Raw genomic sequence first — 55,320 nt, forward strand, 5'->3', positions numbered from 1 at the left:
TGCCCAGCCTCAAACCCTGGGACCCGTTCAGCAGCGCCCGCAGCCGTCTCGCCATGGCCGACGGCCTCACGGCCGACGACCACGCCTGGCTCACCGAGCAGTGGGCCGCCATCGAGGCTGACTACCGCGCCCTCATGCCGGACCTCCAGATGGGCCTACTCCACGGCGACGCCTACATCGGCAACTTGCTGCGAGAGCTCACCGGCCGCTTGGTCCTGTGCGACTTCGACGGCACCAGCATCGGCCCGCTCGCGTACGACCTGGTGGTAGCCGCCGTTAGCGCCCTCCGCTTCGGCGCCACCCAAGACCACGAAGCCTTGGCCACCACCTACGGCCTGGACGTCACCACTCTTCCTTCATGGCCGACGCTCCGTCGCATCCGAGAACTGGTCCTGGTCACCAGCGTCATCACTGACCTCCGCAACCGCCCCGACATCGCGAAGGTCCACGCGCACCGGCTGGCCACCCTCAGATCGGGCGCCAACGAACTGTGGCACCGCTACAAGTAGCGGCTGTCGCGGCTCAGAAGAGGGTCGCGGCTGCGTCATCCGCCGCTTGGCTCGTTGCGGCCTTGCGGACTGTGGCATCCAGCAGCTCAGCGAGTGCAAGCGGCGCGCGGCCGGGAGGCGTCGCGAGATGAGAGAGCAGCCGTGCGCAGACGAGCGCGTCGTAGGTCGCGCGGTGCGTCCCCTGCTTCATGCCGGCGCGGGTCCGCCGTTTGAACTCCATGTACATCGACTCGACTGCGCGCGCCTGGGCGATGAGGTCTGGGATCTGGTCCTCAGCTGAGCAGGCCGCACACCAGGTGCGGAGGTCGGCGTCGGTCGGTCCCTGGACGCCGTTCTCAATCTTGCAACACGCGTAAAGTGCCAGCCTGTCGCGACCGCCAGTTCGCGGCCGGACAGACCAGCATCTTTGCGCAGTTCCCGCAGCCGCAGGCCGAGCGCTTGCTGGGCTTTGCGCGCCGCGTCAGACGGGCTGGTACTCACGGTGCTGGATGGCCAGTGCCCAGACCGCCTCAAAGGCACCTCGGCACATCTCGACCACGGCCGGGTTGGTGGTGGTGGTGAAAGCTACATTCAAGCCGGACCCGGCGTAGTGCAGGAACACGACTTGCTGGTCGTCGATGAGGTAGTAGTCGTTGCCTGGCAGGCAGATGGTCGACGTCAGCCGCCGGGGTACCCAGCGGATGTCCTCACCGGCGTCGACCATGGGCTGGGCGATGCTGTAGCTCCAGCGTTGGTAGTCGCTTAACGGCTCGGACACGACGCGAGCCCGCCGCACGCTCCGACCCGCGCGGACATGGTCCTGGAGTTCTTGGCACCACTCGTTGAGCCAGGCCAAGTCATCCGGCTCTCCGTGAGCCCACTTGGCCATGTACGGCAGTTCAGTCTCGGTGCCATAGGCGTCGCGGGTTTCGAGGTGAACAGCCGAGTGCTTGAACGACGACAGCAGCTCCGACAGATCGTCAGACGTTATCTCCTGCACGACCCTCCTGGAAGAAGAACGGGATCATCCGATCCGGGATCTCGACGGCGGACTCGCCTTCAGGCAGGTTGAGCGTAGCGAGGGCGTCGGCATCGTTGACGACCCAACCCTGCACGATCCAACTGCCTCGGTCGGTCTTGTAGAGCGTGGGTGAGTTATTCGGGTTCGACTCCGGATCTCCAGCTACGAGTGTGAGGTGCATATTCATACTCCCCTGTAGGCCGTTGCGATAGATTGCCGGTGATTACCCTCCGCTTGCGGTCAAGGGTAGTTGCGAGATGTTGCGAGGCGAGTTTGGGTGTAGGTTAGCCTGCCCTGAGAGCAGCTACGCCTCTACGCATCCGGCGACTGGACTGCGGTCACTCGCGTTCGGGCGGACGATCCTTGACCTCGGCACGTCGGAAATCCAGCGCCTGGGGATCGCCCGAGCCATCTCAGTCATGCGCATCCGGTAGGTAAGTGGTTGTGGGGGAGTCAAGCAGACCCACGCGTGCTACGCAGGCGGTCCGGTCGCTTCGCTCCCCCCGCACCCGCTATGCGCGCTCCACCCACCCCGGCTCAGCGCCGGAGCATCCGTTGCCGGCTGGCGCCGGCGCGGTGCGGGCAGCTGGCGCCTGCGAACGACCGCCGCATTACAGACGGCCTCCCGAACAGCCAAAGCGGAGCGCCTCCGGGCGGGCCGCCTCGCCGGGGAAGCGGAGCGACCCGCGTGCTACGCGGCTGGTCTGTCGCTCGGCTCCGCCCGCCTCCACGCTTGCTGGACCACTGTTTCCGCGGCACTACGGCCGCGGCGTCCGCAGCGGATGAACCGAAAGAAGATCCTGGATTCAAATACAGGCGAGGTTCTGCCTTGACGGAGTGTTTCGACTTCAACGCATGAGCGCCGTAGGGCGACGGGAGCAGCCTCGCCATGCGCTCGTATGCGCGGGCCAATGAAGCAGTTGCCGGTCTCAGTTCGCCAGGCGGTCGGGAGGAACGAGATCGCGGATCTTTCTTGCGAGCATCTCGAGGTCGGCGCTCTTCCGTAGGTAGGCGCTGATTTCTCGGAGGCTTTCGCCGCTGCTCTCCAGATCACCACGTTCGAGAATTGTGTATACGATCACCGGGACCCTGCTCAACGCCTCATCCTTTGAAAGTAGCTCCGCGCATCGAAGTCCGGCGCGGAAATATTCGCCGTCGATCACGTCGGGCGGTGGCGGTGTCATCTTCGGGCTCGGCACGGCCCATCTCAGCATGACGTCCATGATGACAATATCGGGCTTCGTCTGCCGGAAGTCCGGGAAGCGTTCTCTAAACGCGCTCTCGGTGGTGAGTGTCTCGATCCTCGCGGTCGGGAAGGTGTCTGCGAGGTACTCCTCGAGTGGGCCCTCTTGCAGGAAGTCGTCCTCGACGACAACAATGTATGCGGCCATCTGCAGCTCCTTCGGCGCTGGGTCTAGTAGGTCAGCGGAAAGACGAGTCGCACTGTTGTCCCGTCGCCTGTCGGGGCGAGGTCGATGCGCGCCTGCATCGACCGCATGAGGTTGTCGACGATCCAAAGGCCGATTCCGGACCCCTCGCCAGTCGAGGCTCGGGCCAGCGTGCCACGCCAGTTGCGCTGAAGGCAAAGAACTGCCTCTTCATCTTGTAGGGGGATACCCGTATTCACTACATGGATGGTGAAGGAGTTCGGTGCAACGGCACCATAAATGTTGACTCTCGTATCCTCGTAGCTGTATTTTGCGGCGTTGTCGAGTATATTTCCGATGCACTGTTCGAAGAATGCCCTGTCGATGTTCACGACTCGCCGGCCGAGCGCAGTAATTGATTCCCGGGCGACGTCGAAGCGGATACGACGACGCGGATTGCTCAGCATCTGCGCGTCATCCGCGGCGGCGATCAGGAGCCTCAGCAGGTCGTCGCCGCTGTGTGTCTCCATCTTCGGCCGGGGGTGCGTGCCCTTGCTCAATGCCGCGAAGACTCCTGCTGACAGCGCGACGCGACTGGCTCTTCGGCAGAGACCGCGAACAGCCCGCAGTTGGGCCTCGGTCCTGCTGTCGAACCGTCCGACCTGGAGAACGCGATCCGTTCGGCTCGTAGCCGCCAGGAGTGGGCTGACAAGTTGGTGTTCGAGGTCCTCCAGTGCCTGCGCTTGGCCCCTGTTGGTGACCTCGAGGCGGTGGCGTGCCTCGCGCAGCCGTTGCAGGCTCTGCTGCAGGTGCTGGTAGAGACCGAGCTGGTCCCCGACGATCTCGCAAACCTGCGGAGAGTTCGCTGGTACGTCTCGCGAAGGCCCGAAGGCTTCCAACACTCCGAAGAACTTCTCGCCAACGCTGATGGGTGTTCCGATGAGCCAATGAGCGGCTGCTGTCAGCCCCTCGCTGGACAACGTTTCTGCGTCGGTTGCGATCCGTTGAGACTTCGACATATGGACCACGTCTGCGAGTGGGGTTTCGTAGGGTGGCGCCCCGGCGAGCAGTCTTTCATGATCGACGGGAGTTGGGGTGTGGAAGGCGACAGCCAGTCTTGATCTGCTTCCGCCGGATGCCGTCGTGCGGAGCACACGTGCGCCGACGCAGTCCTGAACCACGTCTTGGACGATGCTTGTGGCCATTGCGTCGACGCGATCATCGTGCGGCTGTTCCCGTCGCAGCTCGTCCGCGACCAACTTGTTGAGGGTTGTGATCGCGGCGGCGAGACGGCGCCACGAGTCGATTTCAAGGGCGATCGTTCGCCGCTGCAGCCAGTTGCTCCAATGTTGTGCGATCTGAGAACTGATCGGGACGAGGAGTGACACGTCCGCCTGGGTGAAGTGAGATGGCAGACCGTAGGTCAGGCTGCAACTGATGGCGCCCCAGATATCCTCCCCTGTCGTCAGCGGTGCGACCATAAGTGTCCGGTTACTATCCAACTCGCCGGGTGGCAGGCTGCTGCCGGGCGACAGGCCGAAGTCTCCGGTCGAGGTGGCCACATCAGGCGTACCGCGTTCGACGGACTTTCCGACCAGACCTGTGGGCCGCCAGCTGCCTGGATCCTGGTTGCGATGTGCCGAGGACGTCGCTACGAGGGTGAGAGAGTCCGGGGCGTCGCCGCCTTCTCGCAGGTAGATCGAAACGTCGGCGCACTTCAGAGAGGCACCAATCGCATGACACACCTTGGTGAGGTAGCTGACAAGCAGCTCTCTGTTCAGTGGCTGACGGGATGATTCGAACTCTGCCTCCCGGAGAAGAGCGTCACATACATTCACGAGGTCCAGTGTCTTGCGATCCCGCACGACACTCAGCAGCTCTGGTAGCACTTCAAGAAGGTCAGCGGCGACGTCGAACGAGTCGGTGAGTCTCTCACCGCTGCCGCAGAGAGTCAGAACACCAACGCTGCCGTCGAGGAAGTCGATGGGCAGTGCGGCGACAGTTGAGTTTGGAGAGGCGTCGCCGCCCGGCTCGCCGGCAGGGGAGATTGCCAGCGTCCGATGGGAGAAGGCGGAAAGAGTCGTGGGGTCCGCACGGTTCGGCATCCTGACCATCGACGTCCCGTCCCTTGGCCAGACCGCGACGACTGACGGAGCAGGGTTGGCGACGTTGTTTCGGGCGGCTTCCCACAGAATCACCGACGATGCCCGGGTCGACTGACCGAAGATCTCCATGAGTTCGTCCAGTCCCTTCGACGGGTCGCCCCGAAGAGCGACCCGGACGAGTCGCTGAAGCCACGAGGTCGACGTGGTGGCCACGTCAGATCTCTCCGCGATAGAGCCAGTCGGCGGGGCCCGACTGATTGGGCCCGGCGACCGTACGCGCCGTCGTACGAGCCCGCACGTCGGCCAGGCCCAGGAGATCGACACGCGCCCTGTTTGACCTTGGCAGTACCTCCCTGTCCACCAATGCGCCGCGGGCAGCCAGATCCTGGAAGACGTGGGCTGCGAGCCCGATCAGAGCTGAGTCACTCTGAAACGGTGTCTGAGCAAGGCTGGCCTCCAAGACGTTCGCGCACTGCTCGAGATGGACAGCAGCCTTGCTGTCGGCGAGACCCTCGACGAGGAGTCCCGGGACAACTTCGTCCTCCGGCTGCCAGTCATATTGACTCGGAACGATCTGGAGCAGGTCGGAGTAGACGGCGATCCGGTTCCTGCCGTCGGGCATATGCCCGAGGAATCGGTAGAGATCGCTGTCACCTGAGCCGGCCAGCAGATCATCTGTCTTCTCGACCAGCCATCGGAGCAGCGATACCGCCTCCTGGGCAGCCTTGTCGACGTCGGGCTCGACCTGGGCACGAACTCGACGCCAGCCGACTGCTGAAAGCAGCCGTTCGGGAGCCTCGACACGAGAGGCACCGGCGAACGGCCGCCGAGTCAGCTGGTCTGCGAGATCGAAGAACCGCTCGGCTAGAGTACGGTGACGCGGCCGATCAATGTCGATGCCGAGTTCGCACACCTCTGCTGCGGTCTCGATCAAGAAGTCGCCCGGAACGTTGTGCCCTAGGGCTTCGGATTCGGTGAGGGTGGCCAGGGCAAGGTCGACTCTCAGGCGAGGGGCCTTGCCGACCCAGTCCTTCGAGATCGACGCGCCGATCTCGTCCTCCTCCGCGCCGAGTGCCCACCAGTCGAGCCGATCTGCGCCTTCGGCAACGAACTGGCGTAAGTAGTTCTTCGCCGTCATCGCCATCACGCGACGCACATCTGCCGACTCCTCGGCCGCACAGTCGACCAACGTCTCCTCGGCCCGTAGTAGCCGGAGGCTGGCCAGCGAATCGGGAGATCGGAGCACTCCCGACGCTCGGCTCGTATCACTGCGTGAGCCTTCTTCCGCCAGCAGCTCGCGCAAAGCATCGCTCTGTACGACGTGCCAGAATTGCGAATTGCTAGCGCCATCCGGGCTTTCGGCGGTGTTCCCGGCTGATCGCTCGACGAGCGGCCGGAGGGACTCCATGACCTCGGAGATCTCAGCGGGTTCAGACCTGCAATACGCCGCGAGTTGTGTGAGCGTGAACTCCTGTAAGGCGAGCGCGGCTGCCATGATGCCTGCGTTCGTTGACATCGGGCACCTCACATGACCTCGAGCAGCCGCTCTGCTTTGGTTGGATCCGCCACCCAGCTCCGCAGGGCTTCCGCGAGCGGTGGCGGCGGATCCTGCCAGCTCAGAAGGCCGACGAAGTGGTCCTTCACGTCGAGCGGCCGATCGACGAGGTTGAGCTGAACTGCGAGCCGGGCGACACGAGCGATGCTCTCGTCCTTGCTGAGGCCGCGATCCCGCTCCAGCCAAGCGATCAAGCACCTTGCAGCCATATGGCCGATCGCCCGTGCGTGGACCTCAGGCGCTTCGGGGCGCCTTTCCAGCACGGCCTTGAGACGCTCTGCGTGTTGACGCGCGGCGGGAGCAAGTTGCGCGTCGATCTTGGATGCCCACTGGTCCAGGAAGTAGTAGGCCGCCCAGTCGAGAAAACCCTCGGCGAAATCGCTGTCGTTCTTGGCCTTGTCCTGGTGCGCCGGAACGTGACAGACGAATTCGTGGGTTAGCACCATAGGCACGGCCGCATACGCGGCGGGCCCGAACTTGTCGCAAAAGATCCGGAGTTCGACCTCGGGCGAGTGCGCATCGGGGGGCCAGGGGGTCATTGCTGTCACGGCGTAGGGATCGGCGGCCAGGTCCGCATTTCGCGGATGACTGAGCATGTGGGCCACCGACAATCGTGACCGCCTCCAGCCAGCGCCGTACAACGCTTCGGCCTGCGCTTGAACGGCTTCGAACAGCTCGCCGAACGGGTCATCGACGCTGGCGGCAGAGACCAACGTCTGTAGCTCGATCAACAACTGCCGCTCGTCCGGTCCGGCGGGCTTCCCGTCAATCGTCTGAGTGATGACCGCAAGCCAATCGCGCGCAAGGGTCTCGACGGCCGTGTCGTCGTCGCAGTTCAGGTCTGCAAGCTTCCGTGCCGCAAGATCGAGCTCGATGAGGACGAGTTGCACGGCCTGCATGCGCTCCGTCGCCATCGTCAGGCGCGCCAACGCCGCCCTGGCAGACCGAAAGATCGCTGCCCGCGCAAGCAGGCTGCGCCAGAGTGGCGGTTCGAGCAGCACGTACGGCGACGTACCCGCCGTGCTCATGTCGAGGGCCTCTCGGGACCGTCATTCTGCTGCTCCTGCAAGACGTTCACGCCGAGGCGGCGCCGCAGCCGGGGCCAGATCACCTCCTTCCACAATGTCTCCGCGATCTTGGACCCGACGCTGACCGTGATGCCGATCAAGATCGGGGTGACAAAAGGCTCGAGCCCCTGCGCACCTTCCTTGACGTCGACCTTGAGGTCGGTAATTTCCTGCAGGTCGACACCTGCTTGCTGAACCGCTGTCGACGCTTCGCTCGATGGGTCCTTCAACTCTGCGACGATGTCATCGACCGCCGCCTGAATCGTGTCGGCTCCCGCGTCGCCGCGCGCAAAGCGCAGCTCAATCGTTGAATTGTCCATTGGATTCCCCCCACGCACCGCGCCCTTATCGACGCGCAACTCCAATGTCTCACTGCACCAGCTCGCACGCCAGACCCGAGACTGTGCGACGACGACCACGGGGCTTGCAAGACTGCCTGGAGCCGTTAAAATCTCGCACGGCGGTCGATCGCGGAGAACCCACACCGAGCGAACGCTTGTACATATCGTGGACGGAGAGCTCCTGAGCATCTCCATTCATTCCGTGCCCGGCGCCGGACACTGGTGGGCGCCGTTGTTGTACGCGTGGACGACCGCCGCACTCATGAACCCCAGGCACCTACGCTGCGATCTGTACCTACCAATTTGCTCTCACGCGTCTGGTGTCGTGGGCCCACATCGCGATCTCCACGCGGTTGCGTGCGCCGAGTTTGGTCATCAGCGATGCGACGTGGGACTTGACCGTGCTCAGGCCGACGAAGAGCTCAGTGGCGATCTCGGCATTGGTCCGGCCCCTTGCCACCAGTGCGAGCACCTCCTCCTCGCGGTCGGTGAGCGGGTCGATGGGCTGGGCCGGTACCACCGGCGCCCGGTCGGCGAAGGTCGCCAGCAGCCGGCGGGTGATGTTGGGGGCGATCAGCGCATCCCCGTTGGCTGCCGCGTGGATGGCCTGCACGAGGAGCTCCGGACCGGCGTCTTTGAGCAGGAAGCCGCGGGCGCCGGCGCGGAGGGCGCCGAGGACGTACTCGTCGAGGTCGAAGGTAGTGATCACGACGACCGCCATCGGGTCCGTCACGTCTGGCCCGGCCAGGCGTCGCGTCACCTCGACGCCGTCGAGCCCGGGCATCCGGATGTCGACGAGGAGGACATCGGGACGCAGCCGGTTCGCCATGTCGAGCGCTGCGAGCCCGTCTGCCGCTTCCCCCACGACCTCGAGGTCGGGTTGCGCGCCGAGAATCATCACCAACCCGGTACGCACCAAGTCCTGGTCGTCGGCTACGACAACACGGATGCTCATCCCAGCGCCTCCACCGGCAGCACGGCCTCGACTACCCAGCCACCCCCAGGTCCCGGGCCCGCGGAGAGCGATCCGCCGAGGAGTTGGGCGCGTTCGGCCATGCCCATCAGGCCGAACCCGGGCCCCGGGGCCGGCCCCGGCTCGGTCTGTCCATCGTCGGTGACACGCAGCTTGACCGCGTCGCCCTCCCGACGTACGTCGATCCCGACACGGGTCGCGCTCCGGGCGTGCCGTACGGCGTTGGTCAGCGACTCCTGCGCGAGCCGATAGAGCGCGGCATCCACGGGCCGCGCCAGCCGGGTCAACGAATCGTCCAGCGAGACCTCGACGGTGGGCGTCGCGTCCGGCCGCGCCAGAGCAGGCAGGTCCGCGACACCCAGCTGCGGTGCGTAGGCGACGTCTTCCTCCTCACGCAGCACCCGCACCATGGATCTCATCTCCACCAGGGTTCGCGACGCTTCAGACTCGATCGCGGCCAGGATCTCGGCCGCCTTCTCCGGCTGGATGCTCGCGACCACGCCGCCGGCCTGCGCCTGCACGGCGATGGCCGAGACGTGGTGGGCCACGGTGTCGTGCAGCTCGCGCGCCAGCGCCACCCGCTCCTGATTGCGGATCTCGCGCTGTTGGCGATGCCAGAGGTCCGCGCGGTAGCGGAACACCACTGCGAGGGCGACGAACAACAGCAGGAGGACGCTCCCGCCGAAAATCTCGGACCGGCTCGCGGAGGAGGCGTACATCCCGAGCGCGACGACAACCGTCACGAACGCCGTCCCCAAGACGATCTCCCGGCCCGAGCCCCACCGCACCAGGGAGTAGAGCAGGATCAGGACGGCCGTCATGGAGTCGAGGCCGAGGTCCCCGGCGTGCGTAGTCAGTTGGAGGACCGAGAGCAGCCCAGCGACGCCCCACCCGACCAGGGCAGCCATCAGGGGGCGGCTCCGCCGCCAGAGCAGGGCAGCCATCAGCGCCAGGGCGAGCACCGTTACAAGGGGGCGCCAGGCCAAGCCCGGCCGAGCGATGCCCTCGACCAAGGCGGCGGCCGCGAGCACGCCCACCAGCAGCCAGTCGAGCCGGCCGATGGGTGGGGCGTCAGCAGGCCGCGGCTCATGCCAGATGGAGCGCCGGATAGTGACCACGGCTCCAGCGTAGGGATCGGGCGCGCCTAGGCGTACCCGCCGAAAGTACTAGAGAGAGACCATGCCATCGGCCAGGCGAACCCCAGCCTCCAGGCCGAGGCGCCCGCCGCCGGGCCGGGCGATCGTGGACCTACCGATCCTCACCACGACAACGGAGCCCACGATGAGAACACGTCAACCCGCCACCGCCACACTGGAAGACCAGCCGATCCCGGGGAGAGCCAAGCTCGCCGCAGCGTGGACAAGCTTCATGTTCCTGTACGCCTATGTGGACATTCTCAATTTCTACACGCCTGGCGTCATCCAAGACATCCTCGACGGCAAGGTCTTCGAGTTCGACCTCTCCCAGACCTTTTCGACCACGGCGCTGACCCTCGTGGCCATCCCGGCCCTCATGGTCGTGCTGTCGATGACGCTGCCCGCCAGGGTGAACCGCATCACGAACCTCATCGTGGCCGCGCTCTACGTCCCCGTCACGGCATTCAACGTGGTGGGTGGGTCCTGGCTGTTCTTCTACGGCCTCGGCGTCGTCCTGGAACTGATCCTTCTCGCCCTCATCCTGCGGTACGCCTGGACCTGGCCCCGCACCGCACCGCCGGCGACCATGGCGCCCAGCCCGGACCGCGACACCGTCCGCGCCCAACGGCAGCCGTGACCCAGAGGCCGGGCCTAGGCTTGAACTACGGCCAGATTCGGTGGAAGTTCTCGGCGTGAGCTTCTCGTCCGAGGATCTTCAGGTCCAGCGCCAGTTCGTCCCCGCGGGAAGTGCCTGTGATCTCCATCGGTAGCCCGCTGAGTGGGTCGCTGGTCAAGAGGGAGACTGGAGATCCGGTTGCTATGCGGTGAGGCGGTCTGCTTCGGCTAGGAGGAGGTTGCCGAAGGGTTGAAAGTTGATGGTGCAGGCGTAAAGGCCGCTGATGACTCGGTGGATGGTGCCCCATTCCCAGATGGCGGTGGCGTCCACGCCTGTGCGGGAGGCGAGTCGCTCGGTGCGGGCCCGGAGGTCGTCGCCGAGGTCTGGGTTGCAGCGGACGATGGTGCCGAGGTCGCAGGCCGGTTCGGCGCGTAGGCCGGCTGGATCGATGAGTTTGTAGGTGCCGTCGCTCGCCTGGAGGGCGTTCATTTCGTGGATGTCGCCGTGGACCAGGACCGCGGTCCGGTCGTCGTGGGCGGCGCGACGGCGGTTCATGCAGGTCAGGGCGTCCTTCACGGTGGCCGGTGAACATGGTCGTCCCGCCTGCTCCCACAGTTTTGGCAGCCGGTCGGCGTACTGCGCGGCCAAGGTCGCGCCGGTGGGCAGGTCGATGTCGGGAGCGATCGGACGCCACAGGCGAACCGCCACGTCACACAGCAGGTTGTGGCGGCTTGTGGGGTCGGCCACGACGTCGTACATCGGAGCACCGAGGCGCTCCAGCAGAAGGGCCTGTCGACCCAGGTCCTCGCCCAGCAGCTTGGCGCATCCCGCCCCGTCTGCGAGGCGCAACGCCGTGGCCTCGTGCCTGATGTCCCGACCTGGCACGCCGATCTTGAGGACCGCAGGGGTTCCGTCGGCGAGCCTCACCTCGACGGCCAGCGCGGCGTGACCGCCCCCGAAGCTCGAGCCGATCACCAGAGACCACTCCTGCGCGAGCGAGTCGACCAAGCCTGGCAGCTCGTCGAGCCAAGAGTCGTTCCCGTCGGCCATGACCGTTCTGCGGACCTGGTCAGGAATGTCGAGGCTCATGCCGTCAGCCTAGTGAGACAGCCTCCGGGCGGCGCGCATGTCTCCTGGTGATTGCCGCGGCCGGGGATGGCCTCGGCCGCCGCCAGCGGTGCGTTCGACTCTGCCCAGGCCGGTGACGCCGGCAAGCACAACCGGCAGCCGCAGCGCGGGCCGAAGAACGTGATCTTCTTCCTCCTGGCCGACATGGCGGCTTGCCCGAAGGAGACCAAGGCGGCCGGTGGTCTCGGGTCGATCGCGGAGCAGTAGGTCGATCACAAGGTCGACACGTGGTCGACCCAGGCCAAGGCGAACGGCGTCCAGTACGTCGCCGACGCGGCCGGGCTGAAGTCGGTGAAGGCCGGCAAGCCGGTGCTGGGTCTGTTCAAGAAGAGCAACATGTCGCTGGAGTGGAGCGGCCCGGCCGCCGCGCTCGGCAAGGGCGGCGCGGCGCAGTCCTGCCAGGAGAACCAGCGCCCGGCGAGCGAGCCGAGCCTCGCGGACATGACCTCGAAGGCGATCAGCCTGCTGGAGAACAAGAAGGGCTTCTTCCTGCAGGTCGAGGGAGCCTCGATCGACAAGCAGGACCACGCCACGAATGCCTGCGGCCAGATCGGTGAGACGGTCAACTTCGACAAGGCGATCGGTGTCGCGCTCGATTACCAGAACACGCACCCGGACATGCTCGTCGTCGTCACCGCGGACCACTCGCACACGACCGGCCTGCCGACCGGTTACTCGACCAACCTGACGACCAAGGACGGTCAAACGCTGACGCTGACCTACGGTACGGCGGGGTTCGGCGGCGACGGCAAGGCGCCGGTCGCGAGCGGTCCGAGTCAGCAGCACACCGGCGCTGTCGTGCCGGTCTGGGCCAACGGACCGGGTGCCGAGGCGGTTCTCGGCACGAACGATCACACCCACCTGTTCGACGTACTCCAGGGCAGGTGAGCGATCGGGCGGTCCGCAGTTGACCGCCCGGAACGAACAGCGGAGGTGCCTCGGGGTACGGAACCTGGGGCGCCTCCGCTGCTCGTGCTGACCAAGTTCGATACAGTCTTGGCTTAATTCAGGATCCGCTGTATCGTCGCGCGTATGAGTGACGGGCTTGCGGTTGCGGTGGATGCGGGGGCGTTGGCTCGTGTCGGGGTTGCGTTGGCGGACGCGAATCGGCGGCGGTTGCTGCTGGCGCTGCTGAACGTGCCGGGGTTTCCATCGGAGCTGGCGGATCAGTTGGGGATGACCCGGGGAAACGTGTCGAACCATCTCGCTTGTCTGCGTGGCTGTGGGCTGGTGCGGACTGTCCAGGTCGGGCGGCGGGTGCGGTACGAGTTGGCTGATCCGAAGCTTGCGCATGCGTTGGCGGATCTGGCCGCGCTGGTTCTGCTCGTCGACCATCCGGGTGCGGCGGGTGAGGTCTGCGGGCCTGAGGACTACGACTGCGTGGACGAGGTCTCTGGTGGCTGACGCTTGCTGCACGACCGACGGGCCGGTGCTGTCGGAGGGGGAGGGCGCGCCGCCGGCCGCGATCTGGCAGGTGCGTGAGCTGCAGGTGGCGGCGGTGGCCGCGGTGCTGCTCCTGGCCGCGGTCTTCGTACCGTCCGATGTGGCGCGGCTTCTCGAGCTCGCTGCGCTGGTTGCCGGTGCGACGACGTTCGTGCCGGGGACCGTGCGTGCTTTGCTGCGCGGACGGATCGGCGTCGGTCTGTTGATGACACTCGCCGCGGCCGGCGCGGTTGCCTTGGGCAATTATGGCGAGGCCGCGATGCTGGCGGTGCTGTTCTCGATCGCCGAGGGCCTTGAAGGGTACGCCGTTGCGCGGACGCAGCATGGTTTGCGGGCGTTGCTGAGCCTGGTGCCGCCGTCGGCGACCGTCTCGCGCGGCGGGGTGGAAGTGGTGGTTGGGCCGGCGGAGTTGCGGCTCGGGGATGTGCTTGTGGTGAAGCCGGGGGAGCGGATCGCCACGGATGGGGTGGTGTTGTCCGGGCGAAGTTCGCTGGATACGTCGGTGGTCACCGGGGAGTCGGTGCCGGTGGAGGTCGGACCCGGCGCGGAGGTGTTCGCCGGGACGGTGAATGGGGCCGGCGTACTCGAGGTGACGGTGACGGCCACGGCGGAGGACAACTCGTTGGCACGGCTGGTCCACCTCGTGCATGAGGCTCAGGAACGCAAGGGTGCAAGTCAGCGGCTGGCTGAGAGGTTCGCCAGGCCGCTGGTGCCCGGTGTGCTGGTTCTGGCCGCTGTGGTTGCCGGTTTGGGGAGTCTTCTGGGTGATCCCGGCGTGTGGATCGAGCGGTCGCTGGTGGTTCTGGTGGCGGCGGCGCCGTGTGCGTTCGCGCTGTCGGTGCCGGTCGCGGTCGTGGCGGCGATCGGGGCTGCGTCGAAGGCCGGCGTCCTGCTCAAGGGTGGTGCTGCGGTTGAGGCGCTTGGTGCGATCCGCGTGGTCGCGCTCGACAAGACCGGGACTTTGACTCGCAACGAGCCGACGGTGATTGAGGTCGTGGCGGTATCCGGTGCGGACCAGGCGAAGGTGTTGTCGGTGGCGGCCGCTTTGGAAGCGCGGAGCGAGCATCCGCTGGCCGCCGCGATTCTGGCGGCCACCGACGTGGTGACGCCGGGGACTGATGTCGAGGCGGTGCCCGGTCACGGGCTTCAGGGTACGGTCGCTGGGCATCGGGCTCGATTGGGGAAGCCTGGGTTCATCGCGGCCGCTGCGTTGGTCGCCGACGTCGGGCGGCTGCAGGATGCCGGGGCGACTGTGGTGCTGGTCGAGTACGACGACGTACTCCTCGGCGCAATTGCGGTTCGCGACGAGATCCGGCCGGAGGCTGCCGAGGCGATCGCGATGCTGCGGAGTCAGGGCGTTGACGTGGTGATGCTGACTGGCGACAACGCTCGTACGGCGGTCGCGATCGGCGCGCAGGCTGGGATCGAGGACGTGCGTGCCGAGTTGCTGCCGGAAGACAAAGCCCGCATCGTGACCGAGCTGAAGACGCGTGGTCCGGTGGCAATGGTGGGTGACGGCATCAACGACGCGCCGGCGCTGGCGACCGCGGATGCCGGGATCGCGATGGGGGCGATGGGTAGCGACGTGGCGATCGAGGCCGCCGACGTGGCGTTGATGGGTGAGGATCTGCGCCGGCTGCCGGATGCGATCGCGCACGCCCGGGCCGCGCGGCGGATCTTCACTCAGAATCTGGTGCTATCCGGCGGGATTCTGGTTGCGCTGGTGCCGCTGGCCGCGACCGGCGTACTGGGGCTGGCCGCGGTGGTCGCGTCGCATGAGCTCGCCGAGGTGCTGGTGATCGGGAACGGTATTCGTGCTGGTCGGAAGAAGCACCTGCCCGTTCACCGCGCGCTTCGTGCGGCGCAGGCGGCGAGGGTCGTCCGGGCTCCGGAGCCCGTCGCGGTTCCGGCCGGCCGGTCGCTCCTGTCGCTCAGCGCCGCTCCTGCGGCGTCGACGTGCTGCGGAGACGGCCCGTGTACCTGCGACCACGCCTGAGCTGACGCACGCACTGTGTGGTGTGGGCGTAGGCTCGTTGGTAGGTGTTTCGGATGCTGCGTACGAACCGACCCGACTGTGCTCGACGCCGTCGACTGGACCGTAGTTCGGGGTACGGCGCTGGCTATGGCTGTGAGCGGGTGTTGATCGGGAACAGCCGGGAATGGGTGTGCCGGCAGGCGCGTGGGCGGACGCTGGAGCTGGCGGTTGGGACTGGTCTGAACCTCCGGTGGTACCGCGGCGACGTCGAAGTGGTTGCGGTGGACATCGACCGCGAGCGTGTCGAAGTCGCGGCGGACCGGCTCCAGGCGCTGGGTCGGGCAGTTCGCGTGGCTGTTGCCGACGGTCAGCGGCTTCCTTTCGGCGACGATTCGTTCGACGCCGTGGTCTGCACGTTGGCCGTCTGCGACGTGGACGACCGGGCGGCGACCCTGGCCGAGGCCTACCGCGTGATCCGGCCGGGAGGCGAGCTCGTGTTGCTCGACCACTTCGAGAAGCGATGGCGGCACGGACGGCCGGCCACGGTCGGTGAACGGGTCGGCTTCACGCTGGTCGAGCGTCGGCGGCGGTGGGCCGGCTACTTCGAACGTGCTCGGCTGCGAAAGCCGATCGAAGGCTCACCCAGCTGATCCCGCGGTGCGCGGCCGGGTCGGCGTTGTCGGGTGTACGACGGGCAAGCCGGCTGCCTGCCACGCCTGGAACCCGCCGGCGATGTCGGTACTGCGGACCAAGCCGACCGCTCTGAGCGACTCAGCGGCGAGGCTCGAGGAGTAGCCGCCCTCGCAGAGCACGATCCACCAGATCCCGGACGACACCGCTTCGGGGATGCGTGACGTGCTCGCCGGATCGAGCCGCCACTCGAGGTGGTTCCGCTCGATGACGATCGCCCCGGGCACCTCACCGGCCGCGCGGCGCTGGTACTCGGGCCGAGTGTCCACGATGTACGCCGTACCGCGCCGCATCGCCTCGAAGGCCTGCGCCGGAGTAAGGCACGGAAGCCCGGCCTGGATCTGCGTCACCCGCTCGTCGATCGCCATCAGACGGTCCGCGCGGCCGCCGCGAGTTGGCCGATCGCCGCGCCGATCTCCTCGGCTGTCGTCGAGCGGCCGAGGGAAAGCCGGATCGCACCGAAGGCCCGGTCGCGGTCGAGGCCCATCGCGGTGAGGACGGGTGACGGCTCCGGGTCGCCGCTGTGGCAGGCCGATCCGGTCGACGCGGCGATGCCGGGCGCGTTGCGGAGTACGTCGGCACCGGTCGTGCCGTCGATGCTGAGATTGAGCGTGTTCGGCAGCCGCAGCGCCAGCGGGCCGTTGACGTGCACGCGCCCGGGGAGCTCGGCGGTCAGTTCATCCTGCAAGGTGTCGCGCAGTTTCTGGATCCGATGGCGGTCGTTGAGATGCTCCGACGCCAGCCGGGCGGCGACTCCGAGGCCGACGGCGAGGGCGACGTTCTCGGTTCCCGCGCGTACGCCGTACTCCTGTCCGCCGCCGTACACCAACGGCTCCAGCTGTACGCCGGCCCGCACGAAGAGCGCGCCGACGCCCTTGGGGGCGTACATCTTGTGACCCGCGACCGTCACCAGGTCGATGCCCAAGGCATCGATATCGAAGGGCAGCTTGCCGAGGATCTGCGCCGCGTCCGAGTGGAAGATCACACCCCGGTCATGTGCTGCCGGCACCAGGTCCGCGAGCGGTTGCAGTGCCCCCGTCTCATTGTTGGCCGCCATGATCGAGACCAGCACGGTCCGCGACGTGATCGCGGCCTCGAGGTCGCCGGGGTCGACCAGGCCGAAGCTGTCGACCGGCAGGTACGTGACCTCGACGCCGTGCCACCGCTCGAGCGCCTGGCAGGATCGGAGTACGGCGGGATGCTCGGTGACCTGCGTGACGACGTGCGGTCGGGCGGCGTCCGCGGCGAGGACAGTGCCGCGGATCGCGAGGTTGTCGGCCTCCGATCCCGAGCCCGTGAAGATGACGTGGCCGTTGCCCGCACCGAGCAGAGCGGCGAGCTCACGCCGGGCCAGATCGAGTGCGGCCCGGGGTTCGGCGCCGTACGAGTGCTCGCTGGACGGATTGCCGAAGCTGTCGCCGAGATAGGGAAGCAGCGCCGCTGTGACGGCCGGCTCGATCGGTGTGGTCGCGTTGTGGTCCAGATAGATCATCACATCCCCCTTGGCAGATCGCTGGTACGACGAGGGTGGGTCTCGTACATGCGCAGCGCGACGACAAGACCCGAGAGCGCGGTAACGGCCGCCACCACCCCCACGGCAGCCCGCACGCCCCAGAGGTCGGCGATCACGCCGGCCAGGACCGCGCCGACCGCGAAGCCGCCGTCGCGCCACAGCCGGTAAACGCCGACGGCTCGTGCTCTCCAGGCCGGATGGGCGACGTCGCCGATGCTGGCGAGCAGGGTCGGATAGACCATCGCGGTGCCGATGCCGAGCAGTACGGCGGCGGCGGCCCACAGCGCGAAGGAGCTGACCGCCGCGATCACGGCCAGTGCCCCGGCCTGGACGAGCATGCCGCCCGTGATCATCGGCTTGCGTCCCCTGCGGTCCGACAGCGGACCGGTGACAAGTTGCCCGAGGCCCCAGACTGCGGGGTAGAGGGCGACGAGAATCCCGATCCGCGCCACGGACAGTCCCGCGGCGGCGAACAGGATCGGGAACAGGCCCCAGGCAAGCCCGTCGTTGAGGTTGTTGACCATTCCCGCCTGACTGGCCGACGACAGCGCGGGCTCCGTCAGGGTCGTCCGCGTGAACACCTCATGATCGGTCAGTTCGCCGTGACTGTGGTGACCTGCAGCCTCGAGTTGCGCGTGGCCGCGTGTCTCCCGTACGGCGAGCGCGGACAGCCCGAGGCCGAGGGCGGCGTACGAGAGTCCGAGCAGGAACGGCGCCGGCCGGAGCCCGTGACGCGCCGCGAGGTAGCCCGTCGCGAGTGCGGTCACCGCGACGGCGACATACCCGGCGGCCTCGTTCAGCCCCATCGCGAGTCCGCGCCGGTCGGGTCCGGCCAAGTCGATCTTCATGATCACGGTCGTCGACCAGGTGAGGCCCTGGCTCATACCGAGCAGGATGTTGGCGACGATGACCCATCCCCAGGACGGGGCCCAGATCAGCAGCAGCGGTACGGGGACCGCGATCACCCAACCGGCGAGCAGAACGGGTTTGCGGCCGAACCGGTCGGACCAGGTGCCGGCGAAGTAGTTCGTCGCGGCCTTCGTCAGTCCGAAGGCCAGGACATAGGTGAGCAGGAAGGTGTAGCCGGTGAGGTGGAACGTCTCGTCGGCGAGCAGCGGCAGCACCGTGCGTTCCTGGCCGAGCATGCCGCCGACGAGCGCGTTGACCGCGACGAGCAGGCTGAACTGCGCGAGGTTCGCGCGGATCCCGAGCCGCATCACGTCACCAGCTCTCGTCCGGCCGCGGCGTCGGCGCCGCGCGCGAGTACGGCGAGGTCTCGGTGCCGTACGTCGAACCGAGCCGCCGGCCCGCAGCAACGGACCGCCCGTCGCCGAGATCGACGAGGTACGACGAGTTGCCGAGTCCTTCGTCCACGACCGGTACGTACGGTCATCGCCCCTCCGTCCCCTTCAAGAGGACCTCCGGAGCTGGAGTAATGCAAGAGAAGATGGGCGCCTGGTCGAGGAAGTCGCCGCCGAGACCGGCCAGTCGGTCGCGAACACGTCGCACCACCTGCAGCGGCTCCTCTGCACGGGTCTCGTCCGCACCCGTCGTTCCGGGACGCACATCTACTCCGCGCTCGCGAGCCCGTCGGTCGTCACCCTGTGGGCTGTCGCTGCGCGCGGCGGGTGAGGTGCAAGTGGTCGCCCGTGAGCGGCTGGTGCGGCGCTGCGGACCATGACCCGCGACGAGTTGACGAAGCGGCTGCTGGCGGGTGACATCGTCGTACTCGACATCCGGCCGGCACCGGAGTACGCCTCCGGACACCTGCCCGGTGCGGTTTCGTTGCCGATCGACCAGCTGCGCGAACGCCTCGACGAGGTCCTCGCCGGCGCGGGCCACGCCGCGTATCGCCTCGAGGACGGCTTCCCGGAGTGGTCGCTGGCGGGTCTGCCGATCGAACACCAGCGCGGCTGGTGATGCGTCGGCTGGTTGCTTGCTGCCCTCGTACCGGCCTGCTGAGCGCGCTGGATTGGCGCCAGACGGCCAGTCGGCGTGATGGTCAAAGGTTCCAGTACGCGAGGACGGCTCCGATGCGGGCGGGGTCGTGGATCCACTGGTCGCGGTGGATCGGGGTGCCGAGGTGGCGGCGGAGGTCGGCTCTCGGGCGAGGGGCCAGGTCGGGATCCGTGAGGAGCCCGAGCCACTTCCGGCCGCGGTTCTCGATGATGTAGACGACCTGTTGCGGTGCCCAGACGCCGACGCCTGCCTCGATCTGGCAGACCAGGTGGCCCTCGTCGAACTCGTCCTCGGCGTACACCTCCAGCCACTCGAGCACGAGGCGGTCGGATGCCGAATTCGCACAGCTTGTCAGGAAGCCGTACGACGTGGGCGGCTCGGGTTACTGACGCCGCCAAGTCGCCCTCAAGGTTGACGCACTGCCTGGCCCGGACCAGCCGAACAACGCCGGCCCGTCAGTCGAGGGTTGGCTGGACGGGGATGGTTCGGGGGAGGTTGGTCAGTTCGAGGGCGGTGTGCAGGGGGGAGTTCGGGGGGACGACGAGGCGGAGTTGCTGGCGGCGGTCGTTGAGGCGTTCGGCGAGGTGGAAGAGGATGGCTATGCCGGAGCTGTCGAGGTAGGTGGTCGGGGTCAGGTCGATGGTGATGGTGGTGGCGTCGGGGGAGGCGATGTCGTTGATCGCGTCTCTGACTTCGATCGCGTTCGTGAGGTCCACTTCGCCGCAGAGCCTGACAACCTGGACGTCGTCGGTCGTTCGGACGCTGACGACCTCGTACTCGGTCATCGTGCTTCCCCCACGCTGTGCCGCATGCGGATCGTCGTGCCGTCCGGGCCGGTGGCGACGTCGACGGAGGTCATGAGGCCGCGGATCAGGGTCAGGCCCAGACCACCGCCGCGGTTTCCCGGGCGGCGCCAGCGGCCGTGGTCGCGGACTGTCAGTTCGACAGCGCCGTCCACGAGCCTCGCTTCGACCTGCAGGTCGCCGGACGAGGCTCCGTACGCGTGGCGTACGACGTTGCTGCACGCCTCCCCGCAGGCGATCGTGATCTCGCCGGCGTCGCGGTCGTCGACCCCTGACTCGCGGAGCCAGCGGCCCAGCGCGTGCCGGACCTGGAAGAGCACGCGTGCGTCGGCGGGGACCTCGAGGGACAGTGGCGTTCCGGCCAGCACCAACGGCCGGAGTGCGATCAGCGCGATGTCGTCGGCGACCTGGCCGTCCTCCGGGAGGGCCTTCAGGAGATGATCGCAGAGCGCGCCGAGGTCGGAGCCCGAGGCGGCGGAAGCCTCGGCGAGCAGCTGATCGAGGCCGTCCTGGATCGACTCCGTGCGCTTCTCGATCAGCCCGTCGGTGTAGAGCAGCAAGGTCGCTCCGGGCCGTAGCTGCTGGGTTTCCTCGGCATGGTCCCAGTGCGCGAGTACGCCGAGCGGTGGTGCCAGTCCGCCGTCCAGGTAGCGCGTGTCGTCGCCGTCGACCAGGAGGGCGGGGGGATGCCCGGCGTTCGTGAACCGTACGGTGCCGGCGGCGGGGTCGTACAGGACGTACAGCAACGTCACCATCTCGGCCATCGGCAGCTCGCGGACCAGTTCGTGCAGACCGTGCAGCACGGCCGCGGGGGAGGGATCGCGGACGGCGTACGCCCGGACCGCCATCCTCAGTTGGGCCATGGCGGCCGCGGCCTGCAGACCGTGCCCGGCGACATCACCGATGACGAGTCCGATCAGGCCGCCGCGCAGCTGGATCACGTCGTACCAGTCGCCGCCGACGTGCAGGTCAGCGGTCGCCGGGACGTAGCGGGAGGCGACGGCCACGCCGGGGATGTCGGGCATTCGGTCCGGCAGCAGGTTGGTTTGCAGCGTCTCCGCGATCTGGTGCTCTCGATGAGCCCGCGCCTCCTCGAGGTCCAGTTGCACGGTGCGACTCCTGACCCGCTCCTCCAGCTCGGCGGCTGCGGCCATCAGCGCGCCGATGAACCGCATCCGCTCACTCACGAGCGCGGAGAGGAAGAACGACGTGAGCGCGACGGTGGCGTTGAACGCCTGCAGTGTCAGCATCTGCGCGAGCAGTGACCTCCCCGCGAACGGGCCGAGTCCGTGGGTTGCCGACCAGGTCGCGATCAGCGAGGCCGTCAGGGCGGCGGGTGCTGCTCCGCGCAGCTGCAGACGCCACGCGGCCCAGCCGAGCAGTGGCAGCACCAGGAACATCAGCTGCGGGTCGGTGTACGTCGTCCACATCGTCACAACCGTGGTGAGCGCGAGGACGACCGCGGCTTCGAGCCAGCGTGCGGCAGGCCACGGCTCCAGTTCCCGGAACAGCGGGATACACAGCAGGAACGGAGCGACGGTGAGAACGCCCATCGCGTCGCCGGTCCACCAGACCGCCCACGCAGAGGCCAGCTGGCCGGTGCCTTGCGAGGCGATGAAGGTGACGGCGCCGATGGTGGCGCTGATGGTCATGCTGGCCAGCGCGCCCAGGAAGACGATCCCCAGCGCGTCCCGGAGGCGATCGAGCTGACGCCGGAACCCGGTTCGCTCGAGTACGGTCGCCGCCACCAGCGGGGCGATCGTGTTGCCGAAGGCGGTGATCAGCGCCGGTACGAAGCCGGCACTGATCGGCAGGTTCACGGCCAGAGCTGCCAGCGCGACACCCGGCCACATCGACCTGCCCAGAACCAGGAACGCCGCCAGCGCGATGCCGCTGGGCGGCCACAGCGGCGTGACGTTCTGCTCGACCAGCGAGAGGCTGAGGCCCAGCCGCGCGCCGAGGTAGTAGGCCACGCCGACCAGGACTCCGGCTGCCGCTCTGCGGCCCACATCTGCCGGTAGTCGCAGCCTGGCCGCCGTCCAGATCCAGGGAACTCCCGCGCGCCCAGCCATGGACCCTGCCCAACTCTCCGGCCGGGGCCGAGCGCCTCGTGGCCTTAGCTCATAGCACGCTGGAAAACCTGCCACGTCAAGCCGCTGCGTGCGGGTGACCTCCTGGTGCGACGACTGCATTCCTGAGAGTGATGCTTCTTGGCCAGTGGACCCGGTGGCCTCGTTAGGGTGGTGGCGTGACCGAGGGTTTCGAAGGGTGGCCGCGCGACGCGTTCGACGTGTTGTTGCGGCTCGAGGGAGAGCCTTCGGTGAGGGTGCGGGAGGAATGCCGGCGGGAGCGGGAGGAGCTGGTACGGCGGCCGATGGTCGAGTTGCTCGACGTGGTCGCCGCCGCGGATCCGGCGTACGAGGACTTCTCGGTGTGGGGGTACGGCGACGTACTGCTGCAGGCGTGGCAGCGGCAGAGTGCGATTGTCCGGTTGGCCCGGAACGTCGAGCTGGGGGTTCGGTTCGATCTCGACGGGTTGGAGGTCGGTCTGGCGTGGTGGTACGCGCCGTCGGAGCAGATCGAGCGATATCGGGCGGCGGTTGCCGATGCCGGTACCGGGCCTCGGCTGGTTGCCGGCCTCAGGAGGCTCGAGCGGGAAGGGTTCGTGATCTCGGGGGATCTGCTGAAGCGGCCGTTGCGCGGGTATCCGGCGGATCATCCGAGGGCGGAGCTGCTGCGGCACAGGTCGGTGATCGCGTCGCGGGCGCTCGGTTGTGACGAGTGGGTGCACACGCCGGCGGCTGCGGATCGAGTGCTCGAGGCGTTCGCCCAGTTGCGCCCGCTGGCGCGGTGGCTCGTCAGGAATGTGTCGGCCACTGTGTGACAAGGAAGGGGCGCGAGATGGCACACAAGGTCGAGTTTCGGCTCGGACGAGGCTGCCGATCATGCGTCAGACGGCGACTGTGCTGAACGACGTACGGCGCCGAGGTCTGCCTGTTCCGGAGCATCAGTTGGTGGTGGAGCTTGCTGATGGGTACGTCGTCGTCGTGCAGGAGAGGTTGCCGGGGCGGCACGTGGACGCGCTCGACTCGGTGACGAGTGCTGCGTTCGTTGCGATGAACAACCGTTTCGCCGATCTGCTCCGCGACCATCCGCGGGTGCCGCGGCCACGAGCGTTCCCTGACGGCACGACGGGGTACGGCGCGTTCGAGCGCACCGTCGGACAGCTGGGCGGACGCGGCCGGCGGCTGCTGGAACGGCTGCTCGAGGCCGACGGAGGGCGGCCCTTCCGGATGACGGGTGATGATCTCGTGCACACCGACTACACACCGGGCAATGTCCTTTTCGAGGCCGACGGCAAGGTCAGCGGTGTGGTCGACTGGAATGCCGGCGTCGCACGCGGTGACCGGCGCTACGCGCTCCTGGCGATGCAGTCGGGCACGAATCAGATCGAGGCGGAACTGGCCGGGCTCACCCCGGAGACGAGACTCAGCTACCAGGCGCATCGGGTGGTCGACCAGGTGCACGAGGCGATCCTCAAAGGCTTCCCGCCAGAACGCGTCGAGCTCGACGTCGCACGGGCCGAGAAGATCCTCGGCTGAGGTTCTCAGGGGGTTTGCCGCAAGGTTCAATTTCTGCGCGTGCATGGGCTTGCGGACCACGTCGGGTGGCCGGTCGCATCGGCGGAGTAGCCGGGCCGCAAACCGTTGTTCTGCAGGGGGTTCCGGGCGTAACGTCGGCAGCGGGATCTTGGCGACGCGGCCGGCTCGGGGGCCTGGTGCGCGACCTCGCCTGGGGGGCCTGCTCTGCAGGCGATTCGGGGTACACACGGGCTGCGTAGGGAGGGGACTACGCACGGCTCGCCGTGAGGAGACTGCCCGGTCCGAGACACGGGCCGGGACCTGGATCTCCGAGGGGGAGAGATGGGGTCTTCGCTGGGAGCCGGCCCGGAGGCCGGCACGACACGTAGGACACGCCGGCCGTTGGTCCTGGCCGCGAGTCTGATGCTGGTGGCGAGTGCTCTGATCGCGTCACCGGCGCTCGCATCCCATCCCGAAGTCAGCCTGCCGGGCAGCAACTTCGAGATCGACACCGACGCCAACCTCAGGGTCGACGACGCGGGCTCGCTCGACTGGGCGAACGTCACCGAGACGCGGAAGGCCGACAAGCCGAGCGGCCAGACCGACGACTCGTTCGGTCAGGGCACCAAGGAGGACACACCGGTACCGCAGGTCGTCGACGGCAGTATCCCGCCGCAGAAGAGCGACCTGCTCAACTTCGGCGTGTACCTGGAAGACACCGCGACCACGGACTTCCTGCACCTGTTCTGGCACCGCGTGCAAGAGCCGACCGGTACCACCAACATGGACTTCGAGTTCAACAAGTCGCTCACGCTGAGCGGCAACGGCGTCACGCCGGTCCGGACAGCGGGCGACGTACTGATCCAGTACGACCTGGCCCAGGGAGGTACGAACCCGCAGCTGTTCCTGTCCCGGTGGGAGACCGTCGACAAGACCAAGTGCGAGGCGTCGAACTCGGTGCCGTGCTGGGACAAGAAGGTCAACCTGACCACCGCCGGCCTGGCGACCGGGTCGATCAACACCTCGCCGATCCCGGCCGCCGAATCCGACGGTCTCGGCGACGTGTCCGCCCGGACGTTCGGTGAGGCCTCGGTCAACTTCAGCGCGCTCGGCGGCGGCGACCCGTGTGTGTCGTTCGGTACGGCGTACCTGAAGAGCCGCTCGTCCGACTCGTTCACCGCGGCGCTGAAGGACTTCATCGCCCCGACGCCGCTGAACCTCGCCAACTGTGGCGCGATCAAGGTCACGAAGCTGCGCAAGCACGCGGCCGACGGATCCGGCGACCACCCGCAGTCCGGTGTGACCTTCACGATCAACGGGGCCAATCCGAAGATCACCGATGCCAACGGTCAGGTCTGCTGGGACGCCCTGCAGTTCGGCACCTACACGGTGACCGAGACGCTCCCGGCCGGCTACGCGGCCGACGGTCCGCTGTCGCAGTCGGTGACGGTGGACAACGTCGCGACCTGCGCCGGCTCGCCGTACGCCGGTGAGACCGCGACCTTCCACAACACCCCGCTGACCAACCTGGCGGTCTCGGTCGACTCGCAGATCAACGGCGGTACGGCGTCGACGATCGTCTGCACCGGTCCCGGCGGCGGGACCGTGGCGAGCGGCAGCACCGGCGCGAACGGTGACGGCTCGGCCACGGCGTCCAACCTGCGGCCCGGTACCTACACCTGCACGATCGTGATCGACCCGTAGCAGAACGCTCTGCCTGGATATCCCCTCCAGCCAGGTGGAGCTCCAGGGAGCCCGGAACGCGTCAGCCTCCGGGCTCCCGCGTCAGACCAGGGAGGTTCGCACTGCCTGGCAGTAGGCCAGGACGAGGTGGGGTGCGTTGGGGGAGCCGGGCGGGACCGCGCTGCGGGCGGCCCGGGAGAGCTCGGTGACGGCCCAGTGGGTGGTCGCGGCACAGGCCATTGTCCTCAGGCGCTCGTCGAGATCGGTGGCGGTCAACGCGAGGAGTTCGTCGAGGGCTTCGCGGAGTTTCGTCCGGGCGAGCAGGATCTCGCGGGCGTTGTAGCGGCCGAGGTTGCGGTAGGCAACGAAGCTCGCGGTGTCGAAGAACTGGTTGAGGGTCGATTCCCGGGGGTAGCTGGGGTAGCGCTCGTGGAAGGCGAGCAGCGCCGCGGGCATCTCCTTGGCCAGACCGGGCTTCGCGTACCACAGGACGCCGACCGGGGTGTCGTAGGTGAAGGTGCCGGCGCCCTTGGTGAAGAAGCCGATGTTGACGGTGCGCGGCGAGTACGCTGGGACGCGGGAGCCGCTCGGCGCCGCGCGGAGCGGGTCGAGGCTGATGTCGATCCGGATGTCGCACTCGCTGGGGGCGATCGCGATCGCCTTGCCGAGCGACGTGGTCGCGTCGCCCGGACCGGAGTCGGCGTCGACGCACACGATCTCGGTGATCTCGGACATCCGGAGCAGTTCGACCAGGCCGGTGTTCTCCCAGTGGCCGCCGTCGGTCAGGTAGAGGTACGGGTCGTCCAGGTCGTGGATCCCGAAGAACTCCTTGAACAGATAGCCGAGTCCGGTGTTCGGATAGCGCAGGGCGGGTGCGTCCTGCAGGTTCGCGGCCTCGAGTTGGGTGATGAACCGCGGGTTCGCGATCCAGACGCCGAGCCGGATGTTGAAGAACGTCAGCAGCATGCTGGTCGGCCCGATCTGGAACCGGCCCATCGCCGGTGAGACGGCGGCACTGGAGATGGCCACCGCCATCATCGTCGTGATCCGCTTGTGCAGCTTCGCGCCGAGCCGGTCGAGCACCCGCGTGGACGCGGCGAACTCCAGCGTGTTGCCGCGTCCGTCCTGGGGCAGGTGCAACGTGGTCCGCTCGGGATCGAACGTCACGCTGAGCGCCGGAGTGCCGTAATGGGTCCGGACCGCGCGCGAGCTCACGGTGCTGGTCGTGCACACCACGAGCGGCGTACGGACGGCCGTCGTGCCGTTGAAGGCGAACAGGCCGGGCTCACGCTTCGTCAGGTCAGCGCCGGCGACGTCGTCGTTCTCGTACGGGTGCACCGTGGCGTCGCCGTCCGCGTTCGCGGTCCGGTAGGTCGCGTAGGCCAGGCGCAGCTTGCCGCGGTAGAACGGCGCCAGCGCCCAGGTCTCGGGGCTGGGGCCGAGGACCGCCAGGACCACGAGCCCGACCGCCAGAACCCAGTTCCAGCCGGATTGCCAGCTGACCAGGTCGTTCCCCGACCAGGTCACCCCGTGCTTGGCCGCGGTCCAGGTCGACAACGCCGCCAGACCCAGCGCGACCACGAGGAACGCGAACCCGCCGAGCTTGGGCGCGAAGCGGGCGGCCGGCTTGCGGAGAATGCGGACGACCGAGCCCACGACACCGGCGCTGGCGGCCGCGGTGGCGATCAGCGCGGGCAGGGACAGGTAGGCGACCGCGCCGACGAGTTCGACGAAGGCCCAGATCGTCAGGGCCAGTAGCGCCCCGATGGCGAGCGCGGCGTACGCAGCCCTCTTGAGAGTCCGCAGTGTCAGTCGCGCCCACGCCTTGCTCTGGGCGGTACCGATCAGGAGCCGGCCCGCCAGCACCCAGAGCAGCAGTACGGCGAAGCCGGCGACCAGGAAGACGATCCCAGGCAGCGCGAGCGAATGCTCCTTGACGAGGTCGTGCATCGAGCCCTTCGGCAGCGTGCCGTCCTCCCCGGTGAATCCGCGCAGCGCCCAGCCCACCGGCCGGGTGATCGCCCAGAGCATGCTCAGCAGCACCACCACGTTGACGGTCAGTCCGGCGATGATCGTCGCGAACACGGCCGGCCGGTACGACGCCTGGCTCGCCGCGCTCTCGGCCTTCCTGGTCGCATTCGTCGCCGCCGGGTCGGTGTCGGAGCCGCGGGGCTCGTTCGATGCGAGGTACCCGAGGTTGTCGACAAGATGCCGCTCTTCCGCGGTGAGCCACCCGCTGTCCTGCCACTCCCACGGCACCGGGTTCAGCGCGTCCGGACCGATCCGGGCAGGATTCCCGCCGTCGGTGGTCTCGTAGCTGGAGCGCGAGATGCTCCAACCCGCCGCCAGGTTCGAGCCTCCGGACACGGCGGTGACCGCGCGCGCCCCGGACCAGCCGAGTACGCCGTCGTCGAGCGCCTGCAATGCGCCGAGGCTGATCGAGGATGCCCGGATACCGCCGCCGGACAGGGCGATGCCGTACTGCGCCGTACCCAGCGGGGCGGTACCGCGCTGCGTCTGCTTGCCTTCCGCCTGCTGGGTGACCTCCTGCGAAGGTGGTTCCTTCGCGACCGTGGCGGCCGCCTTGCGCGCGTACCTTGGCAGCGCCCACGAGGCGAGCCGGACCCAGCGCGGCGTCGACCACCACGCGAACGCCCCGGCCGCGACGTAGACGACGTCGACGAGCAGGATGGCGAACTTCGCCCAGGCACAGATCGCGACGAACCGCCACGCTTGGTTCGACGATCCGGCGGACAGCATCAGGATGTTCTCGACGATGTCGAAGGCGCCGGCCACGAAGACCGAGATCAGCACGGTGATGCGTGCCCGGCGCAGCGCGGGCAGGCGGAAGTACGCGCCGGCCCAGAAGACGAGCAGGGCGAGCAGGAGGACGTACGAGATGATGAACCAGAAGTCCTGCTGGACGGCTCGTGTGAACGCGGCGTCGCACCCGCACTCCCTCCACGCCTTGCTGCTGCCGGACAGTTCGATGGCGACGATCGAGGTCGACTGATCCTTGAGACTCGCCGCGGCGCCGAAGTGTGCGGCCGTCAGCGCGGCGAGAACCAGCGTGGCCCAGCGCAGTACGGCGAACCAGTAGGGCAGCGTCTCGATGCGCGCGAGGATCCGTCCGGCCCAGTCAGGGATGGTGCGCCCCTCGATGCGGGCGGCCGCGAGGAGGACGATGCCGGTCAGCAGGATGGTGACGAACAGCAGCACGATCCAGAACGCGTCCGGCAGGAAGTCCCCGAGCCGATCGCCGAGCAAAGCCACGGCGAGCCCGAAGACGGCGAGGCCCGCGATCAGCCAGAACACGCGGCGCCCGTAGTGGAACGAGACGTCCGTCTCCGGCGCGAGTCCGCCGGTCGGCGGATCCAGAAGAATCGCCATGATGCTGCACCCCCGGAGGTTGTCGGCACTCGTTCGTGCTCACTGATAAGAGCGACGAGACGACCGACTGATACGGCTCCCGCACGGGATTGGCCCGTGGTGACGTCACATTTCCGCATCGGTCGGGCGGTGCGGTCGAGGTTGGCGTGTAACAGGCATCAAGTGGCCGCGTACCGGTGGACCGCCACCGGGCGGCGAGCGGAATCTTGCTTCATGATCACGGAAGACCAGCAGCGGATCTTTGTCCTGGTACCTGGAGCCTGGCATGGGGCGTGGGCCTGGGACGGCATCGTGACCCGGCTTCGAGGAGCCGGTCATCAGGCCCTCGCCGTCACGCTCGACGGCCTGGAGCCGGATCCGTCGCCTGATGGCGCCAGGGCGAACTTGGACACCCACATCGATCGAGTGCTCGTGGCTTTGGAGAGTTGCGGCCCCGGGCCGATCACCTTGTGCGGTCACAGTTATGCGGGGCTGGTGATCGCCGGTGCCGCGGACCGATCCGGCCGCGCTGTCGATCGGCTCGTTTTCTGCGACGCCTTTGTGCCCGCCGATGGCGACTCCTGGTGGGACCTGGCCAACGACCACTACCGGGACCGCATCATCGCGGGGGTCGGGGCGGACGGCCGCACAGTGGCTCCGTCCGCCGACACGGACCCGAGGAGGCGGCCACATCCCGTCGCCTCGTTCCTCCAACGACTCCGGCTCGGCGACGGCATCGATCGGGTGGGGCGACGAACCCTGATCCACGCCTCCGCGTGGGAAGCCACGCCGTTCCAGAACCAGTACGAGCGCCTCCGCACCGACCCGACCTGGGAAGTCCACGACCTCCCGGTCGGCCACGCCGTGTACGACGAAGCCCCCGAAGACCTCACATCCATCCTGACCGGGGCCTGGCAGAGGTCAGCGGGTTCGCCGGTTGAGGAGGCGTTTGAGGAGTGGGAGTAGAGCTGCGGTGGCGAGGAGGGTGAGGCTGGCGGCCGTTGCGTACTTGTCGATCAGGAGGACGAGGTCGACGGCGTCTTGGCCGGCCTTGTAGCCGATGGCTGCGAGGAGGGTTGTGATGACGGCGGCCCCGACGAGGTCGAGGGTGAGGAAGGTGAGGAGTCGCATGCCGGCCCAGCCGGCCATGGCGTAGACGACGGCGGTCGGGACCCCGGGCAGTGCGGCCAGGAGAACCGCGGCGCGGAGTGTCCACGGCTTCAGGTCCTTGGCACGGCCGGCGAACCGTACGGCGCGCTCGCTCGTCGTGAACATCTTGATGATGCCGAGTCCCCACCGGCGGCCGGTCCACCAGGTGAGCCAGTCGAACTTCACCATCCCGAACGCGCCGGCGACGACGACCAGCCACAGGTCCGCCTCGCCGATCCGGGCGAACGCGGCGGCCGCACCGACGGCGGTCAGGTCGCCGGTGAGGAACGCCAGCAGCACCGGCTGCGACGCGATCAGGAACGGTTTGACCGGCCGGAGCGCGAGCCCGAACGCGACCACCGCGAGGATCGCCCCCAGCACCGCGAGGTCGCCCCGACCGGCGGGACCGTCCCACGGCACAAACCTCCGCCACCCGGCCGCCGGCTGCTCCGACTCGGTCATTCGGCACTCCCGCGCAGCTATCTCGAACAGTGGTGTACGAGATAGCCTAACAGGCAGTTCGAACAGAGGCGTTCGAGTTAGCGACCAGGTGGATCAGGAGTGGAACTGACTCTCAGCCGCAGCAGCTGGACTGGTTGGCCGGCTTGTCGTCGATGATCGTGAGCAGACCGCCGCTGATGCCGGTCGCCAGGCCGCGGCTGGTCGGTGCGGAGACGGCTTGGGGCGCCGGGCCGCAGCAGCCGCCGGCTTCGTCGTCGGCGCCGCCGTACGCGAGGTTGGAGGAGCAGACGCCGGTCTCGGGCAGGTCGAGCTGGACGTCGCGGGCGGCGTCCCAGTCGCCGGCGAGCGCGGCGGCGACCGAGCGGGCCTGTTCGTAGCCGGTGGCGAGCAGGAAGGTCGGGGCCCGTCCGTACGACTTCGCGCCGATGGCGTAGTAGCCGGGCTCGGGGTGGGTGAGCTCGTCGGCGCCGTGCGGCGGGACCGTGCCGCAGGAGTGCCGGTTCGGGTCGATGAGCGGTGCGAGGGCGCGGGTCGAGCCGAGGATCGGGTCCAGGTCGAGGCGCAGCTCGGACACGATGTCGTGGTCGGGCCGGAAGCCGGTCGAGTTCACCACCGTGTCCGCGACGACGCGGCGGTCGCCGGCCGCGAGCTCGACCCGGCCGTTCGTGGTGATCGACTCGATGCGGAACGAGCTGACCAGTTCGACGCGGCCCGACTGCACCAGGGCGCGGAGCCGGCTGCCGAGAGCGCCGCGCGCGGGCAGTTCGTCGGCGTCGCCACCGCCGTACGTCCGCGCCTGGTCGGAACCGCGCACGACCCACACGATCTCGGTGCCCGGGACCTGCGCGGCGAGCTCGCCCAGGTCGAGGAGTGTGGTGGCGGCCGAGTGGCCGGCGCCGACCACCGCCGTACGACGGCCCGCGAAGCGCTCCCGGTCGCGGCCGAGGACGTCGGGCAGGGCCGGTGAGATGAACGCGGCGGCCTGCTGCTCGCCGCGCGCCGGGATTCCCGAGCCGCCGAGGACATTGGGGCGGCGCCAGGTCCCGGCGGCGTCGACGACCGCGGAGGCGAGCAGCTCGGTGCCGTCGGCGAGGCGGACGAGGTACGGCGCGTTCTCGCGGCCGGCGGTGCGGATCCGGTCGAAGCCGACGCGGGTGACGGCCGCGACCGGGGAGTTGTACCGGATCTTGTCCGTCAACGCCGCGGTCTTCGAGAGCGGGGCGAGGTAGCTGTCGATCAGGTCACCGCCGGTGGGGAGCGTGTCGAGGTCCGGCTCGGTCCAGCCGCCCGCCTGCTCCAGCAGGCGGCGGGCCGCGGAGTCGATGTCGTAACGCCAGGGGCTGAACAGCTTCACGTGCCGCCACTCGTCGATCGCGGACGCGACCGAGGGACCGGCCTCGAGGACGATGAAGTCGAGCCCTCGCTCGGCGAGATGCGCAGCGGCGGCCAGACCGATCGGCCCGGCGCCAATGACTACGACCGGCAGGTCAGGCGTGGTGGTGTTCATGGGTTCTCCAGGTGTGCAGAGGTTGTGGCAAAGGGTTGTCAGCGCGGCAGGTGCAGCATGGTCGTGCGGGTCCGTTCGCGGTGGGCGCTCGCGCGACAGCGAGCGGTGCACACCTGCCCGCAGGCCTCGCACAACTCGGCACTTGACTCGGCTGTACGGCGCATCCGCCGGATGAGCTTCACGACGATCCCTCCTCGCCGGAGACCGGCGGCCTTGACTTGATGTTCATCTAATCAACGTCACCCACCTTGCCTCCTGATTCGACAAGAGTCAAGATAGATGTATGTCGAAACAGGAGATCTCGCTCGTGACCGGCGGCGGATGCTGTGCGCCGATCTCGGAGGCGGCGCTGGATCCGGCCGCGGCCGCCGAGGGCGCCGCGGTGTTCAAGGCCCTGGCCGACCCGATCCGGTTGCGGCTGATGTCGATCATCGCGTCGGCCGGCGGCGAGTTGTGCGTCTGCGACATCACACCCCAGTTCGAGGTGTCCGGCCCGACGATCTCCCACCACCTCCGCGTGCTCCGCGAAGCAGGTCTCGTCGACTGCGAGCGCCGCGGCACCTGGGTCTACTACTGGCCGATGCCCGACCGCCTCCGCTGGCTCTCCGCGCTGCTGTCCACGCCGGAGCCGTCTGCCGCATCCCGGTAGGCGTCGTCGTGCATTGACACCCACCTAGTAGCTCAATAATCATTGACTCAATGAATACTGAGCGAATGCGGCGCGCGCGGGTGCACGCGGCGCTCGGGGATCCGGCGCGACTGGCGATCGTGGACACGCTGGTCGCCGGCGACGCCGCTCCGGGTGAGCTGGGCGCGGCGCTGGACCTGCCGACGAACCTCGTCGCGCATCACCTGAAGGTCCTGGAAGACGCCGGCGTCGTCGCGCGGACACGGTCCGAGGGCGACAAGCGGCGTACCTACGTGCGGCTGCGTCCGGAGGCGATCGCCGCGATCGCCACCCCGGTGCCGACGGCGGCGAACCGAGTGGTCTTCGTCTGTACGCAGAACTCGGCCCGCTCCCAGCTGGCCGCAGCCATCTGGTCCCGCCGCAGCCAGATCCCGGTGGCCTCCGCCGGCACCGCGCCCGCCGAGCGCGTGCACCCGCGGGCGCTGAAGATCGCCCGCCGCCACGGCCTGGATCCTGCCGGCTGGCGGACCGCGCGCCTGCGCGACGTCGTACGGCGGGACGACTTGCTGATCGCGGTGTGCGACAACGCGTACGAGGATCTGCGGCCCGAGGAGCGTCCGCGCCTGCACTGGTCGATCCCGGACCCCGCGCCGGTCGACACCGACGCCGCGTTCGAAGCCGCCTACACCGACCTCGCCGGTCGCATCGACCGGTTGGCGCCCGCTCTGACCCGGAGCACCCGATGACGCGGGTGCTGGCGCGGCGGGTGGTTGCCGAAGCGCTAGGTACCGGACTGCTGGTGACAGTGGTCGTGGGCAGCGGCATTGCGGCGGCGAAGCTGTCGCCGGGTGATACCGGATTGCAGCTGCTCGAGAACGCGTTCGCCACCGCGTTGGGGCTCGCGGTGCTGATCCTGATGCTGGGACCGGTGTCCGGCGCGCACTTCAATCCGGTCGTGTCCGCCGTCGATTGCTGGCTGGGCCGGCGAAGTGGCGACGGTTTGGCCGTGCGGGAGCTGGCCGCGTACGTCCCCGCGCAGGTCCTCGGGGCGATCGCGGGCGCCGTGCTGGCGAATCTGATGTTCGGCGAGGAACCGGTCTCGTGGTCGGTCACGCAGCGATCGGCAGAACAGCTGTGGATCGGTGAGTCGGTGGCGACCGCCGGACTGATCCTGCTCGTCTTCTCGCTGGCCAGGTCCGGACGGTCCGCGGCAGCGCCGGCGGCGGTCGGTGCCTACATCGGGTCGGCGTACTGGTTCACCTCGTCGACGTCCTTCGCCAACCCGGCAGTCACCGTCGGGCGGGCGTTCAGCGCCACCTTCGCTGGTATCGCGCCGGGGTCGGTGCCGGCTTTCGTGGTCTTCCAGGTGATCGGCGCGATCGTCGGCACGGTGCTTCTCGCCGTGCTCTATCCCGTCGCGGGTGACTCGGCGGACGAGGTCGTCGTACCCCACACAGAGTCTGGAGTCGGTTCGTGAGCAAGCCTGTGGTTCTGTTCGTCTGCGTGCACAATGCCGGGCGGTCCCAGATGGCTGCCGGGTGGTTGCGGCAGCTGGCGGGGGATGCCGTCGATGTCCGGTCGGCCGGCTCGGCGCCCAAGGACGAGATCAATCCGGTCGCGGTCGAGGCGATGCGGGAGGTCGGGATCGACATCACCGGCAACGTGCCGCAGCTCCTGGAGTACGACACCGCCAAAGGCAGCGACGTGATCGTCACGATGGGCTGCGGCGACGCCTGCCCGGTCTTCCCGGGCAAGCGGTACGAGGACTGGGAACTGACCGACCCGGCCGGGCAGCCGATCGAGGTCGTCCGTCAGGTCCGCGACGAGATCCGCGCCCGCATCGAGAAACTCCTCACCGAACTGCAGGTCGCCTAGGACCTGTCTGGCCCTAACCCTGTCCGAGCGTCAGCTGGCGACGGTGGAAGTCGTAGTGCTGGGTGGGGAAGTGGTAGACGTCGGCCAGCGTCATGTAGTCCTTGAAGAAGGGGTCCCAGCGGGTCGGGTAGTGCATGCCCCGCTCCAGGTCCGCGTCGGTCTCGGCGTCGAGGCGGCGGTGGAGCTTGTCGACGACGCGGTCGAACAGGGCGACCATGCGGGCGGGACTCAGGGTGCGCCCACCGGCGTACGAGCCGAGGTAGTTGATCTCGTCGAAGGGGCGGGTCACGGCGTTCAGCAGCCGGGCGTAGCCGCGGCTGGCCCCGCGCGGTAGCCGGCCGAAAACGCGGACGAGCCCGAGCAGTGCACGGATGATCAGGTAGCCGAGCAGCATGTGGAAGAGCAGTTCGCGGTTGCTCCAGCGCGTGCTGTTCGACGGTTTCCGCAGGACGTCGTCGTCCGACGACTCGACCAGCCGCCGGAAGTCCGCACGGGCACGCTCGAGTTCGTCGTGCACGGACAGCCTGTCCACGGATTCATCATCCTCCATATCGGGTGAGTGGCCGGGCGCCAACTGGTCCTACTGTTCGAGATGAGCAGAAGAAGGGTGCCGTCGTGACTTCGGACCGGGAGTTGCCGATCGTCTTTCGCGAGGTGCGGGTCGTGGACGTGCGCAACGGTCGCGTCGGCGACCCGACGCAGGTCGTCGTGCGCGCCGGGATCATCGAGAGCATCGGCGCCGCGGAAGAGGTCCCCGCCGGCGCGCGCGTGATCGCGGGGGAGGGGCGGACTCTGATCCCGGGACTGATCGACGCGCACTGGCACTCGCTCTTCGCCGCCGCGCCGCTGGCCCTGGCGATGACCGGTGACGTCGGGTTCCTGCACATCCTGGCGGCCACGACGGCTCGCGACACGGTGCTGCGGGGTTTCACCACGGTCCGCGACGCGGGCGGCCCGGCGTTCGGCCTGAAGCAGGCGATCGACTCCGGTCTCGTCCCCGGTCCGCGGATCTTCCCGTCCGGCGCGATGATCTCGCAGACCGGCGGCCACGGCGACTTCCGCTCCCGGCACGAGATCCCGCGCGGCCGGGCCGGTCAGCTGAGTCACGCGGAACTCGTCGGCGCCGTCCGGATCGCCGACGGCGTGGACGCGGTCTTCGAGGCGGCCCGGGAGCAGCTGATGCTCGGCGCCTCGCAGCTGAAGCTGATGGCCGGCGGCGGGGTCGCGTCGGCGTACGACCCGCTGGACGTCACGCAGTACACCGAGGCCGAGCTGCGCGCGGCCGTCGACGCCGCGGAGAACTGGGGCACCTACGTGATGGTGCACGCCTACACGCCTCGAGCCGTCCAGCAGGCGATCCGGGCGGGGGTGAAATGCATCGAGCACGGTCAGCTGCTCGACGACGACACCGTCGAACTGATGGCCGAGAACGACGTCTGGTGGTCACTCCAGCCGTTCCTGGACGACGAGGACGCGATTGCGGTGCCGCCGCACAGCCAGGCCAAGTTCGAGCAGATGGTGGTCGGCACCGAGACCGCGTACGAACTGGCCAGGAAACACGACGTCCGGGTGGCCTGGGGAACTGACACCCTGTTCGAACCCGCCCTCGCCGCGAAGCAGGGCAAACAGCTCGCGAAGCTGACTCGCTGGTTCTCACCGGCCGAGGTGCTGGCGATGGCGACGGTCACGAACGCCGAGCTCCTGGCGCTGTCCGGTGCGCGCAATCCGTACCCGGGCGTCCTCGGTGTCGTCGAGGAGGGCGCACTGGCCGACCTGATCCTCGTCAACGGCAACCCGCTGGACGACATCCAGCTGCTGGCCGCTCCCGAGACCGCCTTCGCACTGATCATGAAACAAGGACACGTCGTCTCCGACGCAGGGGGCTTCCTGTGAACCAAGCGCTGATGAATTCCTTGACCGATGCCGAGCGGCTGCTGATCGCCGAGACGGATCGGGACGCGTTGAGCGCGCTGGACGAGGACGAGCTGCTGGAGCTGCACCAGCGGATCCGGCGGGCGCGCACGAAGTACGTGAAGAACTACCGCCGCGGCGCCAGCCTGTCCGTCGCCACGTCCGGCGGACGCGGCATGGCGTATCCCAGGAACCAGCGGGACCGCGGCAAGGCCGAGATCTTCGAGGACGCGCTGGCGCGGGTCAGCCGAGAGGTGGCGACGGCCGCCCGGCGGGCCGCGAACGAACTGCGCAGCGAGCGGATCGCGGCGACGAAGACGGCTGCAGCCGGCCCCGCTCCGGCGGCACGGAGTACGACGTCCCGCCCGGCGCGTGCCGCTGACGGACCGCCGCGCGCGACGAAGACCACCGGTGGGTTGAAGAAGGACGCGTCAACCCGCGCAGCCGGCGCACGCCGCCAGGCCAAGCGCGACAAGAAGTGAGCAGACGAATGGGCGAGGCGACTGACCGGCGACCGCTGCGCAGACATGGCGCGATGAAGGTCGTCGCACTGGTGGCCGCGCTGGTGCTGGTCGGCCTGACGTACTCGGCGGTGGTGCCGAACGGCGCGGCCGGAGCCGACGGGCCGCAGTCCCAGCAGATCGAAGAGGGGCGCCGGCTCTTCGCGGTCGGCTGCGCCAGCTGTCACGGACTGCACGCCGAAGGCGGAACCAACGGCGACGGACGGCAGGCCGGCCCGTCCCTGATCGGGGTCGGTGCGGCCGCGGTCGACTTCCAGGTCAGCACCGGGCGGATGCCGGCGGCCCAGCCCGGCGCCCAGATCCCGCAGAAGCCACCGGTCTACACCGAGGAGGAGATCGCGGCGCTGGCGGCGTACGTCGCCTCGCTCGCCCCCGGCCCGGCGATCCCGCCGGCGGAGTCGTACGACGTGAGCAAGGCGACGCAGTCGGACATCGTCCGCGGCGGCGAGCTGTTCCGGACCAACTGCACGGCGTGCCACAACTTCGCCGGGCGGGGCGGCGCGTTGCCGAACGGGCGCTACGCGCCGTCGCTGATGCACACGTCGCCGCGCAATATGTACCAGGCGATGCTGACCGGTCCGCAGCAGATGCCGGTCTTCTCCGACGCGGTCCTGCTCCCCGAGGACAAACGCGCGATCATCGCCTACGTGACGCAGTTGCAGCAGCAGGACAACCCCGGAGGCTTCCCGCTCGGACGGGTCGGCCCGGTGTCGGAGGGGTTGTGGGGATGGCTGGTCGGCATCGGCCTGCTCGTCGTCGTCGCCGTCTGGATCGGCGCCAAGGTCCCCCGGATCCCCCGTAAAGGGTGAAGCTGCGAAGTCACCTCTATCGGTGGAGCCGTCCCACTACCGGCAGTTGGTGAAATGAGGCGCTCGGCGCGCCCCGGGTCGAGCCACCAGCGCAGGAGAGGAACCGGCATGACCCATCTTGTGGTGCTCGGCCTGAACAGTCGCGACGACGCCGAGCGTGTGATCGAGCTGACCGAGGATCTGGCCAAGCAGCAACTGCTGCAGCGCGAGGACGCCGCGATCGCCTACAAGGACAGCAAGGGCAAGGTGCGGATCCAGCAGACGATGAACCTGACCGGTGCCGGCGCGGCGAGCGGCGCGCTCTGGGGCACGCTGCTCGGGCTGATCTTCCTGAACCCGCTGGCCGGGTTCGCCGTCGGCGCGGCCAGTGGCGCGATCGCCGGCAAGCTCACCGACATCGGCATCAACGACCAGCTGATCAAGGACGTCGGCCGTGAACTGCAGGACGACCACGCCGCGGTGTTCCTGCTCGCCAGGTCGGCGACCGTGGACCGCGTGATCGACGCGCTCAAACCGTTCGGCCCGACGGTCATCCAGACGAACCTGACCAAGGAGCGCGAGGAAGAGCTCGTCCAGGCCCTGCAGAGCTGATCAAGCCCCGTCCGGAGGAGACGTCGTGATGACCACCCCAGACGACTTCGACCCGATTCCTTCCACCCGTCACCGGCCGGCGGTCGGCGTCGGCACCCTGAAACAGGCCGTGGCCGAGGCGGACGCGCTCGCGGTGCCGGTGGCGGTCGGCAGGCCGCCCGCCGAGGAGCTCGGAGTCGACGCCGCGGGCCTCGCGGCGGCCGGCTTCACCGCGCAACGTGGTCAGACGTTGGTGCGGCCCACGGTGGACGGACCGGTCCGCGTTGCCGTCGGCATCGGTTCGGCGGACCAGCTCGACAGCACGCTGGTCCGTGACCTCGCCGCTGAGTTCGCCCGGGCCGTCCCGTGGCACAAGCGGCTCGCGATCGAGGTCCCCTCCCGGGACTCCGCGTTGCCGGTCGCGGCGTACGCGCAGGCCGTCACGGAGGGCGTGCTGCTCGCCCGTTGGCGGTACTTCGTGGGCCGCGACGCCGACGAGCCGACCCTCGACTCGCTGCTGGTCATCGCCGGCGACGACGAGGCCGACGAGGCCGCGGCGGGTGTCGAGCGCGGCCGGGTGGTCGCCGCGGCCTGCAGCCTCGGCCGTGACCTGGCGAACTGCCCGGCCAGCACGCTGTCCGCGGTCCGGATGGCCGAGGTCGCGCTCGAGGTCGGTCCGGCGGCGGGGCTGGAGGTGGAGGTCTTCGACAAGGACCAGCTGATCGAGATGGGGTGCGGCGGGATCCTCGGCGTCAACCGCGGCAGTGTGGACCCGCCGCGGATGGTCCGGCTCCGGTACCAGCCGGCCGAACCCACCGGCCGGATCACGCTGGTCGGCAAGGGCGTCATGTACGACTCCGGCGGCATCAGCCTGAAGCCGAGTGACGAGTCGCACGCGCAGATGAAGAACGACATGACCGGCGCCGCCGCCGTACTGGCGTCGATGACCGCGCTGCGTGCGCTGGGCTGCACGACGGCCGTGACCGGCTACCTGATGTGCACCGACAACATGCCGTCCGGATCGGCGATGAAGCTCGGCGACGTGCTGAGGATGCGCAACGGCACCACGGTCGAGGTGCTGAACACCGACGCCGAAGGCCGTCTGGTGATGGCCGACGCCCTCGCCCTGGCGACCGAGGAGCCGGTCGACGCGATCGTCGACATCGCCACGCTGACCGGCGCCTGCCTGCGCACTTTCGGCGTCGAGATCGCCGGCGTGATGGGCTATCACAAGGACGTCGTCGAGCAGTTGCGGCGCGCCGGGGACAGTGTCGACGAGCAGGTCTGGGAACTGCCGCTGCACCGCCCGTACCGCACGCAGCTCGACTCGTCGATCGCCGACCTGACGAACATGGGCGGCGTCAACGCCGGGTCCATCACCGCGGCGCTGTTCCTCGAGGAGTTCGTCGCCGGTCGGCCGTGGGCGCACGTCGACATCGCCGGTACGGCGCAACTCCCGGCGCCGCGGACCTGGCGGAACAAGGGCGCGACCGGCTTCGGCACCAAGCTGCTGATCGAGTTCGCCCTCGGGTTCACCCGCCCGGCCGAGGACTGAGCCGTGAACGCCGAAGGGGTCGAGGACAAGCACGCCAAGCCGGGCGCGATGCAACGGGTGCTGGACGGGATCGAGCGGGTCGGCAACAAGGTTCCGCATCCGGCGCTGATCTTCCTCGCGCTGATCGTGATCGTCATCGTGCTGTCCCAGATCCTGTCCTGGGCCGGCACCAGCGTCACGACGGAGGTCGCCGAACCGGACACGGCCCAGGTCGCGCCGGAGTACCCCGGCGGCACGAGTGTGCCGGGCAACGACGCCCCGCCGGCGCCGGCCGTGCCGGACTTCGAGGTCCGGCACGAGACCATCACCGCGGAGAGTCTGCTGACCGGTGACGGGGTCCGGTTCATCTTCACGACCGCGGTGCAGAACTTCAACGACTTCGGCGTGGTCGCGGTGATCCTGGTCGCGATGATCGGCGTCGGCGTCGCCGAGGAGGCGGGCCTGATCGCCGCGCTGATCCGGAAGATGGTGAAGGTCGCACCGAAGGCGCTGATCACCTTCATCATCGTGCTGCTCGGCGGCATCTCCAGCGTGGCGTCCGACGCCGGCTACCTGGTGCTGATCCCGTTGGGCGCGGCCGCGTTCGCGTCCCTCGGGCGGCACCCGCTGGCCGGCATCGCGGCCGCGTACGCCGGTGTCAGCGCCGCCTTCTTCGTCAATATCCTGATCACGCCCGCCGACGGCATCATCACCGAGGTCACCAACGAGACGATCGGGCTGGTGGCGCCGGACGTGGACCTGAACGTCACCCACAACCTCTACTTCAGCATCGCCGCGACGCTGTTCTGCGCCGTGGTGATGACGGTGATCACCGAGCGGCTGCTGGAGCCGCGGCTCGGCAAGTACGACCCCGCCGAGGCGCCGTCCGACGCGCCGGTCGACCACCAGCCGACGGAGGAGGAGATGCAGCTGGAGTCGCGCGGGCTGCGATGGTCGGTGTACTACCTGCTGATCGCGATCGCGATCGTGTCGGCACTGACCTTCATCCCGGGCGCCCCGCTGCGCAACCCGGACACCGGGGAGATCTTCGGGTCCTCGCCGTTCATGAGCAGCCTGCTGTTCATCATCTCGATGCTTTTCCTGGCCGCCGGGCTCGGCTACGGCCGCGGCGCGAAGACCCTGACCGGCAGCACGAACGTCATCAACGCGATCGTCAAGACGTTCAACGGGCTCGGCGGGCTGATCTTCCTGATGCTGCTGATCGCCCAGTTCATTGCCTACTTCAACTACACCAACATGTCCACGCTGGCCGCGACCGGGCTGGCCGACCTGCTCGAGCGGGCCGACATCGGCGCGCTGCCGCTGCTGATCGGCTTCATCCTGCTGGTGTTCCTGATCGACCTGATCATGCCGGGCGTGATCCCGAAATGGGCGATCCTGGCGCCGATCTTCGTCCCGCTGTTCTTCCGGCTCGGCATCGCGCCGCAGACCGTGGTCGCGGCCTACCGCGTCGGCGACGGGCCGGCCAACGTGATCACGCCGCTGATGGTGTACCTGCCGTTGATCGTGCTCGTCTGCCAGCGGTACCGGAAGAAGGCCGGGATGGGCACGGTGGTGTCGATGATGCTGCCGTACACCGGGATCGTGCTGGTCGCCTGGACCCTGTTCTACGTCCTGTGGTACGTCCTCGGGATTCCGTGGGGACCGGACGCCCCGGTGCACCTCGGCTAGGCGGCGGCGATGGACGACGGGACGCTGAGCCTGGTCATCCTCGGCCTCACCGTCGCGCTGTTCGTATGGCACCGGCTGCCGGTCGAGGTGGTCGCCGTGCTGACGGCGCTGGCGTTGTGGGCGACCGGCGTCGTCGGGTTCCCCGAGATCCTCGCGGGCTTCGGCGACCCAGTGGTGATCTTCATCGCCACGCTGTTCGTCGTCAGCGAGGGCATCGACTCGACCGGCGTGACCGCCTGGGCCGGTCAGGTCATCGTGCGCCACGCGGGCACGACGCGGGCACGGGTGCTCGTCGCCGTCACGCTCCTGTCCGCGGTGCTGACGGCCTTCATCACGCTGAACGGGGCGGTCGCCGCGCTACTTCCGCTCGTCGTCGTCCTCGCGACGCGCATCGGTGAGTTGCCGTCCCGGCTGCTGATGCCGCTGAGCTTCGCGGGCAGCGCGGGATCCCTGCTGATGCTGACCGGTACGCCGGTGAACATCATCGTCTCCGAGGCGGCCGCGGACGCCGGCGCCGGGCCCTTCGGGTTCTTCTCGTTCGCGGTGGTGGGGGTTCCGCTCGTCGTCGGGACCATCGCGATCTCGGTGCTGCTCGGGCCCCGCTTGCTCCCGGCCACCCGGCCGGCGCATCCGGCGGCCGATCTGGCCGTCCATGCGGAGACGCTCGACAGCCATTACGCGCTGACCGACAGGTTCTACCGGTTGCGGGTACGAGAACTGTCGCCGCTGCTGGGCCTCGGCGTCGAGGAGGTCGACCTCGCGGCATACCCGGAAGTCACCATCGTCGGCCTGCAGGACGGCCGCGGCCGCGCCCGGACGGAGTCCGCCATCGACGTCGACGACGTGCTCGTCGTGACCGGGCCGAACGACCAGGTGCACAGCCTGACCGCGGACGCGTCGCTGGCTGTCAGTACGACGACGGCCCCCGCGGCGGAGCTGATGAACCGTGACGCCGGTGTCGTCGAGGCGGTCATCCCGCCGCGGTCGTCGCTGGTCGGTGAAACGGTGTTCCCCGGTATGCTCCGCAGCCGCGACCTGGTGATCATCGCGGTCCAGCGGATGGGCAAGGACCGCGGCAACCGGCAGACGGAGCTCGCCGAAGGCGACGCGATCCTGGTACACGGGCCGTGGGCCGCCCTGGACGAGCTGATGCGCGATCGCGACGTGCTGCTGGTGGACTCGCCCGAACTCGTCCGCCGCCAGGCGATCCCGTGGGGATCCAAGGCGTCGGTCGCGGTCGCGATCCTGGCCGCGATGATCGTGCTGCTGGCGACCGGCCTGGTCCCGCCGGCGATGGCGGGACTGCTCGCCGCCCTCGCGATGATCCTGACCAAGGTGGTCGTCCCGCGGCAGGCGTACCGGGCGATCTCGTGGCAGATCATCGTGATGATCGGCGCCCTGATCCCGCTGTCCGGCGCCATCCAGTCCAGCGGCGCGGCGGACCGGATCGCGGACCTCGTCGTCGACGCGGTCGGCGCGGGCCGTCCGTACCTGCTGCTCCTGGCGCTCTTCGCGCTGACTGCGACGCTCGGCCAGATCGTGAGCAACACCGCCACCGTGCTGATCGTGACACCGATTGCTGTCGCGGCCGCGGAAGGCACGGCCACCTCCGTCAAACCGGTGCTGATGGTCGTCGCCGTCGCGGGTGCCGCCTCGCTGCTGACCCCGATCTCCACACCCGGGAACATGATGATCATGAGCCCGGCGGGCTACCGCTTCGGCGACTACTGGCGGCTGGGGATCGTCGTCATGGCGTGGTGGCTGCTCACGGCGCTGCTGATCGTCCCGCTGGTGTGGCGGTTCTGACATGCTCGACCGGTACGTCTCCACCGGCGGCCTGCCCGGCACCGCCACGGTCGACCGCCTGGTCCGTACGGCGTTCGAGCGGTTCCGTGGCGTCGCGGACGGAGCCGTGTCGGAGGTCTACCCGGCGCTGGCCCAGGTCGATCCGGACGCGTTCGGCGTCTGCATCGCGGCGACCGACGGCCGGTGCTTCGAGGCAGGCGACGCGCGCCGGCTGTTCACCATCATGAGTGTGGCGAAACCGTTTGTGTTCGCGCTGGTGGCTCAGGCGGTCGGTGTCGAAGCGGTGCGGCAGCTGGTCGGCGTCAACGCCACGGGGCTGCCGTTCAACTCGGTCCAGGCGGTCGACCAGTCGGAGGGCGGGCGAACCAACCCGATGGTCAACCCGGGCGCGATCGCGACGACCAGTCTCACGCCGGGCGACTCGCCGGACGGGCGCTGGCAGTTCCTGGCCGACGGCCTGTCCGCCTTCGCAGGCCGGGAGCTCGAGCTGGACTCCGGCGTACTCTCGTCCGCCTTGGCGACCAACCATCGCAACCGGGCGCTCGCTGCGCTGCTGACGAGTGTCGGCGGCCTCGCCGGTGATCCAGCCGAAGCTGTCGACCTCTACACGAGACAGAGCTGTCTGAGCGTCACGGCAGCGGACCTCGCGATGATGGGCGCGACCCTCGCGGACGGCGGCGTGTGCCCCGCGACGCAGCAGCGAGTCGTCGGTGCGGACGTCGCGCGCGTGACCTTGGCCGTCATGACGATCGCCGGCCTGTACGAGACGTCGGGTGACTGGCTGCTCGATGTCGGAGTGCCGGGCAAGAGCGGGATCGGCGGCGGCATCGTCACCGTCTCGCCCGGAAAGGGCGCGCTGGGCACCTACGGCCCGCGGCTCGACGCCGCCGGCAACAGCGTCACGGGCGGGCTGGCGGCGCGGTTCCTGGCGCGCAGCCTCGGTCTCGATCTGCTCGCCTCCCAGCCCGTGGCCCCCGCGTGAGCGCCTACTGGGCGGCCAGCGTCAGCGTCGTGGTCGCCGGGGTGTCGCCGCGCACGTACGACAGCTTCAGGGTGTCTCCGGCCTTGCGGGTCAGCGTCGCCACCACGATCTGCTCGCTGCTCACGGCCGGCTCGCCGTCGATCTGCGTGATGATGTCGCCCGGCCGGAGCCCGGCCGCCACGGCCGGACCGCCCGGGTCGACGGAGAGGACGAACAACCCGGCGCCGGACGGCAGCTCCTGGACCTGGAGCCCGGTGGTCGGATGGCCCGGCCGGCCGGTGGCGACGAGTTGGTCGGCGATCGGTTTCGCCAGGTCGACGGGAATGGCGAAACCGAGCCCGACACTCCCGCCGCCGCTGACGCCGGCCGCGTTCGGGACCGTCGCGATGGCGGCGTTGACGCCGACGAGACGTCCCGAGCAGTCCACCAGCGCCCCGCCGCTGTTGCCGGGGTTGATCGCGGCATCGGTCTGGATCGCACCGATCAGGTGATGGGTCACGTTGTCGCCCGGCACCGGGACGTAACGGTCGAGCGCGCTGACGATCCCGGAGGTGACCGTACTGGCCAGGCCGAGCGGAGCGCCGAGCGCGACGACGGGCTGACCGACCTCGAGGGCCTGCGAGGATCCGGTGGCGATCACGGGATAGTCCTTGCCCTCGTCGGCCGCCTTGAGCACGGCCAGGTCGGTGCTCGGGTCGCGTCCGACGATCGTGGCGTCCGAGCTGTGGCCGTCGCTGTACCGGACCTCGACCGAGCCGCCGCCCGCGGCGACCGAGATCACGTGGTCGTTGGTGAGGATGTAGCCGCCCGCCTTGAAGATCTGCCCCGAACCCGTGCCGGCCGCGGCGCCGCGCCGGGCGGAGATCGTGACGATCGACGGCAGGACCTGGTCGGCGACCGGAACGGCCCGGCACATCGCCGTACCGGTGTCGCCGCTCGCCGCCGCCGCGCCGCTGTCCCGCCGTACGGCGACGAAGATCACCGCGGTGACGAGCGCGCCGGCGACGGCGCCGGCGATGATCGTGAGCAGCGGCCGGTGGGCGAGACGGCTCCACCAGGCGCGGGACCCAGGGGCCGGCGATCCGCTGTCTGGCTGGGTCATCTCGACCTCCTCGGAAGAGTTTCGTGGCGCGGGGCACCTCACCCGGTCCGGGTGACCGCGCCGCCGGGTCAGGTGGAGGACGGGATCTGGACCACCTCGATGATCGTGATCCCGAGGGTGTCCAGGTGGTTGAGCACGCCGGTCAGGGCCGACTGGTCCTCGAGGTCGCCGTGCAGGACCGTCTGGGCGGGTTCATGATTCGCCATCAGGGAGGGGAACACCTCGGTCAGCTCCGGCGACAGGTCGCCCTTGACCCGAATCACGTAATGAGCCATGACACTGCCCTCTTCCACGTCCGACAGCATGACTGTGCTGCGTGGACTGCCCGAGAACATCACCCGTGCCGGGGGAGCGGTCAGAGCAGACCGATGGAGCGAGCTGTGCGCAGGGCCGCCGACCGCTTGTCGACGCCCAGTTTCCGGTACAGCGACAGCAGATGTGTCTTCACGGTGTTCTCCGTGATGAACAGCGACTGGGCGATCTCGGCGTACGAGCTTCCCAGGGCCAGTTCGTCGAGGACCTCGGCCTCCCGCGCGGTGAAGCGGATCGTCGCTCCGTTGACGACGGCGTCCAGCGGTCGCGGTGGCTGCGCCGGTGCGACGTCCGCGGCCGGGATGACCGGGACGAATCCGCCCCGGGCGCGGCGGTGCGCCTGGTAACGGGAGAGCTTGTCGAGCGCGGTGGACGCGAACGGGTGTGCGGACGGCGTCCCGGTGTGTCGCTGCAACAGATCCATGAACCGCGGTTCGAGCCCGGCCATCGCGAGCGGGTGCAGCAGGTGTTGCGGGGCGACGTCGTTGAGGAGGTCCGCAAGGGCCCGCTCAGCCGCCGCGTCGTCCTCGATGCGGAGCAGAAGGATCGTACGGAAGGCCTTGACCGACGCGGCGAGCCCCGGGTGGACACCGGGCAGCGCCAGCGCGGCGTCCACCGCGTCCAGGGTGCTGCGGACGTCGCCCTCGCCGATCGAGTCGACGGCTTTCGCGAGCGCGGCCTCGGCAGCGTTGCCGGAGGTCTCGAGGACGCCGATCTGCGCCGCGACCGCGGCCCGGTCACCGACCAGGACCGCGACCCACAGGCGCAGCAGCGCCAGGTCACGCACCAGGAACGACGGCATCGGCCCCGAGTTCGGCGGGTCGGACGCCAGTTGCAGGCGGGCCTCGTCGAGCTCGCCGTCCTCGATCACCGTGATCGTCCGCAGCGTCTCCCGCAGCGCTGCGACGAGGATGTCGGTGCTCGACGCGTCCGCCGCCGTCGTCGCGTCGTGCCAGTGCCGCGCCTCGTCGAGATCGAGGCGGTTGAACGCTGCCAGCCCGAGCACGAGCTGCGCCCGGACGACGTACTCGTCCGACAACCCGTGGCGCGCCGCGGCGTCGAGGGCCGACTGGGCCGATCGGGCGGCGCTCCCGGCCTGGCCACGGGTCAGCTCGAGGACCGCCCGGTCCGCCAGCCCGGCAGCGACCAGCTGGGAGTGGTGTGCCATCCGGGCGGTCACCAGGACGTCGTCGAGGTGGCTGAGCGCGTCGTCGACGCGATTCGCCAGCATCTCCGCCTCGGCGAGCTCGACGAGCAGCCAGGCCAGCCGCTCCAGCCCGATGATCGCGCGCCGGTCGCTCTGGCCCCAGGCGCGGTCGAGCAGCCCCTTGGCAGCCTCGATCGCGTCGTCGACGTCGTCCCAGCCGAAGCGTGACTGCCACAGGCGCAGCAGCAGGACGTCGGCCTCGAGAGCACTTTCTTCCGGGCCTGACCCAGCTGCGGACAGCAGCACGCTCGCGCGGCTCCCATCCATCACGGCCCCGGTCAGATCGCCGGTCAAACGCCGAAGGATCCCGCGGACGCCGAGGAGATGCGCATACGTGTCGACGTAGTCGTCCGGCAGCGCGTCGAAGGCCGCCGCCACCAGGTCGAGGTCGCCGGCTGCCAGGATCGCCGGACCGTGGTCCAGCAACGTCCGGGCGATCAGAGCCGGTTCGGCGGCCGCGAGCGCATGCCCGAGCGCCCGGTTGGCGTCGCCGTGATGCTCGAAGTAGACGGCGGCCCGACGGTGCGCCGCGAGGACGCGTTGCGCATCGTCGGAGCCGACCGCGACGAGCCGTCTGAGCAACTCGACAAGCAGCGGGTGATAGCGGTACGTCGTCCCCGTGTCGGGCTCCTCGCCGTACGCCGTGACGAGGAGGCCGCTGGCGGCCAGGTCGGCGAGCAAGGCCCCGGCGTCCTTGTCCCCGCTCAGCACGGTGGCGAGTCGCGAGGTGACGTCGGGTTCGCCGAAGGTGCAGACCAGGACGTCCTGGGTCCGCTCGTCGAGCATGTTGAAGCTCTCGCCGAGCAGCAGGTCGAGCACCGGCCGTTCGGTCAGCACCGGCGTCTGCGCGTCGCCCGAACCCCCGATCGCGCGCGCTCCGAGGACCAGCGCCGCCGCCCAGCCCGCGGCCTTCTCCTGGAGCAGGTCGACCTCGGCCTGGCTGGCTCCCGCGGCGTGGGCGCGGACGAGGGCGGCCGCCTCGGCGTCCCGGAAGAGCAGATCCCGAGCACGCAGGATCGACGCCATGCCGTGCACCTCGAGGTCGACGACCGGCAGCGGAAGGTCGTAGCGACTCGCGATCACCAGCCGGAGGTGACTCGCGGCGCCCGGCAGCAGGGCCGCCAGGAGACCGGACAGCTGCTCGAGCGCGCCGGCGGGCAGGAGGTGCGCGTCGTCGATGATCACGAGCTCCGAGTCGTCCGCGGGCAGCAGCAACTCGTCGAGCGCCGCCGGGACGCCGGTCGCACTGATCCAGCGGATGGGTCGTTCCGACCGCGCCGCCCAGTCCGCGAGCAGGACGGTCTTGCCGGTTCCGGCCGGCGCGACGAGCATCGTCAGCGGTTGCCGGAATCCCCGGTCCAGCGCCCGGTGCAGACGCTCGCGGGTCACCAGCGCTCGTGGCGGGCGGGGCGCCGGGCCCGAAGGAGGCCGCACGGTTCGGTGAGTCGACCCACGACCGGCCACCTCCGGTTGCGGCGCCATCGCCGTCCGCCTCCCCCCTGAGACTCGTCGCCTGCCCAGCTCCGCGGTTCGCTCGCGACCTCTCCGATCGAGACTAACTGGTCCGGATCGATTGCGGGAGGCATCGAGCCCGCACGGCAGACCGGCGTGGCGGGGCTGATTGACGGCTCATTTCCAGTCAGTTTCCAGCGGTGGCCGGTAGCGAGGCGGCGATCTCGTGCGACCAGGCGCGGATCTCGGGCCAGTCCCTCGAGTCGGTGGTGAGACGTTCGAGATCGGGGTGGTGGACGACCGCGTCGGGTTGCAGGTTCCCGGCGAACGTCTTGATCGGTGGCGCCGCGATCAGGCGGGCCAGACGGGCCACGTCCGGCGGGACGGGCTGGTCCTGGTGGCTGATGACACCGACCGGACCCGAGTGGAACAGCCACACGCGCCGGCTGCGCAGCAGGCGCTCGTGCCGGCGGAGGAAGCGGACGGCCTCGGGCAGCCAGTTCCCCTGGTAGATCGCGCTGCCCAGGACGACCGCGTCGTACGGCGTGACCGCCTGGACGGCGCTGAGTTCGCGGACGTCGACCTGGAGACCGGCCGCGCGGAGTTCGGAGCCGACCGCGGCGGCGATCCCGGCGGTCGCGCCCATCTTGGTCGCGTAGGTGACCAGCACCTTCTCGGACATCAGCGGCTCCTTGTCGTGCTCTGCCCGGTTCCCTCCCCGGCCTGGCGCCGTTCCTTGTAGAGCTCGGCGCCGAGGTGCCGCAGGATTGCTTGCTCGGCCACGGGCGAGGTGGACCGCCGCCGGGCGGCGGCGCGTCGGGCGTCGGCCTGGGTGCGGTGCTTCTCGAAGTCGCTCATGGCTCCTCCTCTCGTACGCCTCCAGCACACTCCCGGCCGGGTGCGCCCGGCAGGGCAGAAGTTCCTGCCTTGCAGGTCCGGACGGCCCTGGCAGGTGGCCGGCGGTCCTGGCGAGGATGGCCGGGAGAGCGGAAGTCTGCCGGGCGGAAGGAAGAGATCATGATCATCAGCAGGCGGTGGCGGGTGGACATCTACGTCGACGAGCACGACGACGACCGGACCACGCGGGCGGAGGCCCGGTTGCACACCGGGGACAACACCCACCTGGTCGGGACCGGAGCCGCGCACCGGAACCCGACCGACACCGAGATCGCCGAGATCGGCGACGAGCTGGCCGTCGCGCGGGCGCTGTCGGACCTCGCGCACAAGCTGTTGCACGCCGCGGCCTCGGACATCGAGGCGATCACCCACGAGCGCGTTCGCCTGCACGGCTGACGCCGACCGGCCCGTTCCGATCGGGACGTTGGCCTCTGGGATGCGTGGGTGACCCGTTCGACCCTCATCTGCATCGCTGCCGTTCGGCGGCGGTGCAGATGGGGGGAAGAACGATGAGATTCAAACGAGCGTACTGCGTCATCGTTGGGATGGCCATTCTGCTGCTGGGGGCGGGAACGACGGCCGGCGCCAGCCGGGCACCGACAGCCACACCGGCGACCACGAGAGGCATGACGATCGATCCGGCATCGCAGGACCCGGGGGAGTCCCAGTTCGTGCCGGGCGCGAGCAACGTCGTGCCCGCGACGGCCGCGCCGGCTACGGACATCGGCACCGCGGCGGTCCAGAGCCTGGCGGCACCGTTCTATGCGTGCCCCGGCTACAGCGGTCTCGAAACGCAGAACCCGTTGGCGAACCTGTATGCCGACAAGTTCACCTGGTCGCCGTATGCGGCGTACAAGGTCGGTAACGGCGGCGGGAACATCAACTGGTCGTTGAATCCGTACAAGAACGCCAGCTGGTACATGTGGTTCCACTCGCTTCGGTGGCTCGGCCAAGGGATCGCGGCCGCGAGCACGGGCAACCTGACGGCACTGACGCGGGTGAACACGATCGCCTACGACTGGTACCGCGACAATCCGTACTCGTGGAAGGCGAACGTCGGCGCGTGGGAGTCGACCATGCACCGCACCAACGTGCTGATCTGCCTGCGGCAGGCGATCCTGTCCGGGCTGAAAGTCACCGCGGTCCCGGCCCGGTATGCGTGGGTGGACGCGGCGCTGCTCAGTCACGCCCGGTTTTTGACCAATTACTGGAGCGGTGCCTGGAACCATGGCACCGACGAGAGCATCGCGCTGTTCGGCGTTGGCGTCACCCTGAACCGCAGCGACTACAAGAACCTCGCCGTCAAACGTCTCGCGGCCGGCATCACGACCTCGATCGACGCGCAGGGGTCCACGAACGAGCAGTCGACGGGGTACGCGGCGTTCAACTACCGGCTGTGGGGCCGGGCGATCACCGTCCTGCAGAACGGCGGTGTCTCTCCCGGGACGACGATCCAGACCCGGCGCGCGCTGCTGGCGAAGTGGTTGACGCTGGCGACGAACTCGGTCGGCCGGCTGCCCCAGATCGGCGACACCGAGCTGCAGGCGACCTACCCGTACGCGGGGACGCCGATGGAGTACGCCGGTTCGCTGGGTACGAAGGGCAGCGCGCCGCCGTGGCGGGTCGGGGTCTACTCGGCCGGGTACGTGTTCGGCCGGACCGGGTGGGGCACCGATCCGGCGCGCGGGTTCAGAGGCGAGTCGGCGTACAGCATCAGGTACGGCCCGCCGCGGGCGTTCCACGGGCACTTCGACCACACCGGCATCACCTACACCGCCCGCGGTCGCGACATCGTCATCAACGGCGGGTACGCGGCGTACAACGCCGGTGTCTGGCGCACGTGGACGCTCGGCCCCAGTGCGCACAGCGTGATGACCACCCCGCTGTCGACGTACACGAACCCGACCACGCGGCTCGCGGCGTACTCGGTGAAGACCACGTCGGAGTCGTACGTGTTCACCGACGCACCGGGAAGCGGGATCAGCCGGGTACGGCGGGTTCTGGTGCTGAAGAACCCGGACCTGATCGTCACGTGGGACGTTGCCTCCGCGCGGACCGCCCAGGCGTTCCAGACGCTGTGGCACCTGCCGTCGGATCAGCGGGCGACCGTCTACTCGCGGACGACCGCAACCGCGATCGCGCCAGGTGACACCACGAGGACGGTGCTGTTCCAGGTCCCGTTCAAGCAGGCGCTGCCGGCCGGAGCGACGTTGGTCAAGCAGGGGCAGACCAGCCCGATCCAGGGCTGGACCTACCCGAGTAGCTACGTCCGGAAGTCCGCACCGACGATCATGATGGCTCGCTCCGGCAAGACGGCGTCGATCCTGTCGTTCGTCGTCCCGGTCCGTGCGTCGGGAGCGGTCACCTTCAAGGCGCGTTCGTCCGGTACGACGTTCATCGTCTCGCTGAACGTGGGCGGTAAGGCGGCAGCCATCGCGATCTCCGGCGGCGGTTCGCTCTACCGAGCCGGCTGACGGCGGTGATCAGACCAGGCACCGAGGCCAGTGCGGCCGCGTACAGGACCTCGGTGCCTGTCACTGCCTGCAGCCCGAGAAGGTCGCGCAGCGGAGCGAGTATCAGCGGCAGCACCTGGGCCGCCACCGCGCCGGCGACCGCGAGGTCGAGGAAGCGGAAGCGTCGGCCGCCCGACGGGGTCGGCCGGCGCAACGCCAGCGCGACACCGAGCTGGGCAAGCCCGAGAACGAGGTAGCTCAGGGTCTGCCACGGCGCACCGGCGCTCCGGGCCCAGAGGGCCGCGGTCAGCGTCACGGTCGCGATCAGGGCGCCGGTCCACGCGATTCGTTGCCACAGGCCCGCACCGAGGATCTGCTCCTGTGGCGACCGTGGCGGTTGCCGCATGGCCCGCGGATCGGCGGGTTCGGCGCCGATCGCGACGCCCGGCAGACCGTGCGTGAGCATGTTGATCCACAGGATCTGCCCGGGCAGCAGCGGGACGGCGAAGCCGAGCAGCGGACCGATCAGCATCACCAGCACCTCGGCGAGGCCGCCGCCGAGCGCGTACCGCAGGAAGGTGCGGATGTTGGCGTAGATCCGCTGGCTTTCTTCGATCGCGGCCTCGACCGTGCCGAGGTCGTCGTCGGTCAGCACCAGGTCGGCGGCCTGGCGGGCCACCTCGGTGCCGCCGCGGCCCATCGCGACGCCGATGTCGGCGCGCCGTAGCGCGGGGGCGTCGTTGACGCCGTCGCCGGTCATCGCGACGACGTGACCCTTCGCCTGCCAGGCGCGGACGATGCCGAGCTTCTGCTCGGGCCGGATCCGCGCGAACACGTGGCCGGCGGTCGGATCCTGGCCGGCGTCGATGTCGGCTCCGGTGACGACCTGGCCGTCGTGGACACCGATGCGCTCGGCGACCGCGAGCGCGGTGCCGGGGGCGTCGCCGGTGATCAGCAGCAGGCCGATGCCGGCCCGGCCGAACGACGCGACCACCTCGGCGGCGTTGTGCCGTACGGGATCGGTGATCGCGACCAGCCCGGCCAGCCGCAGGCCGTTCTCGGCCGGGGGCGCACCGGGCGGCAGGGTGTTGTCGGCGACCGCCAGCACGCGGTACCCGGCCTCGGACAGCTCCGCGGCGACGTCCTTCGCCCGCGCGATATCGCCGTACGGCGTGACGTCGGGTGTGAGCATGACCTCGGGTGCCCCCTTGCCGATGACGAGGAGGTCGTCGCTGCCGGGCTGTTCATGGAACGTGGTCATGCGTTTGCGGGTGCTGTCGAACGGCACCTCGTGCGTCCGCGGATACGCCGCGCGCAGCTCGTCGGGATCGACCGATCCGCGGTGCGCGAGGGTGAGGAGCGCGGCCTCGGTCGGATCGCCGATCGGCTGCCAGGCGGCGTGGTCGGCGTGGTCGGCGTGGTCTGCGGAGTCGGCCGCCGGCGGCCGGAGGGCGGCGTCGTTGCACAAGGCCACGTCACGCAGCAGCCGCCGGACGGCGCCGGAATCGGACGGCCGGAGCTCGCCGGCAGGTTCGTAGCCGACACCGGTCGCGGTGGCCGCGACCGACTCGGTCCAGAGCCGCTCGGCCTGCATGATGCCCTCGGTGAGCGTCCCGGTCTTGTCGGTCGCGACCACCGTGACCGCACCAAGCGTCTCGACGGCCGGCAGTTTGCGGACGACCGCGGCGCGTTGCGCCATGCGGTGCGCGCCGATCGCGAGCGCGAGGGTGACCATCGCGGGCAGCGATTCGGGGACGGCGGCCACCGTCAGGCTCACCGCGGTCACGACCATACTCGGGAGCGGCAGCCCGCGGACCAGGCCGGCGACGGCGACGATCGCGGAGAGCGCGACGGCGACGATGCTCAGCGTCCGGCTGAGCCCAGCGAGCCTGCGTTGCAGCGGCGTCGCTCGTGGGCGCTGGTTCGACAGTAGTACGGCGATCTGGCCGAGTGCGCTCCCCGGTCCGGTCCGGGTGACGGTGCCGGTGCCGCGGCCGCGAGTGACGACGGTTCCGGAGAACACCTCGTCGGCCGGGTCCTTCTCGACCGGAACGGATTCGCCGGTGAGGGTGGACTCGTCGGCCTGCAACTGGACCGCGTCGAACAGGACGAGATCGGCCGGTACGACGTCACCTGCCTGGAGCAGGACCACGTCGTCGGGTACGACGTCGGCGGCGGGCACCACGGTGGTGTGGCCGCTGCGCCGGACGGTCGCGTGCGGCGCCGCCAGGCGGCTGAGCGCGGCGAGCGCGTGCTCGGCGCGGATCTCCTGGACGACGCCGACCGTGGTGTTGAGGACGACGACGACCAGGATCACCGTGAGGTCGGTGACGTCGCCCAGGCTCGCGGTGAGGATCGCGGCCGCGATCAGGAGCAGGATCATCGGATCCCGCAGCTGGACGAGGACCCGCAGCCACGGCGACGGCGGCCGCGGTGCCGGAATGCTGTTCGGTCCGTGCTCGACAAGCCGCAGTGCGGCCTGCTCCGCGGACAGGCCACGCGGAGAGGTCTGCTGAACGGTCATCGGCGAACTACGGCGTCATGCCGCGGGCTGCCCCGGTCGAGCAGATCCACTGCGAGGACGTTGCGGCCGCGCAGGCGCATCGGGATCACCTCCGGCCGGTGCGCGGCCTGGGGATCGAGACGATCGTCCAGCCGGCGGCGAACAGGACCACCAGTGTGGTTCGGAGGGCGTCGGACCAGTCGCTGGTCCAGACGGCGGTGGCCAGGACCTGGGGGAAGAACGCGATCCAGACGAGGATCTCGGCCACCAGCGGCAGGTCGCGGATCCAGGCGGCCAGATCGTCCAGCCGGCCCTGGGACATCAGCACGAAGAAGACGATCCACAGCCCGGTCATCCAGACGAACCATCCGATCGACGACGGAGGCACCCGCCGTACTCCGTGGGTCGCGTTTGCGGTCGACGGCTTGGACATGGCGACTCCCTTCGGCAGGCTCGGGGCGGCAGCCGCGGGGGACGACGCCGTCCTCGCTTCGAGCATCCGTCGCCGGGGCCCGCCGTCACAGGGGGCGTTGGACCTGTTTCGGTAGGCCGGTCAGCGGGCCAGGACGCCGAGGTTCTTGCCGATCACCCCGTCGACTCCGAGGCGTTGCGCGTCGGCGAGGTCGGCCGCGGTGTCGACCGGCCAGGTGAACACCACGTCGGCGGTCCGTCGCAGCTCGGTCACCGTCTCCGGCGTGAGCAGCCGTCGGTGGACGCAGGCGCCGTACGCCGGCCGCCGCCGGAGCCGGGCGCGCAGCCGCCTGAGGCCGCGGCGGCTTCCGGCCGACAGGACGAGCCGGACGTTCGCCAGGTCGCGAAAGGCGCGGAGCATCCACCAGTGCTGGGTGCAGACGGTGATCGCGGTCCCGGGCAGCTCGGCCGCCAGCCGCCGTGCGAGCCACGGATGGATCCCTTTGAGATCCAGCATCAACCGCGGATCGCCGTCGGCCGCCGTCAGCAGCTCGTGGAGCTCGAGCACCCGTACGTCGCGGCGCCGCACGAGCTCGCCACGGTCCCACAACCACCACGGCCCGAGCGTCTTGCGGTGCCGTACTTCCAAGCGGTCGCGATACGCATGGATATCGGCCTCGACGAGGTCGGCGCCGCCGTCGAGGGCGGACCGCAGCAGGCCGAG

At 69.1% G+C, this 55,320-nt stretch carries 57 protein-coding genes (2 of these 57 running past the window's edge); 26 read left to right on the forward strand and 31 right to left on the reverse strand.

Translation table 11 applies throughout. The features are described 5' to 3' along the window. Window positions 1–509 carry the 3' portion of an aminoglycoside phosphotransferase family protein gene (locus ABZX12_RS07905; protein WP_355690896.1) on the forward strand. 382 nt of this gene lie to the left of the window's left edge, so the window shows 509 of its 891 coding nt (coding positions 383–891); the start codon falls outside the window, past its left edge; the stop codon is at window positions 507–509. A 13-nt stretch (window positions 510–522) separates the two neighbouring features. On the opposite strand, the gene ABZX12_RS07910 is transcribed toward ABZX12_RS07905, so the two are convergent. The 11 genes from ABZX12_RS07910 to ABZX12_RS07960 all read right to left on the reverse strand — a co-directional run bounded on the left by ABZX12_RS07910 (window position 523) and on the right by ABZX12_RS07960 (window position 10,035). Beyond that, window positions 523–729, reverse strand: coding sequence for a hypothetical protein (locus tag ABZX12_RS07910; RefSeq protein WP_355691328.1), 207 nt, complete (start codon window positions 727–729; stop codon window positions 523–525). Continuing rightward, on the reverse strand, window positions 696–1,028 hold the full coding sequence (locus ABZX12_RS07915; protein WP_355690897.1) for a helix-turn-helix domain-containing protein: 333 nt from the start codon (window positions 1,026–1,028) through the stop codon (window positions 696–698). Before ABZX12_RS07915 ends, ABZX12_RS07910 begins: the two co-directional genes overlap by 34 nt. Continuing rightward, window positions 970–1,488 carry a DUF6879 family protein gene (locus ABZX12_RS07920; RefSeq protein WP_355690899.1) on the reverse strand — a complete coding sequence of 173 codons (519 nt, stop codon included), beginning with the start codon at window positions 1,486–1,488 and terminating at the stop codon, window positions 970–972. The genes ABZX12_RS07915 and ABZX12_RS07920 overlap by 59 nt, the downstream gene beginning before the upstream one ends. Further along, window positions 1,469–1,690, reverse strand: coding sequence for a hypothetical protein (locus tag ABZX12_RS07925; protein ID WP_355690900.1), 222 nt, complete (start codon window positions 1,688–1,690; stop codon window positions 1,469–1,471). Before ABZX12_RS07925 ends, ABZX12_RS07920 begins: the two co-directional genes overlap by 20 nt. Before the next feature lie 748 nt (window positions 1,691–2,438). After that, window positions 2,439–2,900 (reverse strand): hypothetical protein, encoded by a 462-nt coding sequence (locus ABZX12_RS07930; protein WP_355690902.1) that lies wholly within the window; start codon window positions 2,898–2,900, stop codon window positions 2,439–2,441. A gap of 23 nt (window positions 2,901–2,923) precedes the next feature. Next, window positions 2,924–5,110 (reverse strand): HAMP domain-containing sensor histidine kinase, encoded by a 2,187-nt coding sequence (locus ABZX12_RS07935; RefSeq protein ID WP_355690904.1) that lies wholly within the window; start codon window positions 5,108–5,110, stop codon window positions 2,924–2,926. 85 nt (window positions 5,111–5,195) lie between these two features. Further along, window positions 5,196–6,497, reverse strand: coding sequence for a hypothetical protein (locus ABZX12_RS07940; protein WP_355690905.1), 1,302 nt, complete (start codon window positions 6,495–6,497; stop codon window positions 5,196–5,198). 8 nt (window positions 6,498–6,505) lie between these two features. After that, window positions 6,506–7,564 (reverse strand): hypothetical protein, encoded by a 1,059-nt coding sequence (locus ABZX12_RS07945; protein WP_355690907.1) that lies wholly within the window; start codon window positions 7,562–7,564, stop codon window positions 6,506–6,508. Next, window positions 7,561–7,968 carry a hypothetical protein gene (locus ABZX12_RS07950; RefSeq protein WP_355690909.1) on the reverse strand — a complete coding sequence of 136 codons (408 nt, stop codon included), beginning with the start codon at window positions 7,966–7,968 and terminating at the stop codon, window positions 7,561–7,563. The genes ABZX12_RS07945 and ABZX12_RS07950 overlap by 4 nt, the downstream gene beginning before the upstream one ends. Window positions 7,969–8,239: 271 nt before the next feature. Then, on the reverse strand, window positions 8,240–8,899 hold the full coding sequence (locus ABZX12_RS07955; protein WP_355690911.1) for a response regulator transcription factor: 660 nt from the start codon (window positions 8,897–8,899) through the stop codon (window positions 8,240–8,242). Then, window positions 8,896–10,035: a histidine kinase gene (locus tag ABZX12_RS07960; RefSeq protein WP_355690913.1), complete on the reverse strand. Its 1,140-nt coding sequence runs from the start codon at window positions 10,033–10,035 to the stop codon at window positions 8,896–8,898. Before ABZX12_RS07960 ends, ABZX12_RS07955 begins: the two co-directional genes overlap by 4 nt. 163 nt (window positions 10,036–10,198) lie before the next feature. Between ABZX12_RS07960 and ABZX12_RS07965 the strand changes: the two genes are divergently transcribed. Further along, window positions 10,199–10,690, forward strand: coding sequence for a DUF6326 family protein (locus ABZX12_RS07965; protein ID WP_355690915.1), 492 nt, complete (start codon window positions 10,199–10,201; stop codon window positions 10,688–10,690). Window positions 10,691–10,870: 180 nt separating this feature from the next. Here ABZX12_RS07965 and ABZX12_RS07970 read toward each other — a convergent pair whose 3' ends face one another. Further along, a complete protein-coding gene (locus tag ABZX12_RS07970) occupies window positions 10,871–11,719 on the reverse strand; it encodes an aminoglycoside phosphotransferase family protein (protein WP_355690917.1) in 849 nt (282 codons plus the stop codon). A 105-nt stretch (window positions 11,720–11,824) separates the two neighbouring features. Here ABZX12_RS07970 and ABZX12_RS07975 point away from each other — a divergent pair, with 105 nt between their 5' ends. From ABZX12_RS07975 to ABZX12_RS07995, 5 genes are all read left to right on the forward strand, one after another. Then, window positions 11,825–12,004 (forward strand): hypothetical protein, encoded by a 180-nt coding sequence (locus ABZX12_RS07975; RefSeq protein WP_355690918.1) that lies wholly within the window; start codon window positions 11,825–11,827, stop codon window positions 12,002–12,004. 84 nt (window positions 12,005–12,088) lie between these two features. Beyond that, the gene (locus ABZX12_RS07980) at window positions 12,089–12,685 is read left to right on the forward strand and encodes an alkaline phosphatase (protein WP_355690920.1); all 597 of its coding nucleotides are present in this window, start codon (window positions 12,089–12,091) and stop codon (window positions 12,683–12,685) included. A 144-nt stretch (window positions 12,686–12,829) separates the two neighbouring features. Next, entirely contained in the window at window positions 12,830–13,201 is a 372-nt protein-coding gene (locus tag ABZX12_RS07985; RefSeq protein WP_355690922.1) for a metalloregulator ArsR/SmtB family transcription factor, read from the forward strand. Further along, a complete protein-coding gene (locus ABZX12_RS07990) occupies window positions 13,194–15,236 on the forward strand; it encodes a cation-translocating P-type ATPase (protein WP_355690924.1) in 2,043 nt (680 codons plus the stop codon). The genes ABZX12_RS07985 and ABZX12_RS07990 overlap by 8 nt, the downstream gene beginning before the upstream one ends. 53 nt (window positions 15,237–15,289) lie before the next feature. Further along, window positions 15,290–15,865 (forward strand): class I SAM-dependent methyltransferase, encoded by a 576-nt coding sequence (locus ABZX12_RS07995; RefSeq protein ID WP_355690926.1) that lies wholly within the window; start codon window positions 15,290–15,292, stop codon window positions 15,863–15,865. Here the strand turns inward: ABZX12_RS07995 and ABZX12_RS08000 are convergent. The 4 genes from ABZX12_RS08000 to ABZX12_RS08015 are packed head-to-tail and all read right to left on the reverse strand — an operon-like array spanning window position 15,854 to window position 18,792. After that, window positions 15,854–16,273: a rhodanese-like domain-containing protein gene (locus tag ABZX12_RS08000; protein ID WP_355690928.1), complete on the reverse strand. Its 420-nt coding sequence runs from the start codon at window positions 16,271–16,273 to the stop codon at window positions 15,854–15,856. The genes ABZX12_RS07995 and ABZX12_RS08000 overlap by 12 nt on opposite strands. Next, window positions 16,273–17,397: a cysteine desulfurase family protein gene (locus tag ABZX12_RS08005; RefSeq protein WP_355690929.1), complete on the reverse strand. Its 1,125-nt coding sequence runs from the start codon at window positions 17,395–17,397 to the stop codon at window positions 16,273–16,275. Before ABZX12_RS08005 ends, ABZX12_RS08000 begins: the two co-directional genes overlap by 1 nt. Next, complete coding sequence (locus ABZX12_RS08010; RefSeq protein ID WP_355690931.1) at window positions 17,397–18,635, reverse strand: MFS transporter; 1,239 nt, start codon at window positions 18,633–18,635, stop codon at window positions 17,397–17,399. The genes ABZX12_RS08005 and ABZX12_RS08010 overlap by 1 nt, the downstream gene beginning before the upstream one ends. A gap of 4 nt (window positions 18,636–18,639) precedes the next feature. Continuing rightward, the gene (locus ABZX12_RS08015) at window positions 18,640–18,792 is read right to left on the reverse strand and encodes a hypothetical protein (protein ID WP_355690933.1); all 153 of its coding nucleotides are present in this window, start codon (window positions 18,790–18,792) and stop codon (window positions 18,640–18,642) included. Window positions 18,793–19,095: 303 nt separating this feature from the next. On the opposite strand from ABZX12_RS08015, the gene ABZX12_RS08020 reads away from it, so the two are divergent. After that, the gene (locus tag ABZX12_RS08020) at window positions 19,096–19,338 is read left to right on the forward strand and encodes a rhodanese-like domain-containing protein (RefSeq protein ID WP_355690934.1); all 243 of its coding nucleotides are present in this window, start codon (window positions 19,096–19,098) and stop codon (window positions 19,336–19,338) included. An 82-nt stretch (window positions 19,339–19,420) separates the two neighbouring features. Here the strand turns inward: ABZX12_RS08020 and ABZX12_RS08025 are convergent, their stop codons facing one another. From ABZX12_RS08025 to ABZX12_RS08035, 3 genes are all read right to left on the reverse strand, one after another. Beyond that, window positions 19,421–19,696 (reverse strand): hypothetical protein, encoded by a 276-nt coding sequence (locus ABZX12_RS08025; RefSeq protein ID WP_355690935.1) that lies wholly within the window; start codon window positions 19,694–19,696, stop codon window positions 19,421–19,423. A gap of 136 nt (window positions 19,697–19,832) precedes the next feature. Then, window positions 19,833–20,162, reverse strand: coding sequence for an STAS domain-containing protein (locus tag ABZX12_RS08030; RefSeq protein WP_355690937.1), 330 nt, complete (start codon window positions 20,160–20,162; stop codon window positions 19,833–19,835). Continuing rightward, entirely contained in the window at window positions 20,159–22,252 is a 2,094-nt protein-coding gene (locus ABZX12_RS08035) for a SpoIIE family protein phosphatase (RefSeq protein WP_355690939.1), read from the reverse strand. The genes ABZX12_RS08030 and ABZX12_RS08035 overlap by 4 nt, the downstream gene beginning before the upstream one ends. A gap of 176 nt (window positions 22,253–22,428) precedes the next feature. On the opposite strand from ABZX12_RS08035, the gene ABZX12_RS08040 reads away from it, so the two are divergent. The 3 genes from ABZX12_RS08040 to ABZX12_RS08050 all read left to right on the forward strand — a co-directional run bounded on the left by ABZX12_RS08040 (window position 22,429) and on the right by ABZX12_RS08050 (window position 25,465). After that, window positions 22,429–23,064, forward strand: a complete 636-nt coding sequence (locus tag ABZX12_RS08040) for a DUF2461 family protein (RefSeq protein WP_355690940.1) — start codon at window positions 22,429–22,431, stop codon at window positions 23,062–23,064. Between the two features lie 61 nt (window positions 23,065–23,125). Then, complete coding sequence (locus ABZX12_RS08045; RefSeq protein ID WP_355690942.1) at window positions 23,126–23,782, forward strand: phosphotransferase; 657 nt, start codon at window positions 23,126–23,128, stop codon at window positions 23,780–23,782. 321 nt (window positions 23,783–24,103) lie between these two features. After that, window positions 24,104–25,465 (forward strand): prealbumin-like fold domain-containing protein, encoded by a 1,362-nt coding sequence (locus ABZX12_RS08050; protein WP_355690944.1) that lies wholly within the window; start codon window positions 24,104–24,106, stop codon window positions 25,463–25,465. A gap of 81 nt (window positions 25,466–25,546) precedes the next feature. Here the strand turns inward: ABZX12_RS08050 and ABZX12_RS08055 are convergent, their stop codons facing one another. Continuing rightward, window positions 25,547–28,834, reverse strand: coding sequence for a hypothetical protein (locus ABZX12_RS08055; RefSeq protein ID WP_355690946.1), 3,288 nt, complete (start codon window positions 28,832–28,834; stop codon window positions 25,547–25,549). Window positions 28,835–29,047: 213 nt separating this feature from the next. Here ABZX12_RS08055 and ABZX12_RS08060 point away from each other — a divergent pair, with 213 nt between their 5' ends. After that, on the forward strand, window positions 29,048–29,779 hold the full coding sequence (locus ABZX12_RS08060) for an alpha/beta hydrolase family protein (RefSeq protein ID WP_355690948.1): 732 nt from the start codon (window positions 29,048–29,050) through the stop codon (window positions 29,777–29,779). Here the strand turns inward: ABZX12_RS08060 and ABZX12_RS08065 are convergent. Continuing rightward, a complete protein-coding gene (locus tag ABZX12_RS08065; RefSeq protein ID WP_355690950.1) occupies window positions 29,735–30,424 on the reverse strand; it encodes a VTT domain-containing protein in 690 nt (229 codons plus the stop codon). The two genes, ABZX12_RS08060 and ABZX12_RS08065, sit on opposite strands and share 45 nt — an antisense overlap. A gap of 112 nt (window positions 30,425–30,536) precedes the next feature. After that, window positions 30,537–31,931 carry an FAD-dependent oxidoreductase gene (locus tag ABZX12_RS08070; RefSeq protein ID WP_355690951.1) on the reverse strand — a complete coding sequence of 465 codons (1,395 nt, stop codon included), beginning with the start codon at window positions 31,929–31,931 and terminating at the stop codon, window positions 30,537–30,539. A 283-nt stretch (window positions 31,932–32,214) separates the two neighbouring features. On the opposite strand from ABZX12_RS08070, the gene ABZX12_RS08075 reads away from it, so the two are divergent. Genes ABZX12_RS08075 through ABZX12_RS08090 form a run of 4 tightly spaced genes read left to right on the forward strand, consistent with a single transcriptional unit; the run spans window position 32,215 to window position 34,434 of the window. After that, window positions 32,215–32,580: a metalloregulator ArsR/SmtB family transcription factor gene (locus ABZX12_RS08075; protein ID WP_355690953.1), complete on the forward strand. Its 366-nt coding sequence runs from the start codon at window positions 32,215–32,217 to the stop codon at window positions 32,578–32,580. Between the two features lie 50 nt (window positions 32,581–32,630). Continuing rightward, window positions 32,631–33,305 (forward strand): helix-turn-helix domain-containing protein, encoded by a 675-nt coding sequence (locus tag ABZX12_RS08080; protein WP_355690955.1) that lies wholly within the window; start codon window positions 32,631–32,633, stop codon window positions 33,303–33,305. Beyond that, entirely contained in the window at window positions 33,302–34,036 is a 735-nt protein-coding gene (locus tag ABZX12_RS08085; protein ID WP_355690957.1) for an MIP/aquaporin family protein, read from the forward strand. The genes ABZX12_RS08080 and ABZX12_RS08085 overlap by 4 nt, the downstream gene beginning before the upstream one ends. Next, entirely contained in the window at window positions 34,033–34,434 is a 402-nt protein-coding gene (locus ABZX12_RS08090) for an arsenate reductase ArsC (RefSeq protein WP_355690959.1), read from the forward strand. Before ABZX12_RS08085 ends, ABZX12_RS08090 begins: the two co-directional genes overlap by 4 nt. A gap of 13 nt (window positions 34,435–34,447) precedes the next feature. Here ABZX12_RS08090 and ABZX12_RS08095 read toward each other — a convergent pair whose 3' ends face one another. Further along, the gene (locus ABZX12_RS08095) at window positions 34,448–34,966 is read right to left on the reverse strand and encodes a DinB family protein (RefSeq protein ID WP_355690961.1); all 519 of its coding nucleotides are present in this window, start codon (window positions 34,964–34,966) and stop codon (window positions 34,448–34,450) included. A gap of 83 nt (window positions 34,967–35,049) precedes the next feature. Here ABZX12_RS08095 and ABZX12_RS08100 point away from each other — a divergent pair, with 83 nt between their 5' ends. The 8 genes from ABZX12_RS08100 (at window position 35,050) to glsA (ending at window position 44,259) form a co-directional block, all read left to right on the forward strand. Then, entirely contained in the window at window positions 35,050–36,327 is a 1,278-nt protein-coding gene (locus tag ABZX12_RS08100) for an amidohydrolase family protein (protein WP_355690963.1), read from the forward strand. 11 nt (window positions 36,328–36,338) lie between these two features. After that, on the forward strand, window positions 36,339–36,827 hold the full coding sequence (locus tag ABZX12_RS08105) for a hypothetical protein (RefSeq protein ID WP_355690964.1): 489 nt from the start codon (window positions 36,339–36,341) through the stop codon (window positions 36,825–36,827). Window positions 36,828–36,835: 8 nt separating this feature from the next. Further along, on the forward strand, window positions 36,836–37,675 hold the full coding sequence (locus ABZX12_RS08110; protein ID WP_355690966.1) for a c-type cytochrome: 840 nt from the start codon (window positions 36,836–36,838) through the stop codon (window positions 37,673–37,675). A 108-nt stretch (window positions 37,676–37,783) separates the two neighbouring features. Further along, window positions 37,784–38,266 (forward strand): DUF1269 domain-containing protein, encoded by a 483-nt coding sequence (locus ABZX12_RS08115; RefSeq protein ID WP_355690967.1) that lies wholly within the window; start codon window positions 37,784–37,786, stop codon window positions 38,264–38,266. 28 nt (window positions 38,267–38,294) lie between these two features. Then, window positions 38,295–39,800 carry a leucyl aminopeptidase gene (locus ABZX12_RS08120; protein WP_355690968.1) on the forward strand — a complete coding sequence of 502 codons (1,506 nt, stop codon included), beginning with the start codon at window positions 38,295–38,297 and terminating at the stop codon, window positions 39,798–39,800. A 3-nt stretch (window positions 39,801–39,803) separates the two neighbouring features. After that, window positions 39,804–41,471 (forward strand): AbgT family transporter, encoded by a 1,668-nt coding sequence (locus tag ABZX12_RS08125; protein WP_355690969.1) that lies wholly within the window; start codon window positions 39,804–39,806, stop codon window positions 41,469–41,471. Window positions 41,472–41,480: 9 nt separating this feature from the next. Further along, window positions 41,481–43,277: an SLC13 family permease gene (locus ABZX12_RS08130; RefSeq protein ID WP_355690971.1), complete on the forward strand. Its 1,797-nt coding sequence runs from the start codon at window positions 41,481–41,483 to the stop codon at window positions 43,275–43,277. A gap of 1 nt (window position 43,278) precedes the next feature. Continuing rightward, window positions 43,279–44,259, forward strand: a complete 981-nt coding sequence (gene glsA / locus ABZX12_RS08135; protein WP_355690972.1) for a glutaminase A — start codon at window positions 43,279–43,281, stop codon at window positions 44,257–44,259. Window positions 44,260–44,263: 4 nt separating this feature from the next. Here glsA and ABZX12_RS08140 read toward each other — a convergent pair whose 3' ends face one another. The 5 genes from ABZX12_RS08140 to ABZX12_RS08160 form a co-directional block, all read right to left on the reverse strand. Then, complete coding sequence (locus ABZX12_RS08140) at window positions 44,264–45,361, reverse strand: trypsin-like peptidase domain-containing protein (RefSeq protein WP_355690974.1); 1,098 nt, start codon at window positions 45,359–45,361, stop codon at window positions 44,264–44,266. Window positions 45,362–45,429: 68 nt separating this feature from the next. Further along, window positions 45,430–45,636: a hypothetical protein gene (locus ABZX12_RS08145; RefSeq protein ID WP_355690976.1), complete on the reverse strand. Its 207-nt coding sequence runs from the start codon at window positions 45,634–45,636 to the stop codon at window positions 45,430–45,432. An 80-nt stretch (window positions 45,637–45,716) separates the two neighbouring features. Continuing rightward, window positions 45,717–48,269 carry a LuxR C-terminal-related transcriptional regulator gene (locus tag ABZX12_RS08150; RefSeq protein WP_355690978.1) on the reverse strand — a complete coding sequence of 851 codons (2,553 nt, stop codon included), beginning with the start codon at window positions 48,267–48,269 and terminating at the stop codon, window positions 45,717–45,719. A gap of 250 nt (window positions 48,270–48,519) precedes the next feature. Beyond that, a complete protein-coding gene (locus tag ABZX12_RS08155; protein WP_355690980.1) occupies window positions 48,520–49,014 on the reverse strand; it encodes a flavodoxin domain-containing protein in 495 nt (164 codons plus the stop codon). Continuing rightward, on the reverse strand, window positions 49,014–49,190 hold the full coding sequence (locus tag ABZX12_RS08160; protein ID WP_355690981.1) for a hypothetical protein: 177 nt from the start codon (window positions 49,188–49,190) through the stop codon (window positions 49,014–49,016). Before ABZX12_RS08160 ends, ABZX12_RS08155 begins: the two co-directional genes overlap by 1 nt. A 159-nt stretch (window positions 49,191–49,349) precedes the next feature. Between ABZX12_RS08160 and ABZX12_RS08165 the strand changes: the two genes are divergently transcribed. Both ABZX12_RS08165 and ABZX12_RS08170 read left to right on the forward strand, forming a co-directional pair. Then, window positions 49,350–49,625, forward strand: coding sequence for a DUF1876 domain-containing protein (locus ABZX12_RS08165; RefSeq protein WP_355690983.1), 276 nt, complete (start codon window positions 49,350–49,352; stop codon window positions 49,623–49,625). 113 nt (window positions 49,626–49,738) lie between these two features. Further along, on the forward strand, window positions 49,739–51,703 hold the full coding sequence (locus ABZX12_RS08170) for a heparinase II/III family protein (RefSeq protein WP_355690985.1): 1,965 nt from the start codon (window positions 49,739–49,741) through the stop codon (window positions 51,701–51,703). Here ABZX12_RS08170 and ABZX12_RS08175 read toward each other — a convergent pair. The 3 genes from ABZX12_RS08175 to ABZX12_RS08185 form a co-directional block, all read right to left on the reverse strand. Continuing rightward, a complete protein-coding gene (locus ABZX12_RS08175) occupies window positions 51,624–54,206 on the reverse strand; it encodes a cation-transporting P-type ATPase (RefSeq protein WP_355690986.1) in 2,583 nt (860 codons plus the stop codon). The two genes, ABZX12_RS08170 and ABZX12_RS08175, sit on opposite strands and share 80 nt — an antisense overlap. Window positions 54,207–54,291: 85 nt before the next feature. After that, entirely contained in the window at window positions 54,292–54,618 is a 327-nt protein-coding gene (locus tag ABZX12_RS08180; RefSeq protein ID WP_355690987.1) for a hypothetical protein, read from the reverse strand. A gap of 120 nt (window positions 54,619–54,738) precedes the next feature. Then, window positions 54,739–55,320: the 3' portion of a glycerophosphodiester phosphodiesterase gene (locus tag ABZX12_RS08185; protein WP_355690989.1), read on the reverse strand. The gene runs 42 nt beyond the window's last position; only the last 582 of its 624 coding nucleotides appear in the window; the start codon falls outside the window, past its right edge — the gene reads right to left on this strand; the stop codon is at window positions 54,739–54,741.

Origin of the sequence: Kribbella sp. NPDC003505 (assembly GCF_040610875.1) — a bacterium.
In the GTDB taxonomy this organism is placed as follows: domain Bacteria; phylum Actinomycetota; class Actinomycetes; order Propionibacteriales; family Kribbellaceae; genus Kribbella.

Excerpts from the sequence above, each read along its gene's own strand:
- ABZX12_RS07910 (WP_355691328.1), bottom strand. The coding sequence starts at position 729 with ATGGAGTTCAAACGGCGGACCCGCGCCGGCATGAAGCAGGGGACGCAC.
- ABZX12_RS07925 (WP_355690900.1), bottom strand. The coding sequence starts at position 1,690 with ATGCACCTCACACTCGTAGCTGGAGATCCGGAGTCGAACCCGAATAAC.
- ABZX12_RS07930 (WP_355690902.1), bottom strand. The coding sequence starts at position 2,900 with ATGGCCGCATACATTGTTGTCGTCGAGGACGACTTCCTGCAAGAGGGC.
- ABZX12_RS07935 (WP_355690904.1), bottom strand. The coding sequence starts at position 5,110 with ATGGAGATCTTCGGTCAGTCGACCCGGGCATCGTCGGTGATTCTGTGG.
- ABZX12_RS07940 (WP_355690905.1), bottom strand. The coding sequence starts at position 6,497 with ATGTCAACGAACGCAGGCATCATGGCAGCCGCGCTCGCCTTACAGGAG.
- ABZX12_RS07945 (WP_355690907.1), bottom strand. The coding sequence starts at position 7,564 with ATGAGCACGGCGGGTACGTCGCCGTACGTGCTGCTCGAACCGCCACTC.
- ABZX12_RS07955 (WP_355690911.1), bottom strand. The coding sequence starts at position 8,899 with ATGAGCATCCGTGTTGTCGTAGCCGACGACCAGGACTTGGTGCGTACC.
- ABZX12_RS07965 (WP_355690915.1), top strand. The coding sequence starts at position 10,199 with ATGAGAACACGTCAACCCGCCACCGCCACACTGGAAGACCAGCCGATC.
- ABZX12_RS07970 (WP_355690917.1), bottom strand. The coding sequence starts at position 11,719 with ATGGCCGACGGGAACGACTCTTGGCTCGACGAGCTGCCAGGCTTGGTC.
- ABZX12_RS07975 (WP_355690918.1), top strand. The coding sequence starts at position 11,825 with ATGGCCTCGGCCGCCGCCAGCGGTGCGTTCGACTCTGCCCAGGCCGGT.
- ABZX12_RS07985 (WP_355690922.1), top strand. The coding sequence starts at position 12,830 with ATGAGTGACGGGCTTGCGGTTGCGGTGGATGCGGGGGCGTTGGCTCGT.
- ABZX12_RS07995 (WP_355690926.1), top strand. The coding sequence starts at position 15,290 with ATGCTGCGTACGAACCGACCCGACTGTGCTCGACGCCGTCGACTGGAC.
- ABZX12_RS08000 (WP_355690928.1), bottom strand. The coding sequence starts at position 16,273 with ATGGCGATCGACGAGCGGGTGACGCAGATCCAGGCCGGGCTTCCGTGC.
- ABZX12_RS08005 (WP_355690929.1), bottom strand. The coding sequence starts at position 17,397 with ATGATCTATCTGGACCACAACGCGACCACACCGATCGAGCCGGCCGTC.
- ABZX12_RS08010 (WP_355690931.1), bottom strand. The coding sequence starts at position 18,635 with ATGCGGCTCGGGATCCGCGCGAACCTCGCGCAGTTCAGCCTGCTCGTC.
- ABZX12_RS08020 (WP_355690934.1), top strand. The coding sequence starts at position 19,096 with ATGACCCGCGACGAGTTGACGAAGCGGCTGCTGGCGGGTGACATCGTC.
- ABZX12_RS08030 (WP_355690937.1), bottom strand. The coding sequence starts at position 20,162 with ATGACCGAGTACGAGGTCGTCAGCGTCCGAACGACCGACGACGTCCAG.
- ABZX12_RS08035 (WP_355690939.1), bottom strand. The coding sequence starts at position 22,252 with ATGGCTGGGCGCGCGGGAGTTCCCTGGATCTGGACGGCGGCCAGGCTG.
- ABZX12_RS08045 (WP_355690942.1), top strand. The coding sequence starts at position 23,126 with ATGCGTCAGACGGCGACTGTGCTGAACGACGTACGGCGCCGAGGTCTG.
- ABZX12_RS08050 (WP_355690944.1), top strand. The coding sequence starts at position 24,104 with ATGGGGTCTTCGCTGGGAGCCGGCCCGGAGGCCGGCACGACACGTAGG.
- ABZX12_RS08055 (WP_355690946.1), bottom strand. The coding sequence starts at position 28,834 with ATGGCGATTCTTCTGGATCCGCCGACCGGCGGACTCGCGCCGGAGACG.
- ABZX12_RS08060 (WP_355690948.1), top strand. The coding sequence starts at position 29,048 with ATGATCACGGAAGACCAGCAGCGGATCTTTGTCCTGGTACCTGGAGCC.
- ABZX12_RS08065 (WP_355690950.1), bottom strand. The coding sequence starts at position 30,424 with ATGACCGAGTCGGAGCAGCCGGCGGCCGGGTGGCGGAGGTTTGTGCCG.
- ABZX12_RS08070 (WP_355690951.1), bottom strand. The coding sequence starts at position 31,931 with ATGAACACCACCACGCCTGACCTGCCGGTCGTAGTCATTGGCGCCGGG.
- ABZX12_RS08075 (WP_355690953.1), top strand. The coding sequence starts at position 32,215 with ATGTCGAAACAGGAGATCTCGCTCGTGACCGGCGGCGGATGCTGTGCG.
- ABZX12_RS08080 (WP_355690955.1), top strand. The coding sequence starts at position 32,631 with ATGAATACTGAGCGAATGCGGCGCGCGCGGGTGCACGCGGCGCTCGGG.
- ABZX12_RS08085 (WP_355690957.1), top strand. The coding sequence starts at position 33,302 with ATGACGCGGGTGCTGGCGCGGCGGGTGGTTGCCGAAGCGCTAGGTACC.
- ABZX12_RS08105 (WP_355690964.1), top strand. The coding sequence starts at position 36,339 with ATGAATTCCTTGACCGATGCCGAGCGGCTGCTGATCGCCGAGACGGAT.
- ABZX12_RS08110 (WP_355690966.1), top strand. The coding sequence starts at position 36,836 with ATGGGCGAGGCGACTGACCGGCGACCGCTGCGCAGACATGGCGCGATG.
- ABZX12_RS08115 (WP_355690967.1), top strand. The coding sequence starts at position 37,784 with ATGACCCATCTTGTGGTGCTCGGCCTGAACAGTCGCGACGACGCCGAG.
- ABZX12_RS08120 (WP_355690968.1), top strand. The coding sequence starts at position 38,295 with ATGACCACCCCAGACGACTTCGACCCGATTCCTTCCACCCGTCACCGG.
- ABZX12_RS08130 (WP_355690971.1), top strand. The coding sequence starts at position 41,481 with ATGGACGACGGGACGCTGAGCCTGGTCATCCTCGGCCTCACCGTCGCG.
- glsA (WP_355690972.1), top strand. The coding sequence starts at position 43,279 with ATGCTCGACCGGTACGTCTCCACCGGCGGCCTGCCCGGCACCGCCACG.
- ABZX12_RS08140 (WP_355690974.1), bottom strand. The coding sequence starts at position 45,361 with ATGACCCAGCCAGACAGCGGATCGCCGGCCCCTGGGTCCCGCGCCTGG.
- ABZX12_RS08145 (WP_355690976.1), bottom strand. The coding sequence starts at position 45,636 with ATGGCTCATTACGTGATTCGGGTCAAGGGCGACCTGTCGCCGGAGCTG.
- ABZX12_RS08155 (WP_355690980.1), bottom strand. The coding sequence starts at position 49,014 with ATGTCCGAGAAGGTGCTGGTCACCTACGCGACCAAGATGGGCGCGACC.
- ABZX12_RS08160 (WP_355690981.1), bottom strand. The coding sequence starts at position 49,190 with ATGAGCGACTTCGAGAAGCACCGCACCCAGGCCGACGCCCGACGCGCC.
- ABZX12_RS08165 (WP_355690983.1), top strand. The coding sequence starts at position 49,350 with ATGATCATCAGCAGGCGGTGGCGGGTGGACATCTACGTCGACGAGCAC.
- ABZX12_RS08170 (WP_355690985.1), top strand. The coding sequence starts at position 49,739 with ATGAGATTCAAACGAGCGTACTGCGTCATCGTTGGGATGGCCATTCTG.
- ABZX12_RS08175 (WP_355690986.1), bottom strand. The coding sequence starts at position 54,206 with ATGACCGTTCAGCAGACCTCTCCGCGTGGCCTGTCCGCGGAGCAGGCC.
- ABZX12_RS08180 (WP_355690987.1), bottom strand. The coding sequence starts at position 54,618 with ATGTCCAAGCCGTCGACCGCAAACGCGACCCACGGAGTACGGCGGGTG.